Consider the following 57,671-nt stretch of genomic DNA (forward strand, 5'->3'; position numbering starts at 1 on the left):
TTGAATTATGATGTTGCTGATTTTGAAGCAGACCTTAAAACCCTACAATCGATGAGTTTGCTGTGATTATTATTAGCGATACATCACCCATTACTAATCTAGCAGGCATCAATCAACTTAACCTCTTGCATCGCTTATATGGTTCTGTTATTATTCCCGTTGCTGTCTACAATGAAATGGTTGGTATCGGTAAAATTGTACCTGGAACAGTAGAAGTCCAAACCTTATCTTGGATTAAAACTCAGGCTGTTTCAGATAGGCAGCAAGTTGTCATACTTCAGGAAAGTCAAGAAACCATCGATTTAGGTGAAGCAGAAGCGATCGTATTAGCACTGGAAATGGATGCCGATTTGCTACTGATGGATGAGCGACGGGGACGAACAGTTGCTCAAGAATTGGGGTTAACTATTGTGGGGTTACTGGGCATTCTGGTGCAAGCCAAGAAAAGTAATTTAATTCCGGCGGTTAAACCATTAATGGATCAATTGATTGAAACAATGGACTTTCGTATTAGTTCTCAATTGTACCACGCAATTCTCCAAGCTACCGATGAATAAAGTACATTATAAAATTAAAAGAGGCAGGACTTTATCCTTCTTGGGTTTTAGGGAGTTGGGAGTCGAGAGTCGAGAATAGAGAAGAGCCATGAAATATAGCATTTTAATTCAATGGTCAGAGGAAGATAACTCTTATGTGGCTAGTTTACCCGAATGGGGTAACTATGCTCGTACCCACGGTGACACCTATGAGGAAGCTCTTGAGAATGCTAAGGAAGTTTTAGAGGATTTGGTATACGCCTATAGCCAAGTTAATAAAGAGTTACCAACTCCAAAGATACTAGAGGTAGCCTGAAATTAGCCTAAAAGTAAGTATTCAGGTATTAGCTGAATGCTTACACTCCCTAAAAACTTAGAACTTTATACCTAACTGAATTGCAAACCGCTGTAATTAAACTGTTGTTATTTGTGAATAATTTAATAAAGGTAACTCTTTACCTCTAGCTTGGTAATCTTCTACTAAAAGCTCTAACACTTCTTATAAGGAATCAGCTGACGGCTGACGGCTGACGGCTGACGGCTTATGTTACATCTTCATACAAAGCCTCAAGACTAGTTCTAAAATCCACAGTTTCTAGATGAATCTCACTGCCCGGATAATAAAATTGCAATGTCCAAACTCCCTCGGAATTCCGGCGAAAGCAGTCTAGGCGTTTACGATTTTGGCTAATTAAAACATATTCCACCAAGGTTTCTAACTGTTGATAGTCAGAAAATTTGTCACCCCGGTCAAAGGCTTCAGTCTTGGGAGATAAAACTTCTACAATTAAACAAGGATATTTTTTATAATTAGCCAATTCTCGGTCTCTGGCATCGCAAGTCACCATAACATCAGGATAATAATAACTATTGGATGCTTCAACATAAGTTTTCATATCTGCCATATAAACCCGACAGCCAGTGCCCCTGACATGATTTCTTAAGGCTGAAGCCAGGTTAAGGGCAATAGTAAGATGAGCATCACTCGCGCCAGCCATGGCATAGACTTCTCCATCACTATACTCGTGTTTGATGGCACTATCTTCTTCGTAGGATAGATACTCTTCTTTGGAAATGTAATTGGGGCTTTTATCAGCAATCATGACAGTTTCAAGAGAGTGACTCTATTAGTATAGAATAAAGGGAATCGGCAAGAGGCAAGAGGCAAGAGGCAAGAGGCAAGAGGCAAGAGGCAAGAGGCAAGAGGTAAAAAATCCTGTGTACCTCATAACGGTGATAAACGCTATAAAACTCTCAAATTCCCCCAAGCGAGGGATTGCTCGCTTGGGGAATTTATGGGGCTTTTCCAAAACCATACAATCGCGCATTCATACTTCAATTCAGCAACGAAAACAAATACCAATTGAAGTCTGGTGGGCAAAGTAATCTAATCTAAACGACTCAAAAATAACCAAACTTTCTTTGCCCACCCTACAAGCTCTCTTCCCGATTCCCGACTCCCGATTCCCGATTCCCGATTCCCGATTCCCTAATTAAAAACCACTATAATTAATTAACCGTTTCAATTCATAATCCCAACTAAAATTTCCAGCAACTCGGTTAGCTCTTCTGGGACGATGTAGCGCTTGGGGTCTTGTTGTATAGAACGTTCTTGGCGATTAAAAGTACCGAAACGCCAGTCTTCTCCGGTGGTTACAATGCCATACAAAATTCTCTGGTCAGACTGGAGCCACTGATCAAGGGCAACCAACTCCACCGCCAGTTGAGTGAAGCCCCTTACCAGATCAGATTGTTTGGCTTCGATCACAATCAGGTTATGGTTGGCAATGTAATAATCTAAGGTTCCCCGCAGGTGTTCGCTAACGGCGATGGAATATTCAATGTAAATTCGGTGATTAGTTAGATCGACTACTTCAAACAGAATTGGTGCGATCAGGGCTTCCCGACGGGCAGTTTCGTTGATCAGCTCAATGCGCTTGCGGTTACGCTCGATTTGGTGCAGCAGGGGTTCAATAGCAGCAGTGAAGGGTTGACGAGGTAGATCGATATGCGATCGCACAAGGGTACAGTCAAATTCCGCCAAGATATCTTCGATGGGTTTAGGGAAGGTTAAAATATTGGCTAAAGCTGTAAGGCTGTCCAGTTTTGAGAATGCGGCGACGGTTCATTTGTAGAGTAACTTAACTACTATAATTTTACAGTATTTTTCAATGGGGTAAACTATAAAGTTATGGGTTTTAGGGAATCGGGAGTCGGGAATCGGGAGTAGGGAGTAGGGAGTAGGGAGTAGGGAAGAGATAAGAGTTAATCAACGATAGAGGAATTATGATTAGCCTGACTGGGTGTGGCGTGGATGGGTGTTATAATGCAGTTGAAGTTTCTGATAAAATTAAAGTAACTGTTGATAATCGACTAATTACTTATCAGTGTAGCTATGAGTGTAGTTATCCCTGACGATATTGTCCAAGCTAGCCAAATGACTGAGGGTGAGTTCAAACTTGAAATTGCCCTGATGCTGTATAAGCAAGACAAAATTAGCAGTGGCAAAGTCCGTGCCTGGACGGGGTTAACCGTGATTGAATTTCAGCATGAACTTGCCAAGCGCGGTTTAGATTTGAATTATGATGTTGCTGATTTTGAAGCAGACCTTAAAACCCTACAATCGATGATTTTGCTGTGATTATTATTAGCTGATTAGGTTTTAGGGAATCGACAGTCGAGAATGGAGAAGAGCCATGAAATATAGCATTTTAATTCAATGGTCAGAGGAAGATAACTCTTATGTGGCTAGTTTACCCGAATGGGGTAACTATGCTCGTACCCACGGTGACACCTATGAGGAAGCTCTTGAGAATGCTAAGGAAGTTTTAGAGGATTTGGTGTACGCTTATAGTCAAGTCAATAAAGAGTTACCAACTCCAAAGATACTAGAGGTAGCCTGAAATTAGTCTAATAGTAAGCATTTACTTATTAGCTTAATGCTCGTGCGCTTTCCCTGTTCCCTGTTCCCTATTCCCTGTTCCCTAAAACCCATAAAAGTGTACCTCATGACTATGATAATTGCTATAATTATTTTTGTAGCCCCTTCACAGGAATGATTCCAGCTTCTGCTATTAATTTTTGCCCTTCATCTGTCAAAAGTAAGTTGGCATAAGCTTCTCCAGCTTGCTGATCAAGTCCAGCATCTTCTTTAATAATCACGAACAAACGTCGAGTGATAGGATATTCACTGTTTTGAAAGACTTTATAATTCAGTTTGTTGCGCTGATCAGGGCAATCTTGTATTGGGACAAGTTCTCCTTCGTATGGGGCAACAAATGGACCATCCTCGGTACGAGCAATAGGCACAGGTTTAACGCTGCACTGACCAACTAGATTATAAACTGAAGCCATATAAATACCACCGTCATCACCTTCGTTATTTAAATTCCCCACCTTGTTTATAGCTTCAGTAGGAGTTTTTGTAAAAATCACATTAGGACCAAAATCTTGGCCTGTTTCTAAAAGGTGTTTTTTCAAAATTACAGTACCACCAGCGCCACGAGGTGCAGAATAGGGTGTAATCTTGAGATTTGGTCCACCTACTTGCTGCCAATTAGTTAATTTACCTGTGTAGATGCCTTTGAGTTGCTCTAAAGTCAAATCTTTGATATCAAGCTTAGGATGAACAACCACAGCCATGCCACCGATAGCCACAGGAATTTCCTTGAGCTTAAACCCCCTTTGGTTTGCTATTTGCTGTTCCTCATCTTTAATGGGTCGTGAAGACTGGGAAAAAGAAATTTGACCATCTAAAAGCATCCGAATACCACTGCCAGAACCTGGTGGTCGCCTAATATGCTCAGTATATACAAGATTGAACTGAGGAAATTTTTGTTCAATCTTGTCATCAACTAGACCTCGAATTTTTGCCCAAGTAGTACTCCCACCGTACCGGAATGTTCCTGAAGGTGTATTTACATCAGTTAGTTTTGTTGGTGGATTAACTATTTTTTCTATTAGCGTTATGAGTCCGGCTAATGGCTCTTTGCCTCTGATTATATGGATTATTGTAAAACTAGACAAAATCAAAAAAAAGAACAGAATAAGAATACAGCCTAATCTAATCAATTTTAAGAGAATATTGGGATTGAATGAAGGCTGTTTGAGTAGCCCCGGCCAAGTAAACGGCTTATATAATGCTGATTCTCGGATACATAAGATTGGCAACCAGATCACTCCTGGATATTTTTCATTAAGAGCACCCAGACGGTTGCGTGCTTCGTGTACTGAAGTAAAAAGAGACTTATTAGCAGTAAATTCCTTGAAAAAATATTTTAAAAATGCCACAGCTACCACATCAGGAACTGGTTCTCTCATTACAATACATTGAAGCAAATTCAACTGTGTCAGTTGGTTGGCTAAACCAATCCCGTCACAAGAATTGAAAATAGCTAACTCCAATCCATTGTCTATAGCTTTCTTGAAGGGTTCACTTAATTGCTTAATCGTTACACTGTCTTGATTATTAAGTTCAATCCAACCAATCTTTCCATCTTCTTGAGAACTACTATGACCAGTAAAGATAAAGATCTGGTAGCTTTCAAAAAGCGCTTGATATAACTCCTGAAAAGAAGGCTGAATAAGAGTAATGACCTCTACTCCTTTTTTTTCTAACTCTTGGATTACCTCTAGGTCAGACTCGGTATTAATTCCATCACTCCTACCCACCACTACTAGAATTCTGAGTTTTGAGGAGTTTTGAGGTGGGATGATTGTTTTGCTAGATGGATTTCTAATCCTTAAAATAACTTCTGCGTTTGGGTAGTGATTTTTAAATACATCCCACTCTTGCCAGGGAAAGCGGCTCAAGTTTGTTTCCGGAACATCAAGGAGTACGTGAATTTCTTGACCAGCAGGATTCGATTGGTTTGCTTGTGATTGGTTTGCTATTGAAATCAATTGATCTCGGATAGGTTGCCACTCCCTATCTCCAGAGTTGAGCCATTCATTCAGGTGTGCTTTCACCGCCTGAGCTTCTTCAGGAGCTGAGTAATTAACTACTTTTCCTGCGGTAAGACGTGATGAGAAGCATGATTTCACATCGTCCAAACCACGATAACTTAACTGCCAGTTTGCAAATGATGAATTCAGAGCTGGTGGTGGAGCCGGTAGAAAGCCTTCGATAGGTTCAAATTTCATACCAGTCACCTCCAGATTGGTATGAAATCCTGATTCCTTATCAAATAGTTTCATTTTGACTATCAGCATTGTCGTCTCCTATGAAACTTGAGCAACTTAGACTAAACACTGTTTAGTGATGCTAGTATACCCCAAAGCCAATCTGACACTGAATCTTTCTGTTAATTGCACATCGAAATGAAGCTGTAACCAGTAATCAGCACTTCTGGCTTCCTCTTCCATACAACGGGTTTCTGATTTATTCAGTACAACCACCTGCAAACCTGGTGGGAGATACGTGGAATCGCCAGCTGGATAATAGTGCAATAGAAAAGAGAATCAAGGCTTAATCTGGTCATAATCCTGGCTCTATATCAGATTTTGGCTTAATTTGTCTTGGGCTTACCCTATATTCTCTGTTCCCGACTCCCGATTCCCTACTCCCGATTCCCGATTCCCTACTCCATACCTATAAAAATAATTTTGTCAACCCCTCCCAAGGCGATATACTAAAATTTAACGATGTTTTTATATTTCAAATGAACTATTCAAAACCATCCATCCAATTCTTTGACGGTATTTATGAACAGCTGAGTGATGTCAGCCTCAGAAAAAACCGACGGTCAGGAGCCCGCATCGTCTTGATGACCTTTGAAAAGTTAAAGGCTATTGAACAATTCAACAGTTATAGAAACCGATTTTCTCAATCAATGGTCTTAACAGACGAAGAAGGGGTCATTAATATGACTCCATCCTCAATAAAATTTCGCTTCGGTGGTCCAGAAGGAGATGAGCTAGCAGGAGTGGAGTGTAAAGTTGAAATTGATCAAGACGACCACTGGGAACGCTTCATGCGCTTCATGAATCGGTACGCTGAAGCTAATGGCATGGCTTACGGTGAAAGCAAACCATCTACTGAAGGATAATTACCCATCCTGAACATTTCCCCCGGTCTTTGGGTTCCGTCCCAGGTTAACCTAAGCCATAAGTGTGCTATCAGACACGATATCAAGTATCAAGGATGAAGTATGAAAGTCGCAATTACTGGAGCAACAGGATTTGTCGGTAGCCGCTTAGTCGAGCGTCTACAAGAAGAAGGACATCAACCCTTAATCTTAACCCGTGACTCAGCTAAAGCTAGGAAGCAATTTCCTAATATAGAAACTATTGCCTACACTCCCACGGAATCAGGGGATTGGCAAAATGCGATCGCAGGCTGTGATGGTGTGGTCAATTTAGCTGGAGCCCCCATTGCTGAGGAGCGCTGGACACCAGCCCGTAAGCAGGAAATCCTCAATAGCCGCCAATTAGGGACCCAAAAAATAGTGGAAGCGATCGCTCTTGCTGACCCTAAACCCACGGTATTAGTAAACGCTTCTGCCATTGGTTACTACGGCACTAGTGAAACAGTAACCTTTGATGAAACAAGTCCTGCTGGAGACGACTTTCTGGCAGAGGTTTGTCAAGCCTGGGAAGGGGAAGCCCAGAAAGTCAAAGAAGCTGATGTGCGACTAGTGATTCTGCGCATCGGTATAGTTTTGGGCAATGGCGGTGCCTTAGCCAAAATGATACCCCCCTTTCAAATGTTTGCTGGAGGGCCAATCGGTAGCGGTCGCCAATGGTTTTCTTGGATTCACCGAGATGACTTAGTGAACTTAATCATAGCTGGCCTAACCAGACCAGACATGGAAGGGATTTTCAATGCCACAGCCCCCAATCCTGTCTTGATGTCTGAACTATGTAAAGCCATTGGAGATGTTCTCAATCGTCCCTCCTGGCTACCAGTTCCCAGTGTTGCCCTAGAAGCCTTGCTGGGAGAAGGAGCGGTAGTCGTCTTGGAAGGTCAACAGGTGCTACCCAAACGAACTACTAGTTATGGATGGGAATATCAGTATCCCACAGTAAAACAAGCTCTAATAGACATATTGAAAACTGAAAACTGAAAATTGAAAATTGATCACAATTAACAATTAACAATTAACAATTAACAATTTCTCAATGACTAATAACTAATGACTAATGACTATAACTACTAAGGTGTTGCAGTCATAGCATTAGTGGGAGTCGGAGGAAGTTCCTCTTCTTCTATCTGAGCCGGAACCCGTTCTACTCTAGCACCAAGTTGTCGGAGTTTACCTTCCAAATCGTCATAACCCCGGTCTAAATGACGGAGTCCCTGAATCGTAGTTATTCCTTCTGCCCCTAACCCAGCGACCACAAGTGCAGCAGATGCTCGTAAATCCGTACCCACTACTGGTGCTCCCGACAACATTGGCACACCTCTGATAATCGCATTATTCCCTTTAACCCGGATATCCGCCCCCATGCGATTCAATTCAGCCACATGACGCAGCCGATTTTCAAAAACCGTTTCGCTAACCACACAGTTTCCCTCACTCAGAGCCAGCAACGCCGTAAACTGGGCTTGCATATCCGTAGGAAATCCAGGATAAGGCAAAGTTTCAATATCCGTTGCCGTTAGTTTATGAGGAATAATTCGTAAGCGATTGGGTTCTTCCACCATCACCTCACTACCAATTGCCCGTAGCTTAGCAATCACAGCCGTTAAATGTTCCGGTATTACTGGGTAAAGGCTCAGTTCAGAGTGGGTAATTGCCCCAGCTACCAAGAAAGTACCAGCTTCAATCCGGTCAGGAATAATCGGGTAATCCACCGAATGTAAACTAGAAACCCCAGAGATACTAATAGTTTTAGTACCAGCACCACTAATTTGAGCTCCCATCGCTCGGCAGAAATTCGCCAAATCCACCACTTCTGGCTCTTGAGCCGCATTTTCAATGATGGTTTCCCCTTCTGCCAGAGTCGCTGCCATCAGCAGAGTTTCTGTTGCGCCGACACTGGGGTAATCCAGGTAGATTTTCGCCCCCTTTAGCTTGTTGTTACCTGTTCCTTTCACATAAGCATTGACCATGCCATGCTCAATATGAACCTGAGCGCCCATAGCTTGTAGACCCCTGACATGGAGGTCTACAGGTCTAGCACCAATCGCACAGCCACCAGGTAGTGGTATCCGTGCCACTCCCAATCGCGCTAGCATCGGACCGAGAATAAAAAAGCTAGCTCGCAGCTGGCTAACCAACTCATAGGGAGCTTTTGATTGTCCGATATGGCTGACATCTAGGTCTAAGATGTCACCATTGCGTTTGAGCTTGACTCCCACAGCAGCAAGAATCTGGCTCATCCGCTCGATATCTACTAGGGAGGGCACATTACGCAGTCGGCAATCTTGAGAACACAGTAAAGCCCCTGCCATAATTGCCAAGGCAGAATTTTTAGCTCCACTAATTTTTACCTGTCCCTGGAGAGACGCTCTACCCCAAATCTTGAGAACCGATTCGTTTTCCTGGGACAGAGATTGGGGATTTATCGGGCTTTGAGAGTGACTAATGGGTCTATCCTCCAAAATAATTGTAATTTCTGGCGAAATATTAAATTTGGTTTTGATTTTACCTGAAACTTTATAAATGTCTAGTTTTCCAAGTATCTTGATCGAATGTCAGGTTTTCCACTATACTCAGAAGTTGGCAATCTAAACCGGGAAATTTGCAGGCGTTGCGGCTATCGACAAGAAACTTGTCCACAATAGCAGTAAATGCTGTATACTAAAAAACCGGTGAGCTAATAGAGCAAGCCCACTAGCAATTCCTTTGTGGAATCCTCAACCGTGACAGTTCTGATTCAGAACTGACCACTATCGGAATCACCAAAGATTGCTATAACGCCAACAAAAGCGGAACTGGCGGAATTGGTAGACGCGCTAGATTCAGGTTCTAGTGTTCGCAAGGACTTCCGGGTTCAAGTCCCGGGTTCCGCATAATTAGCCAGACTTGTATGTTGACAAGTACTAAGAATCCCCTAGTCAAGGAAATTCGCAAGCTGCACAGAGTCAAAGGGCGTCGGCAGCAAGACCTATTTCTGTTGGAGGGAACCCACCTGTTGGCAGAAGCCTGTGCCGTAGATTATCCCCTAGTCACCCTCTGCTATACACCAGAATGGCTTGAAGCTCATCCACAACTATCCCAAGATGCTTCCGTTCGGTCTCAAAGAGTGGAAGTAGTAAGTCAGTCTGTACTAAAAGCGATCGCTACCACAGTTGAGCCAGATGGAGTGATAGCCACAGCAACCCGTCTTCCCCTTTCCCCGAAACCCCTCAATTCCCTCTCCCTAGGTCTAGCCCTAGAAACCATACAAGACCCAGGAAATCTTGGAACAATCATTAGAACTGCGGTAGCCGCTGGTGCAGAAGGATTGTGGCTCAGTTCCGATAGTGTAGAGCTAGATAATCCTAAAGTATTGCGAGCCTCAGTCGGTCAGTGGTTCCGTCTGCCCATGGCAGTTACCCCCCATTTGCCCACCCTCGTAGCTCAAGCTCAAGCTCAAGGGATACAAGTAGTGGCCACAGTACCAGATGCTAAGGTCAGTTACTGGGAAATAGATTGGCGCTGTCCTAGCTTAATACTCCTGGGCAATGAAGCAGCTGGACTTAAGGAAGAGTTGGTAAACATCGCAGATCAGCAAGTTAAGATTCCCCTGATGCCAGGAGTAGAATCCTTAAATGTAGCGATTGCTGCTGCCTTGATGTTGTACGAAGCTAAACGGCAACGTTTCTGAATTAATCAGCAACATCTGGCGTTGCTTAATAATGGAATGTTTTTAAGAGTTTTCTGGAATGGGCATCTTGTGTGGAATGGGCATCTTGCGTGGAACTGGCATCTTGCGTAGAACTGGCATCTTGCCAGTTTCATCCTTATTTTCGAGCGGGCAGGATGCCCACTCTACTCTTATTCATTCCTAAATTCAGCAACGCCCTTAATCTAGGTATCCTAAAGCAATGAATTGTGATAATTTTTGATGCCATATTCCCTGTTCCCTATTCCCTGTTCCCTGTTCCCTGTTCCCTATTCCCTTTGCGATCCTTGATACTTCATACTTCACCCTCTCAATCTTAATGGTTGAGCACTTGCAATCCTGGATTGGTCAAGTTGAAAATAATAAAGACAAACAAAGCATACCCAATCTAGACTAGGAGATAGATGTGAGTCAAGACTTTGATTACGATTTAGTGATTATCGGTGCTGGTGTAGGGGGTCATGGTGCTGCCTTACACGCAGTTAGCTGTGGTCTGAAAACCGCTATTATTGAAGCCGCTGACATGGGCGGAACTTGTGTCAACCGGGGCTGCATCCCTTCTAAAGCCCTATTAGCCGCATCAGGTAGAGTGCGAGAGCTCCAGGACGCTCATCATCTCAATGCCCTTGGGATTAAAGTAGCAGGGGTTGAGTTTGACCGAAATGCGATCGCAAATCATGCCAGCAATCTAGTCAGTAAGATTCGTGGTGACCTGACCAACAGCCTAAAACGCTTGGGTGTGGATATTATCAAAGGCTGGGGTAAAGTAGCTGCTTATCAAAAAGTAACCGTTGTTACAGACAATGGCGAAAAAACTATTACCGCCAAAGACATTATGATATCCGCTGGTTCAATTCCCTTTGTACCCCCAGGAATTGAGATTGATGGCAAAACCGTATTTACCAGCGATGATGCCATCAAACTAGAATGGCTGCCAGATTGGGTAGCAATCGTGGGCAGTGGTTACATTGGTCTAGAGTTTGCTGATGTCTACACAGCACTAGGGTCTGAAATCACCATGATCGAAGCCCTAGACGACCTGATGCCAACCTTTGACCCTGATATTGCCAAACTAGCCACACGAATCCTGATCAAACCTCGGGACATTGAAACCCATACTGGGGTGCTAGCGATGAAAGTAACTCCCGGTTCCCCGGTAGTAATTGAACTAGCAGATACCAAAACCAAGGAAGTAGTCGATGTACTCGAAGTCGATGCTTGCCTGGTCGCTACAGGTCGGATTCCCGCCACCAAAGACCTAGGACTAGATGCCGTAGGAGTGGAAACAGACCGGCGCGGTTTTATTCCCGTAGATGACACCATGGCAGTACTTTCAGCAGGGGAACCCGTACCCCATCTTTGGGCAATTGGTGATGCCACTGGGAAAATGATGTTAGCCCATGCCGCATCCGCTCAAGGTATTGTCGCAGTAGAGAATATCTGTGGACGTCAGCGCACCGTAGACTACCGCAGCATACCCGCAGCCGCCTTTACCCATCCAGAAATCAGCTACGTCGGCCTAAGCGAACCACAAGCCAAAAAATTGGCCTCCGAAGAAGGCTTTGAAGTATCCGTTGTAAGATCTTACTTTAAGGGGAATTCTAAAGCGATCGCAGAAGGAGAAGCAGATGGGGTAGCGAAAGTGATCTACCGTAAAGATACCGGGGAAGTCCTAGGAGTCCACATCCTAGGTATCCACGCCTCTGACTTAATTCACGAAGCCTCAAATGCGATCGCAAACAGACAATCCGTCAACTCCCTCGCCTACTTAGTCCATGCTCACCCCACTCTCTCAGAAGTACTCGACGAAGCTTACAAACGAGCTGTAACTCATTAGTCAAAATCCTTTGTTAATTGCTAATTAACAAAGGATTTTGGTACTGACGCACTGAGAAACTGACGCACTGAGGGACTGACGCACTCACGCACTATATAAAACTACTGATGCAAATTCGCCGACGCCCACCTAATCCAGCAGTTAAAATCCAAACCCTGCACTATCAAGTTGCACTACCAGACGATAAACCCCACCATATTCTCGAAGAAATTGTCTGGCACAAAGAGAAAGAAATTGACCAGATGCGGGAAAGTCTGCCCCTAGTGGAGTTGCGCAAGCGAGTACAAACAGCACCACCCCCCCGAGACTTTCTAGCAGCCCTAAAATCAGGAAAGACTAGCCCTGGCCTGATTGCAGAAATCAAAAAAGCATCTCCTAGCAAAGGGGTTATTCGAGAAGATTTTGACCCAGTAGCCATTGCTCAGTCATACAGCCAGGGTGGTGCTAGTGCGATCTCAGTGCTGACAGATCAAACATTCTTTCAGGGTAGTTGGGAAAACCTGGCAAAAGTTCGTGCTGCTGTAGACGTGCCTTTGCTGTGTAAGGAGTTCATCATCTATCCCTACCAAATGTACATGGCTCGTAGTCACGGAGCAGATGCAGTTTTACTGATTGCAGCCATCCTTTCCGATCAAGACCTGCAATACTTTATCAAAATTGCTAAGACTCTGTCGATCACACCCTTGATCGAAGTCCATACCCAATCTGAATTAGATCGAGTATTATCTCTCGATGGCGTTACCCTAGTAGGTATAAACAATCGTAACTTGGAAGATTTTTCCGTCGATTTACAAACAACCTGTCAATTACTAGCAGCAAGGGCTAACCAACTACTCGAACGTGGCATTCTGGTAGTCAGTGAATCAGGGCTTCATACCAACGCTCACCTTGATCAGGTAGCATCTGCCGGAGCCACAGCCGTCCTCATTGGTGAGTCATTGGTAAAACAGCCAGACCCAGCAGTTGCTATTGCCAGTTTGTTTAGCCATCAGTGACCCATAGCCCAAAACAATAGTCAATGGTGATGGCAAACTCCGACTCACCGAGGTACAGGAAATTTCATGGATCCAATTCCCCTTCCATCTTATATTCACTACGAACTGCTGCTCCAACTGCTAGAGCGCCAAACAGCATTTGCTACCAGTCAAAACCCCCAATTGCGAGAGCAGGTTCATCAATTGATCAGTACTCTGCGTAAAGCCCTAGTTCAGCAGAAGCAGTTAGAACAAAGCTGTCAGCGAGCCAACTTGCCAATGGAGTATCGCTGGTCTCTCAACAGCGTCAAATTGGATGCCCATGACTCAAAAAATGGTTTACCGGATTCAGCAGGAAGACTCCCCCATTAAATAGTCAACAAATTGTCAACTTCATAAAAAAAAACTAAGAAATTTAGTCAGAGTATCTCATTTGAGCCAATATATTTTGAGATTGTTACCTACTAATGAGGAGCTTTACTCCCACTGTCGGCATCAATAACACATGCTCGCTATGGCTCCAAACTAAAGAGTGTCCTAACTGCAGGATGTCAATATACAAAGACTTTAAGGCAAGTTTAAATCTAGCGTGGCTGGGTCAGTCTTCGTGTAAGCATGGGTGGGGATAACCGCTCCCATGGTCCGGTGGTGAAACGCCAAAGTAACCGCTAAATTAACCTTGAATTTCCGGTTTTGTCCGGTAACATCCAAGACTTAATCGGTCAGTTCAGAGTAACTAACCAATCATCAGATCACAACAACCCTAGATACCAAGACTAACTACAGATGGAAGACAAGCTCAAACTAATGATTCCTGGCCCGACGCCAGTACCAGAACAAGTATTACTGGCCATGGCCAAACACCCGATCGGACACCGTAGTCCCGAATTTAGCGAAATCATGGCAGAGGTCAATGAAAACCTCAAATGGCTACACCAGACCAAAAATGATGTCTTGACTGTAACCGCTAGCGGTACCGGAGTCATGGAAGCTGGCATTATTAACTTCCTCAGTGCAGGCGATCGCGTTTTAGTTGGTTCTAATGGTAAATTTGGCGACCGTTGGGGCAAAATCAGTACTGCTTTTGGTCTGGAAGTGGACACCATTACCGCTGAGTGGGGTAAGCCCTTAGATCCGGAGCAGTTTCGTGAAAAGCTAGAAGCTGATACCGAAAAGCAAATCAAAGCCGTAATCGTCACCCACTCTGAAACCTCTACTGGGGTTCTCAACGACTTAGAAACCATAAATCGTTACGTCAAAGACCACGGGGAAGCCCTAATTATTGTTGATGCTGTTACCAGCCTTGGAGCAGTCAATGTACCCATTGATGAGTGGGGTCTTGATGTAGTAGGCTCTGGTTCCCAGAAGGGATACATGATTCCCCCAGGACTCGGATTTGTCAGTGTTAGTCCTAAAGCTTGGGAAGCCTACAAAACAGCTACCCTGCCCAAGTTTTACCTAGATTTAGGGACTTACAAGAAATCTACTGCTAAAAACAGCAATCCCTTTACCCCGCCAGTGAACCTAGTCATTGCCCTACAGGCTGCACTGCGCATGATGCAAAGAGAAGGGTTAGAATCAATATTTTCCCGTCACCAGCGTCTGATGGAAGCAACCCGCGCCGCTGTCAAAGCCCTATCATTACCATTGTTTGGTTCTGATGAGTATGCTAGCCCAGCCGCCACTGCAGTGATTCCCACATCAGTAGAGTCGGAACAAATCCGTTCTGTGATGAAAAAACGCTATAACATTGCTCTAGCTGGGGGACAAGATAACTATAAAGGAAAAATATTCCGCATTGGTCACTTAGGTTTTGTCAGTGAGCAAGATATTCTTGGTGTCATTGGTGCTCTCGAAGCCACCCTTCAGGAATTGGGACACCAATCCATGACACCAGGAGCAGGTATTGCAGCTGCTGCTAGTGTCTTTGCCAAGAGCTAATTAACAGTTGAAGGTTGAAGGTTGAAGGTTGAAGGTTGAAGGTTGACGGTTGACGGTTGACGGTTGAAGGTTGACGGTTGAAGGTTGACGGTTGAAGGTTGACGGTTGACGGTTGACTGTGCTCTGCGGTAAATGGTCAACCGTCAACTCCTAATAGTCTTTTTAATTTTTAATGAAACTTCCGCCACCTAAGTTCAGTAAAGATGGCGGAATAATTCCTAATTGAGTTCAACACCACCATCAGATCCCAATTCTCAATTGGAACCCAATCACATACCCAATTCCCAAGTTTTCCTGATCAGTACGAAATCCTGAGGAATTAATTAAAGAAGTTTTGGCTCTGCCATAAGAGATCATCCTAATTGACACTCGCCGTCTTGAAAGAACGGCGATTCCCAGATCGACGAGCTGCCTTAAACCCTACATTCCGCAGGTTGGAGGGGAGAGCTATGGTATTTTTAAACCATGAAACCAATAGCATCTTCAATTAGAGTACAAGATCTTGACCACTGCGGCATAGTGGCTGGAATAATTGACCAGATGGGACTAGTGGAACAAATTAACCAAGAACTCGGAAGCCACCCCCAAGAAATTGTCAGTGCCGGAGTAGCAGTCAAAGCGATGATTCTCAATGGGTTGGGCTTAGTGAGCGCTCCCCTGTACTTGTTTGAAAAATTCTTTGTGGGCAAAGCCACCGAACATCTTCTGGGAGAGGGAATTGAACCACAGCATCTCAACGATGACCGTCTAGGAAGAGTATTGGAACAACTCTATGAAGCGGGACTGACCCCTCTATTTATCAAAGTAGCCCTAAAAGCTGCTTTTAAGTTTGGGGTAAACAGTGACAGTCTGCACCTGGATTCGAGTTCCTTTCACGTTCATGGAGCTTATCTGAGGAAAGACTTACCCCTTTCACAAGAACCAGCAGCGATCGCCATTACTCATGGTTACTCGAGAGATCATAGACCAGACCTCAAGCAATTCATGGTGGATTTGATGTGTAGTGGAGATGGAGATGTGCCACTATATCTACGAGTAGCAAATGGTAATGAATCAGACCAAGCCATTTTCGCCGAACTGATCAGACAATTCCGGGAGCAATGGCAATGTGAAGCTTTGTTTGTGGCTGATGCTGCCCTCTATGGAGAGGAAAACATTCAGTCATTGACCGATCTGCAATGGCTCAGCCGAGTCCCCGCAACTCTCAAAGCAGCTCAACAGTTAATGGAGCAGTTGTCTGAAGAAGCCTTCAATCCGGCTCAATTAACACGATACCATTGGGCTTGTGTCTGTAGCACCTATGGTGAGATCAAACAGCGATGGCTCGTTGTCGAAAGTGAAGCCAGAAAAGAAGCTGACCTGTTGCAGCTCGAACAAAAAATTCAACAGCATCATCAGAAAGCTCTTCATCAGCTCAAGCACTTAGAACACCGAAACTTTGCCTGTGCTCCTGATGCCATGGCAGCAGCAGAAGATTGGAACAAACAACTGCGCTATCATCGCCTCACTCAGATAGAAGTTGTGCCACTCCCTTACTACAATCAGCCTGGACGACCACGAAAAGGTCAAGTTCCTGATGGCTATCACTATCGTCTTCAAGGCAGCTTAACCTTAAATCAGGAAGTGGTTGCCAAAGCTCGTAGAAGGGCTGGACGCTTTGTTCTGGCTACCAATGTTCTAGAGTCTGAGTCCCTGTCTGAAGACAATATACTCTGTGAGTACAAAAAACAACAATGTACTGAAAGAGGTTTCCGTTTTCTCAAAGACCCGATGTTCTTCACCAGCAGTGTTTTCCTCAAGACTCCTGAGCGGGTAGCTGCCTTGGCGATGGTGATGGGACTGTGTTTGTTGGTCTATACTTTGGCACAAAGAGCCTTACGCCAAGCTCTTGCCAGGGCTAAGCAAACCGTTAATAACCAATTAGGTAAGCCCACAGCTACCCCGACAATGCGCTGGGTATTTCAGTGCTTTCAGTCGATTCATTTGGTCATCCTGGGGGAATTAGAGCAAATTGTCAACTTAACCCAGGAGCATCAAAGGATTCTTCAGTTTCTTGGTGCTCCCTGCCAAAAATATTATTTACTGGTCTGACCAACCTGCGGAATGTGGGTTAAACCACTGTGTCCTAATCTTTGACGCCGCCAAAAAGTAAGCAATATCTAAACCAAAGACCCGTCAAGAACAAGAATTCAGTTTAGTTCACAGTAGACCCAGCGGGCAATTCTCGCGATCGCGTTTGGTTACTTGCTAGAAAGTGCGTGATTAAAGTCCGTTGCTTTCTCATTCACCTGGTTCCGGCGTGCCCCGCCGTACCGTTTTTATCTCAAATCGTGTTTTTGCTTGGTTCACACACCAACGGTTAATTGATGACTGGGTTTTTAAGGAGGACTTTCCCTACCCTCCGAGCATTATTATTTTAAGGTCAAGCAGGGGCGGGTCTCTCTCCCGGTTGCGCCAAGGCCAAAGGCCACGCTACGCGAACGGTTTTTCAGCCTGTACTCATACTACTAGTATACTCTGGCTAGACAATTATCAACCCCGGTTGCAAGATTTATTTCTAGGCGACTAAACTCGCTAGCCACTTTCATCTGGGCTCGCTTTGAGGCGGAGTTTTCAGTGCTTGGATTCCTAATAACCTGTCCTTCTCGAGACCATCGCAGATACTGCTGTAATTGATCAACTGGATCAAACCCCTGTTGGTCAATCAAACTATGGGCTAAACACAGAGCCATGGATGTATCATCAGTCCAGTAGCCAGGCTTTAAACCAAAAGGCCCACTACCCACCATATCTTCAATCGGGATAAATGATCCTGGTGCCTTAAACTCTAAAGTAGTACCGACTGCATCCCCAACAGCCAATCCTAAGAGACTACCACGGTAACGGTTAATTAGCTCCATATTAGCTCCATTGGATAATTCCTCTTCTAATCCATAACCTCTGCTAATCTAGTGTCGTGTTCTTTGCATCTTCGCGGTTAATCAAAATCCTGATTAGCCCAACACCCTCACCCGGAGCTTGTTCAACCAATGAAACCGTTACTGAAACTCTGGCCTATAGCCTTGGTAAATAGACTGGTTTCTTTTAAGCAAACCATTAAACGTCAGGGTTGGTGGATTTTGCTATTTGTGATCGGGATGATAATTCCTCTATGCCAGCTTTCCCCATCCTACGCCAGTGGCACCTTTAAAGATGTCCCAGACAATTATTGGGCACAGCCGTGTATCACCAAACTAGCACAACAAAATATTATCAGGGGTTACCCAGATGGTACCTTTAAACCGAATGCTCCGATCACCAGAGCTGAGTTTGCTGCACTGCTTCTGAAGGCTTTCCCTAGTGCTCCTCAAGTGCGCAGTGACCAAAAATTCGTAGATGTACCAACTAATTACTGGGCTAATCAGGCTATTCGTAATGCTGATAAAACGGGATTTTTGGCTGGCTATCCTGGTAGAGTTTTCCGCCCTAAGCAAAATATCCCTCGTGTCCAAGCGTTAGTATCTTTAGCTAGTGGATTGAAGTATAAACCGGTCAAGTCTTCCCTAGAAACTTTAAAGGCAGCGTTTACTGATGCTACAGCAATTCCGAACTATGCCCAAAATGCGATCGCAGCAGCTACGGAAAATCAGATTGTGGTCAATCCCCCTAATGTGAAGCAATTCAAACCTAACCAACAAGCTAGTCGAGCTGAGGTAGCTGCTTTTTTGTGCCAAGCTACCCAAACCACTGGATTGATTCCTAATCAATACATTGCTAAGGTTGAGCCACCAACTCCTGGTTCTACTGAAGCGGAGTTAAGAGGGGTATGGCTGACAAATATTGATAGTGAGGTACTGTTGTCTAATAGAGCAGTAACGGATAGCCTACAAAAACTTAAGGAGCTCAACTTTAACACGGTATATCCTACAGTGTGGAATTGGGGTTATACACTATATCCGTCTCAAGTAGCTAAACGGGTAGTGGGACTGGAAGCACGAATATCGACGGAGTTAGAGAAAGACTTATTTGACCCAAAGAAGGGGGTGCAGGGAGGACGAGATGTTCTCAAAGAGATTGTCGAGGTGGGACATGACAATGGTTTGAGAGTTATTCCCTGGTTTGAATTTGGCTTCAAAGCACCCTCCTATTCTGAATTAGCCAAACGCCACCCAGATTGGCTGACCCAAACCAAAGATGGGGTCAAGACTCAAACTACTAAAGGATTAGAACCAGAGGATGAAAGACTACAAGAGATTGTTTGGCTCAATCCTTTTAAACCAGATGTACAGCAATTTATTCAAGATTTAGTTATTGAAATTGTCAGCAACTATGATGTTGATGGTATCCAATTCGATGACCACTTTGGGTTGCCAGTGACCTTTGGTTACGATGATTTCACAGTAGAATTGTACAAAAAAGAACACCAAGGTAAATCTCCCCCCACTGACCCAAAGGATGAGGAATGGGTACGCTGGCGAGCAAATAAAATTACGGATTTCCTAACCAAGCTGTTTCGAGCAGTTAAAGACAGTGTTAAAGACAGTAACAATGATGTGATTATTTCCCTATCTCCCAATCCCCAACGTTTTTCTTACCAATTCTTTTTAGCTGACTGGGCAAGTTGGGAACAACGGGGTTTAGTAGAAGAACTAATTGTCCAGATTTATCGAGATAATTTCAGCACTTTTATCTCGGAATTAGACCAGACAGAAGTCAAAAGAGCACGGAGTCATATTCCGGTAGGAATTGGTATTTTAAGTGGTCTCAGAACTCGTTTAGTTCCGGTCTCACAAATTCAGCGGCAAGTGGATGCTGTCCGACTGCGGGGATTTGCTGGTGTGTCGTTTTTCTTCTATGAAACCTTGTTGAATATGAGTGATGAACCAGCTTCTGAGCGTGAGAGGGGTTTTGGGATTATGTTTCCTGAATTTGTGAAAGCACCAGATATAGAGGATTGGAAGAAATCGAATTGAGGCGTTGCTGAATTGAAGTATGTTGGTATAAACACTCTTTTCTATTAGTTGACCACAATTTAATTATTTTTCGGAGATATCTAGTAGTCGGAGTATATATCGAACTCAGGTCAATCGATTCTATCCCTCCTACATGCTAAATGGAAACTCTTCGATTTGCCGAAGGTAAACCCGAAGCAACTGGCTGTCTGGGGGCGCGCAAGTAATACCAGAATTAGCAAGTCCCTTAACAGTATTCTCGCAATCCAACTTTGAGGTGAAGGAGGATGCCTCTAAATAGGTTAGCTGGGTTCCGGGAATTTTTTTGGTTAAAAACGGCAAGATGGGACTTAAAACATTTTCTGGGGAACTCAAGATCACATCCCGCATTTTTGATTCCCACTGGGGATAGTCTATTTGCTCGATAGGGTAGCCGAGAGAACGGATGAGATCGACTAGCTCCCCTATCTGCAAACACTGAGGATTGACTAAGTGGAAGCTTTTTCCTAGGGATTCTTTCTGCCTAGATAGATAAACAATGGCTTGACTGACATAGTCTACTGGTGTCAAATCGAATTCAATATTGAGATCGGGAGCAATGCCTTGCTCGACAAAGCTCTTTAGCAGCCTACCTAAGGTTTGCTCGGCATTAGATGCGCCAGTTTTACTGTGCCCGCTAATCGTCCCCGGTCGGTAGATACTAACCGGAATGCCGAGGGAATGTGCGGTTTTAAACAATTTTTCTGCTACCCATTTACTTTGAGCATAACCTCCATAGACTACTTCACAATCCTCCAAAGGGTCTTCTTCTCCAATGGATGGCTTGTTGAAATACCCTGTTGACTTAAAAATAGCGGGTGAAGAGATAAAATGGACGGACTTGAGTTTGATTTGACTGGCTAATCTCAAGATTTCCTGAGTTCCTCCCACGTTGGCTGCTCGCATAGCTGTGTAGGGATACGCTAAATTTAAGAAGGTAGCAGCGTGATAGATAATATCGATTTCCCGTGCTAGCTGCTCGAACTGTTGCTCGTGCAGTCCCAAAAGTGACTGGGACAAATCCCCTATCACTGGAATAATCCGGGAGTTGAAATTTTCATATTCCAGTAAATAGCGATCGAGGTTGTTGGTAATTTTATGCTTGCCTTCATCAGTAGTCTTACAGCCACGAACCAGACAATAAATTCTGGCTTGGGTTTGTCTGAGGAGTTCATCGAGTAAAAAAGCACCGAGGAATCCGGTTGCTCCAGTCAATAAAATAGCATTGGGTTCGGCATAAGACCCAACGGAAGTAAAGTTTGGTTTGATGGTGGGATCTAGAACGGCTTCTGAAAGCAACTCTTCCACAGTCATGCTTTCAATCCCTGCAGCCTCTTCTGAGTTGCTAAATGTCTCGATTGCTTCAGCCATGTTAGCTACTGTGGGTGCTTCTAACAAGGTGCGTAGGGGGAAATCAACTCCAAAAGTGTGTCTTACTTGGAAAAGGAGCCGAATTGCTAGGAGAGAATTTCCTCCTAATTCAAAGAAGTTGTCCCTCAGGCCAATGGGATGGATGTGTAAAACCTGACTCCAGAGTTGGGCTAATTTTGTTTCTAGTGAGGTACGGGGTGGGACAAACTCCTGCTCTAAAATAGGTCGTTCGGGATTAGGTGCAGGGAGCGATCGCCTGTCTAACTTACCATTAGGGGTTAGGGGCAACTCGTCTAAAACCACAAATGCCGAAGGAATCATGTATTCTGGCAGCTTTGCTTGGATAAGTCTTAGCAATTCTGGCACAATTGCTGTCCGAGATTCTTCAGCAAGAGTGCTGACAATATAGGCGACTAATCGCTTGTCACCCGGAATATCTTCCCTAGCAATTACTGCGGCTTGTCTCACCACAGGGTGTTGAGTAAGTACTGCCTCAATTTCCCCTAGTTCAATGCGGAAACCGCGAATTTTTACCTGATGATCCCCACGACCGAGTAACTCAATATTACCATCAGCAAGATAGCGAGCTAAGTCTCCCGTTTTGTATAATTTTGACTTTTGATTGTTGACTTTTGAATTGTCAAAGGGGTTGGTGATGAATTTTTCTGCTGTTAATTCTGGGCGGTTGAGATACCCCCTGACCAGATAGTCTCCGCCTACGTAAAGTTCCCCAGTTTCTTCTCTGGAAACGGGTTGCATTTGGTGGTCTAAAATATAAATTGGCAGCTTAGCAATCGGGCGAGTTATAGAAAAGTTGCGCGGTTCTGGTTCGGGTTGACAGTGCCAGGAGCTAACCACAATGGTTTCAGTAGAGCCATATATTTCAACTGCTTGGCAATTGGGAAGGCTCTCCCAAAAGCGTTGTTTGAGAGCAAAGGGAAATGCTTCCCCACCTACAAAGATTCGTCTGAGATTCCTGCAAGTTTTCAAGCCCGGATCTTCGAGAAAAATCGAGAGCATAGAGGAAACAAAATAAGCAACGGTAATTTGCTCTTGGGCGATTAGCCGAACTATGTAAGCACTATCTTTTTCACCGTCTGGTTTTGCTAAAACAACGCAAGCTCCAGCCATTAGAGGCCAAAATAACTCCCAACGGCTGGACACATCAAAGCTGAGAGAGGCTTTGTGCAAAACGCGATCGCTTTTCTGATAGGGAAAAGTCTCTTGAAGCCAGCGCCAGCTTTGACAAACCGCTCGATGGGGCATCATTGCGCCTTTTGGCTTTCCGGTTGAGCCAGAAGTATAGGTAATGTAAGCTAAGTTTTCTCCTCCAACCCTACCGACTGGGTTAGTATTGCTTTCTACAGCTATTTTCTGCCAATCTGTATCCAAGCAAACTAGATATCCTTGATATTCTGGAATTTCCGGCACCAATTTCTGTTGTGTCAACAGCACTGACACTTGGGTATCATGGAGCATGAACTCCAAACGCTCCCTCGGATAGGATGGATCTAAGGGCACATAAGCCCCCCCTGCTTTAAGAATCCCCAAAAGTCCGACCACTGTATCAACAGAACGCTCAACACAAATCCCCACAAGGGTTTCCGGTTCTACACCCAAGGAGCGCAAATAGCTGGCTAACTGGTTCGCTTTATCATTCAGTTCTCGGTAGGTTAACTGCTGCTTGTCAAATACAACAGCAATCTGATCAGGTGTTCGTTCTACTTGGGCTTCAAATAACTGAGGTATTGTATCCATATACTTTGAGGTTTTAGGTTTTGGGTTTTAGGTTTGAGGTGTTAGGTGTTAGGTGTTATGTTTTAGGTTTGAGGTGTTAGGGATTAGGTGTTATGTTTTAGATAACGACTAAACAAAAAAGGTGATCAGGGTGCTCGAAGTTAAGAGTTATCGAGACTTAAAGGTTTGGAATCGGGCAATGGACTTGGTTGTACTATGCTACAAACTTACTTCTAAGTTACCAAAAACTGAGATTTATGGACTGAGCAGCCAAATTCAACGAGCTGCTGTTTCGATTCCAGCTAATATCGCTGATGGCAAAGGGAGACAGCATTTGGGAGACTATATCCATCATCTATCCATAGCTAATGGATCTCTCAAAGAATTGGAAACACATTTGCTAATTACTGGCAGATTATCTTATCTTAAAAACTCTGAGTTACAGCCCGTTTTAGAGTTAAGCGATGAAATAGGAAGAATGCTCAACAGTCTGATGGAAAAACTAAAGGAGAAGAAGAAAAATTAGGCTATCCGAATAATTAGCGTTTTACCTCAAACCTAAAACCTAACACCTAAAACCTAACACCTAAAACCTAACACCACTTCTCTGATGCACTCTAGCGCACGTATGAGGCTCCATTAATATCAATGTTGGTTCCAGTTGCCGAGGGGACTTGTCCGGATAAGAGGAAAGCTACCATGGCAGCAATTTCCTCTGGCTGGGCGATTCGCTGTAGAGGAATACCGGACAAAATTTGGGATATAGGGTAGTTTTCGGTAAATGTCCTGGTCATTTCTGTATCAACAAAGCCCGGGCAAATAGAATAGGCTAGTATGCCATCAGCAGCAAAGTTACGAGCAATACTTTTAGTTAAGTTACTCAATGCTGCTTTGGAGGCTGCATAGTGCATGTACTCTGGGGTGTCGCCTCGATGAGCTGCACGACTAGAGATGTTAACAAGAATTCCTCCTCCCTTGGACTGAAAGTGTTCTATTGCCCGTCGGGTGATGGAACTAACAGCAATCAAGTTCACCTTAAGAGTTTCGATCCATTTCTCTTCCCAGAGTGAGGGATTATCATCCAAGCTGAGTTCGGTCATGATGGCGGCATTATTCACAACACCATCAAGGGAATATCCCAGATTGAGCACTTCCTCCACTAATTGTTGTCCTGCTTGGGGCTGGGATAAATCTTTTTGAATGACAACACAATCAGTTTTGGCTGCGGAGGCTAGCTTCTGGGCTGGCTCAATGTGGGAATTACAGTGCAGCACAACTCGTGCTTCTGAAGAAATAAGACATTGGGCAATGGAGTAGCCGATTCCAGTTCCCGCTCCTGTTACCAGAAATGTTTTTTCTGCGATCTTGATCATTGCATTAGTTCCATTAGGTTAAGATTCAGGATTTCTGGCTAGGAAAGAAATCTGGTTTCCAATCTGCAGGCACTTCTCCCACTTCATTCTTAAAATCATGAAAGCTGTTTGGCGAAGAAATGGCTATAAAGTGTAGGTCATTGCTTGATTCATTCCTAATTTGATGCAGCGCTCCCGGAGATATTAGTATGCCATCACCCGAATTAAGAACATGTGTTGTGTTCTCAATTACTATAGATGCTTCACCCTCAAGTATAAAGAAAAACTGTTGGGCAACTTCGTGGTAATGTTCCACTCCCCTGCTGTTGGGAGGCATAATTTCCTGTGCAACGGTTAAATTGTCATTGGCTAATAAATGCCATCCTTGACAGCCAGTTCCCCATTGAAAATTTTCGGCAGTAGCTGTATTGATCTTTGCGTGGTTTGACATTGTTTTTTTTCTCTTGAATCGAAAGTTACTTTAGCATGAGCAAAACTTAGGAGTTTACTCATGCTTTCTTGGCACGGATAAAATATAACTGCTGATAGAGATTGGCCTCTTCTTCTATAAAGGGGGAGGGTTCTCCTTCTAGATCTGCTAGTTTTTGATAGCTTTGGACAAACTCTGTGTGATAGTTAGCTAAGGCAACATTAATTCTGTGGACAACAGCCCAATTGGCATCACCCCGCTCTTCCCAGTTAATAGAATAGTCTAAAGGATTGTCACTATCGCTTTGAATTCCTTTTCCCCAGTATTTTTCCATTAACCTATGGGTTAGTCTGGGGCCATTTTTACTGGTGGCGATGAAGAGAATTTCCCCTCCTGGTGCCAGGTAGGAACTACCTTGGGTAATTAAAGTGTCCATTACTAGTCTGCCGCGATCGCCATTGCGGTTCCATTCTTCACCCCGAAATTGGTCAGCAAACTTCAGCCTTGCTTGCAATTTTTCCTCCGTATCAGGTAGTGCTGGCGGGTTGAGATAAATCCGATCAACTTTCCCTTCAATCTCTCGATTCCCTTGAATTGCAGCAAAGCAGTTAGACTCAAAACTTTGGAAATCCTTTGGGTTAAGACCATTCAATTCCCAATTGCTTCCTTGCAGGGTAACGGCATAAGGGTTTAATTCCGTGCCAATTACCTGAGCTGCACCACCTTTTCCGGCGACTATGCCAAACATGCCTAAGCCACCAGCAAAATCCATCACCACCTTGCCCCTACAATCATCAGCAGCTACTAGCTCACACATTGTGAGGGAAAATAGTGAAGAAGGTGTCCAAGCATTAGGATGGGTTTCTAGTAAAATATCTAAGTCATTACTGAGATGATATTTGACAATCGTGCCCACCTCTAAAGACTGATAATCAATGTTACTGTCCGAGTCGTAGGTAATAATTGTTTTTTGTCCACATAAATCTTTGTCTGTTTCTAAATTAAGCTCTGGAGTTTTCATTAATTCTATTTGTACTCGGTAAAGCTACACTAATTGGAAAGTTTCAACTGTTTTTTCTAGGGAATAATATGCTAGGATTTCGCAAAATTCACTGTAATAAAATAGTTCTATTCCCAAATCCTCCATTTGATTAACTTCTTGGTAAGTGGGAGTACGATAATATGTTCTTTTACTAAGATCCTGTTTTCCCTCCCAATAAAAAGGAAAAGAATATCCTTGAGCTAACTCATCGATGTATTCTAAAAAGATTTGGGCACCCTTTTTGTAAATCAAACATAAATTTTTTAGATAGCTGTAGTTTTTATTAAGATCTACAGAGTAAGCTCCTATGATGCTACCTGTATCAATTCCTTCCTCAACAATATGTAAAGTTCCGTAAAGAGATTTTCCTTCAGCCATATCCCACAAGGAACACCACACGCCAGCACGTTCAGGAAGTTTTGATGAGTGAATATTGAAAATCTTCCCCACACCATACTCACTTGCTACTTTAATAATTTCTGAACTGATGATTAGATTGTTCCTTACAGACAAACTAATGTAAGGTTCATGTTCTTGATAAATAGCAATAATTTTCTCCTGTTCTTCTCTGTTTTTAGTACTTTTGATGCGAGACAATTTGCATTCGTACTGTCTCGCCAGTTGATTGAATGTCATCAACTGGCATTTTTTATTGCCTAGATTTTTTTCAATGCAAGGAAAAACTATGTTACGGATATAATCTTTAGTCAAAAAATTAAACTTAGACAATTTTTCGACTTGGCTTTCTGCTTTTCTCGATACTTTTTGTGACAAAAATATATGAACTTTAAAGTTTCTATTGCTCAAAAAAGGAAGCAAAAAATTTAGAGTTATATTAGCGATAATATCTTCGTTACAAAAAATAATCATATTTTTAGGCTGATTATTCTTGTCCCTTTCTTGCCTAAAATTCTGTTCACAATTATTCATATTTTCTTGTCATTACTTGTCTATTAAGAACCTCGATTCTGAGCTTACTCTCTAAGTTTTCTGGATAGTTATCGGGACTAAGGTGAGCAAGTTTAGATAGAATTTATCTTTGTGTTTCCCAGGCCAATTCATCTTGTAAATACCCCTCCAAACTTTGGCTTGTAACCACTTTTTCTAGTTCTTTGTTTCCAGGAAAATAAATTCCCTGGTCGAGGGGATTGGCAGTCTTATTATCGAAAGTCCAACGCAGCACTTTCCTAATCTTGGTTTCGGAGTTAGTAAATCCTTCTCTACCATGAAAAGCGACTAAGTTTGCCAGCACTAAACTTTCCCTAAGTTCTTCTAGCAAAACGCTTGTGTAATTCTCTGGATTTTTATTAAAATTCCAGATCCAATCCATTGCTATTTTCGTCAGGGCGTTTTTACACTTATAGTCAACATCGCCATCGGCGCGATAACCGGTTGTAATGCACCTTTTTTCCTTATGGTAATTAATAATTGGTTTACTAAGATGACCATCCGTTCCTTCCCTAAAAAAGGTAACAGCATCTGCTTCTTTTAAAACAGCTAGATAAGGCAAAGGAATAGCATTTAAAAGATGCTGTCCACTCGCCACACGAGTTTCCCCTCCTGATTGAGCATTTTGTAGGACTGTAAACACCACCCAATTAGGAACGACTTTTAAGAATGTGCTGTCTTGATGGACTTCCTGATGACCGTTGTATTTATTACCCTTAACACGATCAGCTGGATTTGCCATCATCAAAACATCATTTTCTTTAAAATCAACGCCATAGTCAGCTAACACTTTTCTGGCTAAAGAATTCTCATTGGATTCTATTTTGCCAGAATTACTATAGGGTTGTCGCACTTGTTTCCCGAGCAATAAATGCAACTGATTTCGCCATTCCTTAAAACGTCGATTATCTAATAACGCATCATTTTCGTGAGTACGGAGAACAAAAAAACCATATAGATGTGTCAATAGCTGCACGTCCCGGCGAATTCCATCATCTGAAAGCTTTCCCCCAGCAGGAATCTGAATAGTTAAATCTTTTTTTGTTAATTTCCTGGGTTGATATAAAAAATCGTAATTGTTTTTTACAAAATTCCATTTCTTGATGTAATCCTCTAGATCCATTGTTATTCCATTGACATTCCTAACATTAAGTTTTTTATATTTCAAGTTTTCTCTTGATGTTGATAGGCTTTAACTACAGCCTTAGCTTTAACTACAGCAGTATCATCATTTGCCTTTCTTTCAATTATTTCTATTGTAACTTTAACAGATTGGTGTCACCTGTCAACATAAGATTTTATTAACTTTATAAAGTTTTGTTGATTTAAGTAACAAAAACACTTTAGCCCACCGCTACGGGGAGGGTGCATCTAATTTTTGCTGGGGGAGCGACATGAATGGCTAGAAAGCTGACAGAACAAGCGCGGGTTGACTGACAAAACTAATCAACCACGTACTGGTACGTTTGTATTTTGAATTCCAGTCGATAGTCGTTTATCCTGAAGGGGTGACATGGAAGCTAGAATGTAGCCAGAATAAGAGACCTAGCTCTTATACCTCGTAAATAATACTCCAGTTTATTGGGATTTTACTTCATTAACTCCTTCACCAAATCCCAACACGACTCCATAAAACTCACCCAAGTTTGACCATATAAGCTGACGGGGCGACAAGCGCCCCGTCAGGAAAACGGCTGTAAGATTTACTTTATCAAAAGTCTCTCAAACCAGCACTAATAAAGACTCAAAATTCTTCAATTTCTTAGCTTCATTATTATTAGCATATCCATAGACGCGAGGAAGTTGCTTCGTGCTTAAAAGTACTTTTCTGACCTCAGAGTTGGATACATTACTTAGATTCCTGCCAGAAAGAAGGGCAGTAATGGCAGCTATCCCCAATGCCTGACCAACACCAGCATTGAATTCCACAATTCTACCAGCGGATGAAGCAAACCCTTGAAACCCAGAACCAGGACTGACAAGGGCTAAATTAGGGACTGTCTTAATTTGGGCATGCTGGATGCCAATGTTGAAAATTGGCTTACTAAAACTTACACTTTTTATCCCGTTCTGAGAGGCTCTGTTACCAAGACCTTCGATACCACCTCGCACATCAAAATGATAGCCAAAGGTTCCCAAAGCAGACCAATTGGGTGTGCCACCTAAGAGCATTTGGGAGCCATAGAGAGGGTCTACCACACCAGTAATATTGCCTGCATGGCGGATATAAAGCTCAGATGCTGGCTTAACGGCTTTCGCTCCGATACCTTTGAGCCAAGTTTCCACGAAATTCATCTCTTCGAGAATCTTAGCAGAGGGTTTAGCACCTGCTTGAGCTAATTCCTCTGCTTCAGTGCCATTGACCTTACACAGGAGGGCATTCCAGGACAGCCTACCCCCTGGAAGAATTGCCACATTTCCTTTTAATTTTCCAGGTGGGATATTTTCTCCTTAAGCAGACAAACGGTAATCTTAGCCTGATCAGTACTTATTTGCTACAACGAGATAGCTACCATAGATTGACATCAACGGAAAATGCCAACCTAAATACTGGGATACCCTACCTGATCCATATAATTTAACTCCTGAGAATCCATGCATTTGCAATCTCAATCGCAGAACTTCTGGAAAATGCTGAGTTAAATGGCTGACACCGTAAACTGACATTCCAATAATTTTATTTTTTATGTAATTAGGATTGGGAGTGGTAAGCAACAGCCTTCCGCCAATCTTCAACACTCTTTGGAATTCACATAATGTTTTATCTACATCGGCAGGATACAGGTGTTCAAGAAACTCACCAGCAGTAATCACATCAAAAAATCGATCTTCCATAGGTATGTCTGTTGAAAGACCATAGACTTTTTGTGAATAGCACTCAGGCAAAACATCTAATCTTTCTTGTACACAATCAAGACCAAATAATGTCAGGTTCGGGTTCAACTCCTTAAAACGTAATCCACCTCTACCCGTATTGCAACCTACGTCAAGAATCTTTACAGCTCCTTTCTGAAAAAAACTGAAGAATTGTTCGTACCTTTTCAAAGTAAAAGGGTCGTGTTCTGAACGATTTTGTTGAATATTCTGAACTTCGTACTTCTTATGCAGATTGACCATGTTTGCTTCTCCAATTCAACATAGAAATGACTAAACTCCAAGGCGTTACTGAATTACGGGATGAATCAGGGATAGACAGGTATTTGCCTCGGTGGCACCGGCACCTCCCAAAACTTCAGGTAATGCACTAACAGTCCGATCGAATGCTTCAGCATTTCTATTGACTTCGAGTCACACAAAGTCTTGGGATGTAGCCGAGCCAGATAGTGCCTCAATCGAGTGAAATCACCCTAGACTCGGGTCATATACAACGGGTTGACGATATCTGGTCACCATCGATGGATGTAGTTGGGATACACCTTGAAACCATCTGTAACATAGAAGAAACACTCCCACAAACCCTTCGTACGCCCACACCAGTTCAAAGGTCATTGTACTACGCTCTCCGATTCCGTAAGCTAGAATACCAGTCAATAGTCAGTTTCTCGGGTTTCTTTTTCCCAGGTGGTGTTAAAGCCAGTAGCAGGTCGAGTTGTAGTCTAGTTAAGACCTCCACCGCCGCAGAGTGAGGAGCATTTCGCTGTAGAGCTGACGGCTGACGGCTGACGGCTGAATGCTTACGTTGAAATACCTGGTAAACGAATTTAATTAAGGTCTCAGGGAGAAGTGCATATTGGCTAATTTTGGAAGTAGATTGCATAGTGAGACTTAAATTAAATGAGGTACACAAGTTTGGAATAATGGTGCTTTTTCACCATTATTCCAAAATTTCCTCATCTTGTGTAATTATAATTAACTAGCGTTGAAGTTTCCCCCAAGAAGCCTGTAAGTCTCAACCTAACCTACACCCAACGCCTATGGCCAATAACTTAACAACCTTCAACCTTCAACCGTTTAACCTTCAACCTTCAACCGTTCAACCTTTTAAATTAGCCTGAAATTAGCCCCCAATTCCTAGCCTTCCTGCCAAAGCGGAATTAATGGGAATCAGAGTTGCGACCATTAAAAATAATGCCAATAACCCCCACAATGCCCGAGTATCGTCAAGTTCGGTAATTTCATTGAGGCTAGGTCGTTCTAAACTCCGCTGCAAGAACAAAATCAAGATTCCCCAGTACAAAATTATGGGATTGGCTGGATTGATTAAGGCCAGAATCCCCAAAATTACTAGGGTGGCAATGGTAGTAAGTCGAGCGGTTTTGCGTCCGTAGATAGCTTGGACAATTCGCCCACCATCTAGTTGTCCTGCTGGCATTAGGTTCAAGGCTGTTATGGTTAAACCTAGCCAACCGACAATGGTCAGAGGGTGAACATCTACTAAAGGCTCTTGGAGAGCACTACCAAGCACTAACTTTGCCAGCCCTCCGACTAAAATGGACGCTTGGAAGAATTCCGCTGGCACCTGAAAAGCACTGCCTTGATGAGAAAGGACTAATCCCGCCATCAGCATCAGTAGAGACACTACACCACCTACGGCTGGTCCGGCTATAGAAATATCAAATAATACTTTTCGATTGGGTAATAATGATTCGAAGCGAACCATAGCACCAAATGAGCCGATTTGCAAGCTGGGCAGGAAAAAGGGTATGCTGAGGCGAATGTCGTGACTTTTGGCTTGCCACCAGTGACCGAGTTCATGGGTAATCAGAACTATCCAAATTCCGATGGTAATCGGTAAGGCTTCCCGAAACCGTTCGGGTTCACTGAATAAATCAAACTCAAGCAGTAACCCAGATACTTCTAAAGTGGTGAAGAATGTGGCAATTACCAGGACAAGGGCCAAGATTTTCTGGGGAACTGTAGTGGTTCGTGGGTCATTGCTACTGGGTAAGACAATGACAACTGGTTTCCCTTCTGGATTATCGACTAAAAATAGCCGATAGCGATCGCTTAATTTTTCCTCTAGATTAGCTGACAAACGAGAATGTACCAATTCGGCATCGTTTCCCCGCAGATTTCCTGTAAAAATTGCCCCTTCCTGATATTTTATAGTTTCCGTAGCAAAGAACGTATCAATCCCAAAAATCCCTTTAATAATTTGTAGGTCTTCATCAGGAATTGTAGCTACTCCGATCCTGGTGGTATTCGGACCCTCGGATACGGCAGTTAAATTGTTGTAAGCTGCAGTATCTTGCTCCTCAGACTTTTGGGCATCCTTGCTTTGTTGTTGATCCTCGAACAGTTTGGTGGCACGCTCCCGCCAAACTTCATCTTGACCTGCTGCACGTAAGAGCCTGCCCAAGTAGATGTATAGGCCGGTGGAAGCGACTAGCAGAAATAGGATCCCAACGATATTCAGGTAAATTCCGATGCTGACTAAGCCAAAGAATAATAGCCAGGGCACTGTCAAGACTACTGACTGCAACCAGGCTAAAATTCCTAGCTTGCCGTAAGAACGAGCGCGGTTATAGCCCCAACCTAGAACACCAAGGGCTACGAGTATTATGACCAAAGTGACAGTAGTCTGTGATCCGTTAAACATTATCAATTCAATTTTGATGGAGTACTAGTTTGTTTCCAACTTTGGAGAGCGGCCCTGAGATCACTTTGGTTTTGCTCTAGGAAGCTGGCTCCCTCTACCTGGTCTAATCCTGTCCAGTACATTAGTAGCGCTAGTTTTACCTGCCTTCCACTGCGCTCTAGTAAATGAGCGCAGTCTTCTCGGCTGAGGTTGGTCAGGTCTTTGAGGATGCGCAGGGCTCGGTCATGAAGTTTCTTGTTGGTTACTGCCACATCTACCATGCGATTGCCGTAGACTTTGCCAAGCTTTACCATGGCTCCAGTGGAAAGGATGTTCAAGGCCATTTTAGTGACAGTACCGGCTTTGAGGCGAGTAGAGCCAGCTAGGACTTCCGGACCAACTAGCAGCCGAATATCAATATCAGCATCAATACTGACCTGTTCAGGGGGGACACAAGCGATCGCAATCGTGGTTGCGCCCCGCCCTCGTGCCTCTTGGAGTGCGCCGTGGACAAAGGGTGTGGTCCCACCTGCGGTAATGCCTACCACCACATCTAGGTCATGTACCCGGCGATGGGCGATCGCTTTTGCACCATCTTCCTGTCGGTCTTCCAAATCTTCAGAACTCCGCACCAATGCCCCTGCTCCTCCAGCAATGATCCCTTGGACTAGGTCTGGGGGTGTACAAAAGGTGGGGGGACATTCGGCAGCATCGAGGACTCCCAAGCGTCCACTGGTACCAGCTCCCACGTAGAAGAGGCATCCTCCTTGACGCAATGCCTTTGCTGTGCAGTCAATGGCTTGAGCTAGCTGGCTACGAGCTGCTGCGATCGCATCTAGGGTTTTGGTATCTTCTTGATTAAACAGATCCACTAACTCTAGGGATGTCAGCTGGTCAAGGTTCTGACTATTGGGATTAATCTGTTCGGTCAGTAGATGTCCCCGTTGTTCTAAATTTTGCATTATATTATTTAGTCATTGGTACAAGGGTTGAAGGTAAAAGGGTTGTTCGCGTAGCTTGGCCTATGGGCCAGGGTTGACGGCTGTTGGTGGACGGTTCAAATGTATTCCTCAAATTTTTATCAGCTTACAATAAATTTTCCAACTGACGGCGAATGCGCTCTAGATCTGATGATATTTCTGGTTGTTCGGTTTTCTTGATGTCCGGTTGCCAATCAGTATTTTCTAGATTTGTTTCCGGTGGCATGGCCAACATTCCTTCAGTAACCAACTCCGATTCATAACCAGCCGATTGGCAAAACTCTTCAATCTCTTCTAGATCGATAGCTTCTACGGTTGCTGTTGGGAAATCCTGGGCTTCGAGCAATAAAGCAAAGCGGGTAGCATCGTCTTCTTCTTCAAACATCAATACCGTTTGGCGATCGTCAATTTGGATAGTGTGAATTCCCTCGTTTTCTGTCCGGGCATTAAATAACAGGACGTATACTTGCTTAGGTGCCATCATAATTCTTATATAATCTTAGGTAATAGTTATTTTTTAACTGTTTTTATAGGATATCTAATATTATTTGCTTTAATGCTATGGAGAGATAAGCAGGTGCACAAAATTAATTACACATTTTCCAAAACTCAAAGCCTTACGATGTAAGGGTTACAGAGATTGGTAGTAGGAAATTAATTTTGTTTAAATGCTTATGATTCCTCAACAGTGAGAGTTTGCAACTCAAACTGATGAACTAGGGGAGTATTGTTTACCTAGGAATTAGGATTACTATAGTTGTGTGCTGCTAAAGGGCGATAGTATTGTTGACAAAGTACCCAAATTCCTGGATCAGGTGCAACTTAGTATGATCATCAAGTCAATCCCTGTTGAAACTATAACCGCCAAGCAGATGATTGATACTTGTCTTCGCATGAACAGTCTTGGTATCAATCAAGGTACCAGTGGTAATGTCAGTGTCAGGGTTAGAGACAGTATCGGTGAGGCAATAGCAATTACTCCCAGTGGACTAGACTACGAAGACCTAACTCCTGATAAACTCTGCAAAATTTACTTCGGCAAAGACAAACAACCTGTTTTTGCTGAGAATAATCGTTATTTACCCAGCAGTGAATGGCGATTTCACTATGACATACTTTTGAATCGAACTGATGTCAATGCTATTGTCCATACTCATAGCATCCATGCTACAGCATTGGCTTGTATGGGTATAGCTATACCTAGCTTTCATTATATGGTGGCTAGGACAGGTGGGAGCAGTATAAAAGTAGCTGATTATGCTACCTTTGGCACTCAAGAACTTAGCAACAACGCCCTAAAAGCACTGGGAAATTCCCTTGCCTGTTTGTTAAAAAATCATGGTATGATTGCCTGTGGCAAAGATATAAGGCACGCTCTGAAAGTCGCCCAAGAGCTAGAAACCTTGGCTCAAATGTATATCAAAATCCTCAGTGTTAACAAGATTTATGGAGAACCTCAATTATTGAGTGAGGAAGAAATGCAGATAGTTATAGACAAGTTTAAAACCTATGGAGTTCAGCCAAACATTGATAATGGGTGATTAGATAGTAATATTTTATAGAATTTATCAAATAATAAAATAGTTTAGGTACACAAGTTTTGGATTTTAGGAAATAGGGAATAGGGAACAGGGAACAGGTAAAAAAATAAGTGTGTACAACCTCATTAATATTAGAACCCCTATAGATATTACCATAGGGATAATTAGGGATACTATAGTTAAAGTATTAACAAAATTCAGCAAAAAATTAAAATAAGTTAACAATCGTCAATAAAATATTAATAAAATCTATATTTTTAGTTAAATTTTAAGTTTACAATCCACCATTAGAATTGAGGATGTCATAAAAAATCAACTTAACAACAGGAGACTATTATGGTCACCGCCCCTACACCAAAGGCAACACCAAAGCCAACGGTCAAAATCGGTCAAACTCAGCTGCTGATTAACAACGAATGGGTAGACAGCACCTCCGGGAAACGATTCGAGACGATTAACCCTGCTACAGGAGAGGTTATCTGTGATGTGGCTGAGGCTGATGCCCCAGACGTTGATAAAGCAGTAGTGGCGGCTAGGACAGCCTTTACCAGTGGAGACTGGCCGAAAATGTCTGCCACCCAGCGGGGGGAGTTACTCTACAAGCTAGCTGATTTAATCGAAGCAAACAAGGAAGAAATAGCACGGCTGGAAACCCTAGACAATGGAAAGCCCTATAGTGATTCCTTGAATGCAGATTTGTCCCTAGTAATTGCCTGCTATCGGTACTATGCTGGCTGGGCAGATAAGATTCAAGGCAAAACAATTCCGATCAGCGGACCCTACTTCTGCTACACGCGCCATGAACCTGTGGGAGTGGTTGGTCAGATTATTCCTTGGAACTTTCCACTGTTGATGCAAGCTTGGAAGTTAGGCCCAGCATTGGCAGCTGGTAACACCGTGGTGATGAAAACGGCGGAACAGACTCCTTTATCAGCGTTGCGGATCGGTGAACTGATTCTGGAAGCAGGTTTCCCTCCTGGTGTGGTGAATCTTCTCTCAGGCTATGGACCAACCGCTGGGGCTGCGATCTCACATCATATGGATATCGATAAAGTTGCCTTTACCGGTTCCACTGAGGTAGGGCATCTAATTATGGAAGCTGCTGCTAAGAGTAACCTCAAGCGGGTCACTCTAGAACTTGGTGGTAAGAGTCCTAACATTGTCTTTGCTGACGCTGACATGGATAAAACCATTGAGGGCGCTCACTTTGCCCTGTTCTTTAACCAAGGACAGTGCTGTTGTGCTGGTTCCCGGCTGTTTGTGGAAGAGAAGTGCTATGACGAGTTTGTAGACAAGTGTGTGAAACGGGCGCAAAATCGCACAGTTGGTGACCCGTTTGATGCTAACACAGAACAGGGACCCCAAGTGGATCTCGAACAGTTCAATAAGGTGATGAGCTATATTGAGTCTGGTCAGCAGGAAGGAGCTCAGATGTTGTGTGGTGGTGGTCGAGTTGGCGATCGCGGTTACTTCATCGAACCGACAGTGTTTGTTGATGTCCAAGATCAGATGAAGATTGCCCAAGAAGAAATCTTTGGACCAGTGATGAGCATTATTAAGTTCAAAGATATTGATGAAGTGGTTCAGCGGGCAAATAATACTATGTATGGCTTAGCCGCAGCTGTATGGACAAAGGATATTACTAAAGCTCATGCGATCGCAAACAATGTCCGTGCTGGTACTGTCTGGGTGAATTGCTACGATGTTTTTGATGCCGCTGCTCCCTTCGGTGGTTTCAAGCAGTCTGGCATTGGTCGTGAACTTGGGGAGTATGGCTTGCAGCAATACACCGAGGTCAAGACAGTTACGGTTAAATTGTAGCATTGTACCAATCTCAAAGCCTGGTTTTTACTATCAACAAGCCAAAAAGAAGGCTACAGGATAGTTAGTTGGTAATTTAAGACAAGCTAATGGGTAATGGGGAATTGTAAGCCAATTTCCTATTACCCATTACTTTATGCTGTGCTCAAGCTTCAAGTTCAAGTTCAGGTAAGCATTGAGCGTTCAGCGGTCAGCGGTCAGCGGTCAGCCGTCAGCCGTCAGCTAAAGGCTCACGCTGGGCGAACAGCTTTGTGGAACAGGGTTCTAACCTGTGACTTAACTCAGATTAAACCAATGGTTAGCTGTTGTCTTGATGCAAAGCGCGAGTGGGGGAAACCCCCTGTTCCGAAGCTGCATCGCTTATTCAAAAGTACCGATCTAGTAGCACCATCTGTAGCCCATTAGCTGAAAGCTGAAAGCTGATAGCTGATAGCTTACGTTATTTTTTAAGATTTCTTGATCCGGATCAATTTAGAAAACAAAAGTGTTCAGTGTGAGTTTTCGATTTAGCAGCAGTTTATTAAATTTTATTAAGCACCATTGGCTTAAATCCACTAACATAGAAGAGAATTGGAGAAAAGGGCTAATTAGAGAGATTCAGAAGGTTTCATGAAATACGGAATTGATATTGGTCACAACTTGCCCCCTGATACAGGAGCTCAAGGTATCAGAGTAGAAGATGAAATGACTAGAGACGTGGGAACTAGAGTAATTTCCAAATTGAGAGACTTGGGACATCAGGTAGTTGAATGCAAGCCTAAGAGTGCGAGTACTTTGGGCAGCTCGCTGCGGCAACGGTGCAATATTGCCAATGCTAATCGAGTTGATCAGTTTGTTTCAATTCATTTTAATGGGTTTAATGGTCAAGCTAATGGGGTAGAAGTATTTGCGATTAGTGATACTGCCAAAAAAATTGCCCAGCCAGTTTTAGAAAAAATAGTCGAGTTGGGTTACTTCAATAGAAAGGTAAAAAATGGCTCTCATTTATATGTCCTCCGATATACCAATATGCCAGCAATTCTGATAGAAAGCTGCTTTTGTGATTCCCAGAAAGATATGGAACTCTACGATCCAGAAGCATTGGCTAATGCAATTGTTCAAGGATTAACAGGAGAAGAACCACCAACTACTAAATCTTCCTCTGACGATAATGTGCTGGAATTACAAAAATCTCTCAATCGCCTAAAAATCAAAAGTCCTGCTGGTCAGCCATTAGTAGAAGATGGATCTCTTGGTCAGGCGACTATCGCAGCAATAAAAACATTTCAAGCTATTGTAGGAATTAACCAAACTGGAATTGGTGACTCGACGACATGGCAGACTATTAATCAGATTCTTGAGCAACCCATACTTAGACCTAATCATGCTGCAGGTACCACGGTAAAATATCTCCAACGTCGGGTGGGAACTCAGGCAGATGGTATCTTTGGTTCAGGCACCGCAAGTGCTGTGATCAGATTTCAGGAACAAAAGGGTTTAACGGCTGATGGTATTGTTGGACCACAAACTTGGAGTAAATTGATTGACTAACAAGGCTTTGAGCGAAGTTTAGCATTGAACAGGTGCCTCACGTCTCACCCGAGCGATCGATCGGGGAGCGTGAGATTAATGGCGGACAGGAATTATATTATAATAATTAGATTAGCTCAAGGTAATAACTAATATTAATCTTTATTAGTATAGTTTTTCGTTAACAGGATAAGATAGTCTAATGCTCCATATAATCGGGACAATTTATCAATTGTAAAATTTTCGATATTTTGAGTAAAAATGTCCCTTTTTAATCGTCCAAACTGCCATAAATTACCATCAGTAACTATGCCATAAACAGGACGTTGAACATCTTGATTTATTTTTTGGGAAGCTACTAACTCGGCAAGGCATTGCCCCCAACCTTGTTGAAAATCATTTTTCTTAGCTTCAAGAATAATAACTAATGGTTTTTCTAAAACCGTTTTTCCTAATTCCGATTTTGTCGAAAATATGTAGTCAGGAGTACCTGACAGAATTTGATCATAAAATATGCTTTTTTGAATCCAGAAAGCATAGGTTTTATAGTATTTTTTATAGAGTTCTCGCAACAAGGGAGAAATGATAATTTCACTCCGAGACGCTTCCGAGCTGAATACATCTATTGTTTCTTTATAAAACTCTAGGTCTTTCAAGAAAATTTCGGGTAGGTCAGTGTCTTGAGAAACTATAAATGTTCCTTCTTCGTATTTAATTTGGTAGTGTTTCTGTACATCAGCTATAGTTTTAAAGTCACTAAATGCCATAGTTAATCAGTCTCCTGATTGGGTCTAATCATATCTTAGACATCACACTATATCGTTATGATATTGAAACAGATGTACGGCGTAGCCTAAGAGACTGTTGATAAAGTAAATTATAAAGTAGACGGCGATTAGTCGCTGACTGTCATAGCACTTACCAAGTATAAAGAGCGATCGCGAAGCGTGGCCAAAGGCCAATCGCTCTTAACCAGAAGAAATAAGTATAAATACTTGATTACTTACAAAAATCAAGATTTGACTACAATTTAACCAATGCGATCGCTAAACAACATTAAGAGCCAGAATTCCTTATTCTCGGGATTATGATCTATTTGGAGCTCTTAGCTGATGGGGTAAGCATTCAGCACTCAGCACTCAGCACTCAGCACTCAGCTTAATGCTTACGGCCAGGGAGAAGCAGACGTAACAAAGATTAAACTAATGGTTACCGGTTGTCTTGATGCAAAGCGCGAGTGGGGGAAACCACGGCAGTGCGGTCATGGGGGTTCCCCCCATGACCGCACTGCCTCCCCTGTTCCCTTGCTGCATAGCTTATTCAAAAGCACCTCAAGTAGCGTGGCACAGGGTAAGCATTCAGCAGTCAGCCGTCAGCCGTCAGCTTATTTTATTCAAAAGCTGAAAGGTAAGCATTTAGGCGTTGGCCACGCTACGCGAATGGCCACGCTACGCCAACAACTATCAGTCGTCAGCCTTGGCCGTTGGCCACGCTACGCGAATGGCTGATAACTGATAGCTGATAGCTGATAGCTGAATGCTTACGGCACAGGCTTCTACCGTGGCACAGGCTTCGACGCTGGGACAAACACGCATAAGCTGATAACTGATAGCTGATAGCTGAGGGCTGATAGCTGATCAATTAACTTATGAAAAAATCGATATTCAAAGAAAACCGAAAGTATACATTTAGTGACTATTTTGCGATGACCAATCCCACTGAGGAAATTGTTGGTGAGTTGGGTTACTCCTTCGCCATTGAAGCAATTGACCTCCCGAAGTCTAGCAACTATGACCTAGATATCATTCAAAACCTCAACCATACTTACTACACCATTATTCCTAAAATAAGCCTTACGTCGGAAATTGCCAAACGGGAATTTCTGATTGCCCCACTAATCCTGGAAATTGCCAAGCTGCTCCCAGTTAAAGTCAATGTTGAGTATCCCCTAGACATTAACGATCAGCTAGGGGGAGCGCTGGACTACTTATTAAAAAGTAGCCAAAATCTGATTATTATAGAAGCAAAAAAGAAAGATATTGATGGTGGCTTCAACCAGTTAGCAGCAGAACTAATTGCTTTAGATAAGTATGAAGAGAGCGAATCTATTGAAATTCTTTATGGTGCTGTGACTCTAGGGGATATTTGGAAATTTGGAACCCTTGATCGGAAACGGAAGCACATTGGCAAAACTATTCAAAGTCAGACTATTCCTAGGGATACAGAAGAAATATTCTCCATTTTGATTGGAATACTAAGCTTAAAACCAGGGCAGAGTTCAATTAAGCGCTAACCTATAATCTATAACCTTGAACCTATGGTCAATCGGGAGTAACCGATCATGATTCTTGTCATTGACAACTACGACAGCTTTACCTACAACTTAGTCCAGTACCTAGGAGAATTGGGTAGCCAATTACCTGTGGCATCAGAGATTCAGGTCTATCGCAATGATAAAATTGATATACAGAAAATCCGCGAGCTCAACCCAGATGGGGTAGTGATTTCTCCAGGCCCAGGACGTCCTGAAGATGCTGGGATATCAGGTGCTATCTACAGCAATTTGGGGTCAACTCTACCCATTATAGGGGTTTGCTTGGGTCATCAAGCCTTGGGTCAGGTATTTGGCGGGAAAATTGTTTCGGCACCAGTATTGATGCATGGCAAAACCTCAGAGATTCATCATACTGGGGTTGGGGTTTTTCGGGGATTACCCAATCCTTTCACAGCGACTCGATACCATAGCTTAGTTATTGACCGTAGCTGCTGTCCTGATGTCTTGGAAATCACGGCTTGGGTGGATGATGGCACAATTATGGGAGTTAGACATCGGAACTATACACACATAGAAGGCGTCCAATTTCATCCAGAGAGTATTTTGACCTGTTCTGGTAAGCAACTTCTAAAAAACTTCTTAGAATCGCTGCCAGCATCTGCTACTCTCTCTATATCTCCCTGAAAATAAACTTGTTTCCAAGAAACCATGAAACGGCGACAGTTGATGCGCTATGTGAGTGCGGGTGTACTCACAACTCTTTCAACCGGCTTAGCTTCTGGACTCAGTTCTTACCAAGCACAGCCATCACGCAATGTATTGACAGTAAAGTGGCTTGGTCATACCTGCTTTTTATTTACTGGGGGTGGTGTGCGAGTTTTAGTCAACCCATTCCAAACCATTGGGTGTACGGCTAGATACAACTCACCAAAAGTAGAGGCAGATTTAGTCCTAATCAGTAGCCTACTACTAGATGAAGGAGCAGCGGAAGGTATACCGGGGAGTCCCCGGCTCCTATTTGAACCGGGTATTTTTCAAGTAAATGGGCTAAAATTCGAGGGAATTAGTATTCCTCACGACCGAGTCGGTGGACGTCGGTTTGGTAATAACGTGGTTTGGAAATGGACTCAAAATGGTATCAATATCCTACACCTGGGAGGAGCAGCAGCCCCTCTAGATATTGAGCAGAAAATTCTGATCGGGCGTCCTGATTTAGCTTTGATTCCAGTGGGAGGGGGACCAAAAGCCTACACCCCTCAAGAAGCTAAACAGGCATTTGATGTCCTTAAGGCAAAGATCATGATTCCTACTCATTTCCGAACCAAGGCCGCTGATGCCGAACAGTGTGATATTTTGCCAGTGGAGGAGTTCTTAACATTGATGAAGGACACACCCATACGCCGTGCCAAAAACGATACCATTACGATTAGCTCAGGGGATTTATCCCAAGATGGGTCAGTGATTCAACTAATGAGTTACAACTACAACTTTTAAATGCGCTTGCCTAGCCCCTTACCCAGACTGCAACCGCCTTTCTGGATTGGTGGAGTGGCGGTTTTAGGCATGATTTTCTGGATTGAAACCCTACGCCAGTTTGGGTTTATTGTTCCAACTCCCTTTATACTTCTTTTCTTTGCTGTTGCCCTAACTGCCAGTATCGACGGATTACTTGCTGGAGTTACCAGTGCCACAGTATGGGCAATTTACCTGATCTATGCCTCTGCTGTTCACGTTGGTTCACCGAGTTTAACCGGGGGTTCAGTAGAGGTGAGTTTGGGGATTCTAGTTGTGGTCTTACTGGCTGTGCGGCTCGGCTGGATAAAAGACCAGAATCAGAAGCTGATCCAAAAGTTGCGACAAGCCAGCCTTGAGCTAGAACGACGGATTGAACAACGCACCGCTGAACTCTTAACCACCAATTCTAGACTCTCCAAGGAGATTCGCGGACGCATTCTGGCTCAAGAAGCCCTCGGAAAAAACGAATTGGCATTACAGTTAAGCCAAAATCGACTCGAAAGTATTTTGAGTTCCCTTGAGGATGTGGTTTGGTCCGTGCGCCCCCAAACCTCCAGACTGCTTTACCTCAACTCCGCTGTTGATAGTCTTTATGGTTATAGTATATCCGATTTTTTAGGTAACTCAAATCTTTGGCTAGAGGTAATCCACCCAGAAGACCGAGAACGAGTTCAGCAGAAGCGAAATTTTTTTAGCAATAACTCATTGCCCTTGTCACCCCAATCACTTCTGGCCATTGACGGTCAAGACTTAGAATATCGAATCGTGCGCTCTGATGGGCAGGTGCGCTGGATTCGTGATCATGTACAAATTCACACCGATGCCCATGGTATCGCGATACGCATTGATGGTATTGTCACTGACATTACCAAAGCCAAGCAAGTCGAGGAAGCTTTGGCAGAGAGTGAGCGGAAATTTCACGCCATCTTTGACCAGACCAGCCAATTTACATGGCTCCTGCAACCAGATGGTACCTTGCTCGAAGCCAACCAAACTGCCCTTAACTTTAGCGGATTAACTCGCTCACAGATTGTGGGTAAGCCCTTCTGGCAAATCCAATGGTGGACACAGTCTACTCAAACCGAGAATTCTTTAAAAAATGCGATCGCTCAAGCAGCCACCGGTAACTTTGTCCGTTATCAAGGGTCGGTGCTAGGGTTAAACGGTCAAGTGATCACCATGGATTTTTCCGTGAAACCATTGCGGGATGAAAACGGAAATATAGTTTTGTTAATCCCAGAAGGTCGAGATATTAGCGATCGCATCAGAGCAGAAGCAGCAACTCTAGAGGCCCAAAACAAGGACATACTGCTTAAAGAGATTCACCATCGGGTCAAGAACAATTTACAAATTGTCTCAGGACTCCTTTACCTCCAGTCCCGATATATAGATGATGAAAGTATCCTGGATATCCTCTGTGAAAGCCGCAATCGTCTCTAAGTCATGGCCTTAATCCATGAGAAACTTTATGGCTCTAAGAATCTGAGTCAGATTGACTTCCAAGATTATATTCAATCCCTGACTAAGGACTTATTAGGATCTTACGCCTGTACTAATAATCCCCCTACGATTAAGGTTAATTTTGTTCAGACATTTCTCAACATCGACAGGGCCATTACCTGTGGTTTAATTATTAATGAGTTAGTCTCCAATGCCCTCAAACATGCTTTTCCAGAAGAAGATGGCGGTGAAATTATTGTTGACTTTAAGTGCTGTGAGGATAACTATTTTGAACTGATCGTCAGTGACAATGGTCTTGGCATCCGAGAAGGTATAGATTTAGATAACCCCAACACCCTCGGTCTACGCTTAGTCCATACCCTAGCCACTAAGCAACTCAAAGGTGAGGTTGAGTTAGATACAAGTCATGGTGTTATGTTTAAAATTAACTTTTAATAAAGTTTAAACAAGTTTAAACAAGCTTAAAGCATTAGTAAATTTTTAAAGACCCACCTCGAATTGTGATATAGAACTATCAGGTTGTGAGGCAGTTAACTAACCGGCAGCACAGAACCAAGGCAAAAGTTATTAAGTAGGGAGAACAAACTGGCTTGCTTCAAGGTTAAGACAAGGGACAACCCACGGTAACTTGAAAAGCAATTCCATAACTAGGAAATGTCACAAATAAACATCTTAGTGGTTGAAGATGAAGCGATCACAGCTGAAGTTATTGCTGAACAGCTCATACAGTTGGGATACACCGTAACCGATAGCGTCACCTCTGGCACGGGCGCTATCAGCAGCACTGCCAATAACCAGCCTGATTTAGTCCTGATGGATATTACCTTAGATCCAAATGATATAGATGGCATAACTGCTGCTCAGCGCATCCGAGAGCAATTCCAGATTCCAGTAGTCTATTTGACAGCCCACTCTGATGAGACTACCCTAGCCCGAGCTAAGATGACAGCACCGTTCGGGTATCTGATCAAACCATTTAACGAACGGGAATTGCGGGTAGCGATTGAAACAGCCCTCTATCGGCACCAGCTGGAAAAAGAGTTAGTCAAACAGCAGAATTTGCTAGCAACAATACTCAGCTCCACTAATGATGCCGTGATCGCTAGCAATGAAACAGGGGCAATCACCTACATCAACCCAGCAGCTGCAACCCTCACTGGCTGGACAGTAGCAGAAGCTTCTGGGCAAAGCATTACAGATGTGATTCAAATTGTAGACGAACTCACTAATGCCCCACTCCAGAACCCAGTCATGGAAGTGATTCAGGAAGAAAGGGTCATTTTTAGGGATCAGGGCATAGGTTTGATTGCCAAAGACGGTAGCAAGATCCCGGTGGGAAATAGTGCTTCCCCCATTACAGAAGAAGATGGTAGCATCAAGGGTGTAGTTCTTGTGCTGTGGAATATCAGTAAACAGCAAAAACCCGAATTATTGGCAGTAGAAAGAGACAAATTGCTAGCCAAAGCTGGCGCTAGCATACAAGCTGAAGCTCAAGCGGGTCAAATATTGTCTGCAGTACAAGAACTAGGGGCACTGAAATCTGACCTAATCGCTAGGATTTCCCATGAGTTTCGCACTCCCCTATCGATTATTTTAACTGCTGCTGAACTGCTGCAAAAATACGGGTCCAAGTTGTCACCGCACAAACAAGAAAGAAACTTGTATCGGATTCAATCATCAGTGATGCGAATGACTCGAATTATGGAAGATGTTCTGACCTTAAGCAAGGCTGAATCCGGTGAACTCCAGCTCAACTGTGTGCCCGTAGATGTGGTTGAATTCTGCCGCAGTTTAGTGGAAGAGCACCAAATCATGGTGGGAAAGCGCTATACTATCGGTTTGATTCCTCAGGATTCCCCTGGCCTAGTTGAGCTGGATGAACAAATCCTACGGCAAATTTTGAGCAATTTGCTGACCTTAGCAACTCATTACTCCTTGAAGGGTAGTATGATTGCTTTGGAAATGTTTTGTGAAGATAACCAAATTGTGTTCCAGGTAAAAGACCAAGGCAGTGGGATTGTGCCCGAAAGTCAGGGACAATTATTTGAAGCGTTATTCCGAGCTAGTAATATTGGTTCTATGTCTTCTTCAGGAATGGGGTTAGGCATGATCCGCAAGTTTGTGGATTTGCATCGTGGTCAAATTACCTTAACTAGTCAAGTCGGAGTTGGGACAACCTATACGGTAAAATTGCCATTAACCAGTTCTATCTAGGTGGGGTTGGGCTAAAAAGAAATATAGCTAACAACTAACCAATAACTAAGGATGATTCCACAAACCGAATATAAAGAACGTCGTGAACAGTTGATGAGTAAGATTGGCAACGGAACCGCTATCTTTCGGAGCGCCCCGGTTGCCATTATGCATAATACTGTGGAATACAATTTCCGACAGGATAGCGATTTTTTTTACTTGACAGGTTTCAATGAACCAGAGGCCGTAGTTGTACTAGCGCCCCATCACGAAGAACACCGATTTGTTCTGTTTGTGCAACCGAAAGAACCAGAGAAAGAAGTCTGGACAGGCTATCTGACAGGTGTCGAAGCAGCAAAAGAAAAATTTGGAGCCGATCAAACCTATCCGATTACTGAGTTGAATGAGAAGCTACCTCAGTATTTAGAAAAGGCCGATAGAATTTATTACCACTTGGGACGGGATAAACCTTTTAATAATACCATCCTAAAACACTGGCAAAGGTTGATGGCACTTTATCCCAAGAACGGAAGCGGACCGATGGCTCTCGAATCCACTAACTTAATTCTCTATGGGATGCGCCGGGTGAAGAGTGCTACGGAATTGAAGTTGATGCGTCAAGCTATAGAAATCTCTGTGGATGCCCATAACCATGCTAGAGCATTTACTCAACCTGGGCGTTATGAATATGAAGTGCAGGCAGAGCTAGAACATGATTTTCGGCGACGAGGTGCCATCGGACCGGCTTACCCGAGCATAGTAGCGTCTGGGGCTAATAGCTGCGTTCTACACTATACCGAGAACAATCGACAGATGCAAGACGGGGATTTACTACTGATTGATGCTGGTTGTTCTTATGGGTATTATAACGCTGATATTACTCGGACATTTCCAGTGGGTGGTAAGTTTACCCCAGAGCAGAAAATTCTGTATGAGTTGGTCTTGAAAGCACAGTTGAATGCGATCGCACAAGTTAAACCAGGGAATCCCTATAATCAATTTCATGACACCGCTGTGAAAATCCTGGTGGAAGGGTTAATCGATTTGGGACTCCTGGCTGGTGATAGTGAGGAAATTATTAAAGAGGAGAAATATAAACATCTATATATGCACCGCACCGGTCACTGGCTGGGATTGGATGTCCATGACAGTGGAGGCTACAAGCAGGGGGAAAACTGGCAGATTTTTCAGCCCGGTAATGTAGTAACAGTGGAACCAGGACTTTATATTGGTCCTGATACTGAGCCAATAGAAGGTCAGCCAGCTATTGATCAGCGGTGGCGCGGGATTGGGATTCGGATTGAGGATGATGTGTTAGTGACTGAGTCAGGGAATGAAGTCTTGACTGCTGGTGTGCCGAAATCCGTAGAGGAGCTAGAGACTTAAGCTATTGTGCATCTACAGCAAGATATCAGCCAGTGGGTTGCGTTACGGGACGGGTTCAGGGGCTTGCGAGGTGGAAAATCAGAGGCTTTCCGTCCCGGACACACCCTACTCACTTTTTTATTCTCCATTCCCGATTCCCGATTCCCGATTCCCGATTCCCTGTTCCCGATTCCCTGGGTGCAGCGCTATAGCTACCGTTATAGAAAACAATGGACAATGTGAAGGATTCTTTCTCTGGGCAAGGGTCAGAGTTTCAGCAACTACAGCACCAATTACGCGATCGCTGGCAGAGTAGTGATCAATTTGACCAAGACGAACACGATATTCTGGTAGTGCCTTCTGTCAGTGTTGATCAACGGGAACTGCTGAAAGTTGAGGGTTTTTTGCACTACGAAGAACGGTTATTATTTTCCCTAATTCGTCTGCGCAACCCTTACACACGGTTAATTTATGTTACCGCTGTGCCGTTGCCACCGATTGTGATTGATTACTACTTGCAGCTTCTGCCGGGAATTCCGTTTTCCCATGCACGCGATCGCTTACTGCTGTTTTCCACCTATGATGCTTCCCTCAAACCCCTCAGCCAAAAGATTCTAGAACGTCCCCGCTTGATGAAGCGGATTCGTCAAGCTTTGCGTCCAGGAAAGTCTTACATGTCTTGTTACAACTCTACTAATCTCGAGCGCGAGATATCCTTAAAATTGAACTTACCCCTACTTGCCCCAGACCCAGATTTGCTTTATTGGGGTACCAAGAGCGGTAGTCGGCAAATTTTTGCTGACAGTGGTGTCCCCCATCCCGACGGCAGTCAGTTAGTCTGGAGTGTTGATGATTTAGTCGAAGCAACAGCTGAGTTATGGTACAGGCAACCGCAACTTAACAAGATTGTGATTAAACTCAACGAAGGGTTTTCTGGGGAGGGTAATGCTATCTTGGACTTGAAACCACTATCGGAGGTAGGTCCGGGAAATGTTTCCCATGCTCAAACAGTAGCGGCTTTAAAAGAAAAGATCGTCCATTTGAGATTTCAAGCCAGTGGGGAAACGTGGGAGAGTTATAGCAGTCGCATACCGCAGTTAGGGGCAATTGCCGAAGCATTTATTGACGGAGAAAAAAAGCGTTCACCTAGCGTTCAGGCTTATATTACTCCCCATGGCGAGGTCAAGATTCTCTCGACTCACGATCAAATTCTTGGCGGACCAGACGGTCAGATTTATCTAGGTTGTCGATTTCCCGCTGATCCAGGTTATCGCCTACAACTGCAAGATTGGGGACTACGAGTCGGTCAGACCTTAGCGGAAAAAGGAGCAATAGAGCGTTACGGTGTAGATTTTGTTGCCGTTCATCAGCCCGATCGAGATACCTGGGACTTACAAGCCATTGAAATCAACCTGCGCAAAGGCGGTACAACCCATCCCTTTATGACCCTGAAATACATGACCAATGGTCGCTATGACCTCTCCACAGGTCTTTTTTGCAGTCAGGAGGGTCAACCAAAGCACTATATTGCCACGGACAATTTACAAAAAGAGAGTTACAGAGGGTTAATGCCCAATGACTTGATGGATATTATCGCCTACCATCAACTGCATTTTGATAGCAGCACCAAAACTGGCACTGTATTTCACTTGATGGGTACACTCTCTGAATTTGGCAAACTAGGATTAACTAGCATTGGAGATTCTCCCCAACAAGCAGAAGAAATCTATAACCAAGTTGTGAGGGTACTGGATCTAGAAACTAAATCTGACAAAGATGCTAATCTCCCAATTTCCCATCCTAGTCTCCCGATTACTTGGAATAGATAATAAAGGGAATAGTAGAATGTAGAATTAAGAATGGAGAATGGAGAATGGAGAATGGAGAATGGAGAATGGAGAATGGAGAATGGAGAATGGAGAATGGAAAATTTAGGTAAGGATTCAGGTCGTAACAATAGGGATAAGTGAAGGAAAACCCATGTCATGACCAATGTGGGCACGTAATGCTTCAGCAAAAAAGTTGACGACACCGCGTTGCTGATTTCGACTTGTTTGCACAACAGTTAAGAGTCTGGCGGTGTCTCCCAATCTTGGCAAGGAGCGGGAACCGCCGCTAACCTTACGCGCGGGTTTCCGCTAATCGTAGATAACGTTCCGCCAAATTCTTGTCAGGAGGTACTTCTGGATGCTATACGAAAATACCACCACTGGTTAGACTTGCGTTGTAGATTCTTTAAGAGCTTCAAAGCTCTTGCTCCTGCTTGCGGTATCCATTTATTAAAAGCTTTGCTTAATTTCGACTTAAATTTCTTCGCCCATGATCAGTAAGCTTGAGTATCACCCTGAGTTTGCCATAAGTGATAATGCTCAAAAACTTCATCTAGTAGACTAATAAATCCCTGGCCAATCGTCCCATTGTGTAATCCAGGAGCTTTAATTAAACCCTTGAAATGCCGACGCATATGAGCCAAACACTTTTGTTGAGCTGCTGCCGGGTATCCATTGTACACACGCTTTTCGTCGCTGCTGAGAACACCACTATACTGAGCTCCTAGTAGTGACTCCAGTTCTTTTCGTGACCGTGTATCTGCTGCTCTAAACAGACAAAAGTCCTGGTTGGCTACTACCCATAACCATTCCTTTACCCCAATGACCCCCCAAGGGGTTTCATCCACATGGACGTTGGGTTGTTCTGTTTTTACCCAATTTTCCAACTCCAGTACCGGCTCTTCTATGGCTTGGGCTACTCTTTCATTGGTGGCCCCTTTGGTTCCTACTCCAATCTCTAAACCACCCATCTCCTCAATCAATTCCTGGATCTTGACATAGGGCATGTGGGCATAGTTCCCTAGCCAGCCGATTAGCGCTTGAAGTCTCACTCCTAGGTCTTGTCCAGGTACCATCTCCTTACTCCAGCAGGCTCTAGTTACTTCTCCGCACTCTAGGCATTTACTGCTGAGACGATGATACTCCACTACTTCTATTGGTTGGGCTACCAACTGAGCTACTTGCTGCAAATCTATTTTTTCGGCACTGTGATCAAAGTGAGTTCCCCCACAGTGGGCACATACCTCTGGATGAAGTACTTCTATTGTGTCTACTCGGCCCATACCTTTGCGGGTTTTTCCTTTATGACCTGGCTGTCCTCCTGGTTTCCGTTTCTGTTCTCCATCTGAGGTTTCTTGTTCCAGCTTCTTTTTTTCAGATTTCTTTATTATATCGGTTGATGGCGGTTTTGATGATGTTTGGCTGTCCTGTCTTACTATTACACTCAGCCGTGCCACCTCTGTTTGCAGTGCTTTTATGATCTCAACCAATTCTTCTGTAGACAATTGGTTGAGTTCTTGTTCTGTGTGAGTTAGATGCACTTGCTTTTTCATGATGATAATTCTGTGTTATCCTACTCTCCTTTGTCAACCCCCCCCATCTGATCACCTGAATCCTTACAAATTTAGAATGTATAATGAAAAACTTATAATGTAGAGGTCTAGGTGCTAAATTAGCAATTATGACATAAAACTTTAACTATGTTATATTTTAATTCCAAATTATAAATTATAATTTATAAATTCCAAATTCTACATTCTTAATTCTACATTCTTAATTCAAAACGTCTTTGCCGAATGGGTTAGTGGATCAAACTCAAATCGCTTATCGTAGTTGGTTTCTCCGTAAATATTAAAGGTAATTGTTGGTTCATCTCCCATTGCTTCCACACTATGGATCCCATTAGAGGTAAAACTAATAATATCTCCAGGGAATAGGATTTTTTCCCCTACTTGTTCGATGCGATCGCGAAAATCAGGGTCATCAGTACGCCGCCAAAAGGTGTTTTTTTCCTGGCCACTGATCACCGCTACTATTCCCCATGTACCATGGTTGTGAATCGGAGAAACTCCCACAACCAATACTGCTCCTGGTGAGAGTACTACAGAGGAAGGCAATCCTTGTGCTGGTAAAAAAAATCCTTGTGCAAGTAAAAAGAATCCTTGTGCAAGTAAAAAGAATCCTTGTGCCGCTAAATAAGCTTCGTTAATCATCTACACCGATGATCACCGGTACCTAAGATGCTGTGATCATCGGTGGATTTGCCCCTATTGCTGCTAGTGTGATGGCAGCTTGGGATGTCCCTGGGGATACTACCTGGGCATACTACCTGGGCATACTAGCAGATTACTTAATTGCTGCCTCGCTGATCTCTGTGCCAGCAGCCCTTGCCTTGACCTGTAGGATTTCTAAGCCATCTGATCATAATCAGTTTGATCAAAAGTTTGACAGCTTTTAAGATGACAGCTTGTCATATAATTGAACCGTTGACAGTCATGGTTCAATTTTTTTATGAAAAACATAGCATTGAAAAAGCTACTATCACTCCTAGTGGTAACAGTCTGTATCTTAACCTTTACCTATGGTTGCGGCGGCCCAACTACAGCTACTGTTCCTCCAGAAACCACACCTGCCCCAGCTGCTGAAGTTGCCCCAGAGGCGGAAGCCCCAGCGGAAGTCCCTGAGGTGGCTGAAGAAGAACCCGCCCCAGCCGAACCCACCGAGGTCGCTGAAGAAGAACCCGCCCCAGCCGAACCCACCGAGGTGGCTGAAGAAGAAACCGCCCCAGCCGAACCCACTGCGGTGGCTGAAGAAGAACCCACTCCAGCCGAACCCACCGAGGTCGCTGCAGCACCTGAGCCTGCGACCGCAGCTGCTCCAGAAACTTACACTGTAAAAATGGGTACAGACAATGGCCAACTAAAATTTGACCCAAGTGTTCTTACCATCAAACCGGGGGACACCGTCAAGTGGGTGATGAACAAAATTGGTCCTCATAATGTTATTGTTGAGGGCAACGAATCACTGAGTCATAAAAACATGTTGATGTCTGCGGGTTCTTCCTATACATCTACATTTGATGAGCCTGGTAAATACTCCTACTACTGTGCCCCTCACCGTGGTGCTGGCATGGTAGGCAAAATCAATGTTGAAGCTGCATCATAGTAGCACTAGGACTAGGGCTGTTGATCAAGACTTTGAGGAATGTGAAAACTACACAGCTTTCACAAGATTAGCTATTCTAAGACTTACGCGATCGCAAATCGTGGTAGTTTGGTGAATTTAAATCAAGACTTACCCAGCAACTATAACCCTAGGGTATGACGTAAGGGCGCACGGTGTGCGCCCTTACTGCGTTTCAAGTCAGGAAGAAACCAATAAATTTGACAGCTTGTCTTTTGACGGAAAGAAAAACATGATCTGACAATCCTTTATGGACTAGCCCACTTGTTTTTTTTAATCTCATGAGACAAATTGCATTGAAAAAGCTATTATCACTCCTAGTGGTAACGGTCTGTGTCTTGACCTTTACCTATGGTTGCGCTGAGTCAAGTACAGCGACTGTTCCTCCAGAAACCACACCTGCCCCAACTGCTGCAGTTGAAACAGTGGAATCCCCAGCGGAACCCACCGAAGTAGCAGAGGAAGAAACTGCTCCTGCTGAACCTACTGAGGTAGCAGAGGAAGAAACTACTCCCGCTGAACCTACCGAAGTAGCAGAGGAAGAAACTACTCCTGCTGAACCTACTGAGGTAGCAGAGGAAGAAACTGCTCCTGCTGAAACTACTGAGGTAGCTGTAGCACCTGAGACTGCTGCTGAGCCAGAAGCAGTAGCAGAGGAAGAAACAGCTCCTGCTGAAACTACTGAGGTAGCTGTAGCCGTAGATGAAGCAGCCCTAGCTAAATCAGCACAAGTCTTCGCAGGTAACTGTGCCAGTTGTCATGCGGGTGGAAAAAATTTAATCAATGCCCAAAAAACTCTGAAAAAGGATGCCCTTGAGAAGTATGGCATGTACTCTAAGGACAAGATCGTTTACCAAATCACCAATGGTAAGCCCCCCATGCCAGCCTTCAAAGGTCGCCTAAAACCGGATGTGATTACAGCCCTTGCTGATTATGTGTTGTATCAAGCTGACAATGGTTGGCAGTAGATTGATACAATCGGGTTTCTAAACGATTTGTGAAACTCAATCGTAAGGGATCAGCTAATAGCTATCAGTTATCAGCTATCAGCTATCAGCGATCAGCGGTCAGCTATCAGCGATCAGCGATCAGCGATCAGCGATCAGCTAAAGGCTGACTACTAAAGGCTGACGGCTGACGACTGAATTCTTACTCACAACCGATTTATAATTCCTAGATCAGTATTAGTGGTTAGTAGTTAGTTGTTGTCTGAGAAGTCTCATTTGCTACATCCAAGCCCCCTAAATCCCCCAATTTTGGGGGACTTTTAGAAGCAAATTGACTCTTGTTCCCCCCAAAGTTGGGGGGCTAGGGGGGCAAAATTCAGTATAAAAAAACTTTTCAGATATCCTCTTAGTTGTTGGTGGTATTTTCATTACCAACTGGCTGCTGACCACTAATTATTTTTTATAGCGCTGCGCTATAGCTTAGGACTTACGCATTTGCCCCCTAAATCCCCCAATTCTGGGGGACTTTAACTCAATTTCCCCCCAAAATTGGGGGGCTAGGGGGGCGAAATCAAGTTAACCGCGTAAGTCCTGGTAAACAAATTCAGGAGAGGTAAGAGATTCTATGGTTAGTTCTATGGTTAGTTCTATGGTTAGTGAAGCAAAGACCACTACTCCTCACCATGTGGTCATTATTGGTGGTGGATTTGGTGGACTCTATGCTGCTCAGGCTCTGAGAAAGGCACCAGTGAAAGTAACTCTAATCGATAAACGGAACTTTCATTTGTTCCAGCCCCTACTCTACCAAGTTGCTACCGGGGGCTTATCAGCAGGTGATATTTCCTCACCCCTGCGGGCAATCCTGAGTCACCAGAAAAATACTCAAGTGCTGATGGGGAAAGTAATTGGTCTTGACCCGAACCAGAAAACCGTTCAACTACCAGACAAAGAAATATCTTACGACTCCCTGATCGTGGCCACTGGCGTTAGCCACCACTACTTCGGTAATGATCAATGGGCAAAAGACGCTCCTGGTTTGAAAACCATTGAAGATGCCCTAGACATTAGACGTCGGATTTATTCTGCCTTTGAAGCCGCAGAAAAAGAAACTGACCCCGAGAAACGTCGCGCTTGGTTGACCTTTGTGTTGGTAGGAGGCGGACCAACTGGAGTGGAATTAGCAGGGGCCATGGCAGAATTGGCTTACGACACCTTAAAAAATGACTTCCGCGACATTGATACTTCCGAAGCGAGGATTTTGCTGTTGGAAGGGATGGATCGGATTTTGCCTCCTTACCCACCGGAGTTATCAGTAAAAGCCCAAAATTCTCTGGAACGGTTAGGAGTAACAGTACAGACAAAGACTCTAGTTACTAATATTGATAATGATATAGTTACCATGCGTCGAGGGGAGCAGGTAGAGGAAATTAACGCCAAAACTGTTCTGTGGGCAGCAGGGATGAAAGCGTCTGCTATGGGCAAGGCGCTAGCACAAGCTACTGGTGTGGAGTTAGACCGGGCTGGACGGGTGATAGTACAACCGGATATGAGCTTGGCAGGACATCCCGATATTTTTGTGATTGGTGATTTGGCGAATTTCTCTCATCAAACTGGTAAACCCCTACCAGGAGTTGCGCCAGTGGCGATGCAACAAGGCAAGTATGTCTCTACTCTGATTCAGAAGCGCCTCAAGGAGGAGACAGTAGCGGATTTCCATTATCAGGATTATGGCAATTTAGCGGTGATTGGACGCAATGCCGCAGTAGTGGATTTGGGGTTTGTTAAGTTCTCTGGTTTCCCCGCTTGGCTGGCCTGGATTTTTATCCACATCTTCTTCCTGATTGAGTTTGATAACAAGTTGCTGGTAATGATTCAGTGGGCATGGCATTACCTTACCTTTAAGCGCGGGGTTCGTTTAATTACCAACCTTGAGGAAGAACCAGCAGGGAATTTCGAGGAGAGAAGAGATTATCGGACGCCGGTACAGGTGTAGGGCTTTAGGGATTAGGGATTAAGGTAAGCTATCAGCTATCAGCTATCAGCTATCAGCTATCAGCTATCAGCTATCAGCTATCAGCTATCAGCTATCAGCTATCAGCCATCAGCTATCAGCTATCAGCCATCAGCCATTGGCCTACGGCCAAGCTAAACCGAACAGCTTTTGAATAAAATAAGCTGACGACTGACGGCTGACCCCTGAATGCTTATGTATTAAGAACCCTTACACTAAGCATTATGTAGTAAAACCATTACTCTCACCCCTAATCCCTAATACTATTAACCTGATCTATGAGTCAGATTTCCTCTAAAGCATCTACTCCTTCCTCGATTAATCTATTGCAGCAACCAGCGGCTTGGCTGTACAGTTTCTGGAAATTTTCTCGTCCCCATACCATTATTGGGACGAGTTTTAGTGTTTTTGCCCTCTATCTCATTGCTGTGTCCATGACTAACAGTGGTTGGACTTGGCAAGGGTTCGGTCAACTGCTGGGAGCTTGGATTGCTTGTTTGTGCGGTAATGTCTATATCGTAGGACTAAATCAATTGCACGATGTGGAGATTGACCGGATTAATAAACCCCATCTTCCAGTGGCTGCAGGGGAGTTTTCTCTGCAACTAGGTCAGGGGATTGTGGCGGTAACTGGTATCCTAGCGCTACTGTTGGCTTGGTTATTCGGGCCGTGGTTGTTGTTGATGGTCAGTATTAGTTTAGCAATTGGTACATCCTATTCCTTGCCACCGATCCGCCTGAAGCGGTTTCCCTTTTGGGCAGCGCTATGTATTTTTTCAGTACGGGGAGCAATCGTTAATTTAGGTCTGTTTTTACACTTTAGTTGGGCATTGCAACAGGGACAAGTGATGATGCCTACCGCAGCAGTGTGGGCATTGACCTGGTTTATCTTAGTGTTTTCCGTTGCGATCGCAATATTCAAAGATGTCCCAGATATCGATGGGGATAAGCGTTTCAATATCACTACCTTTACCATCCGCCTCGGTAAATTGGCGGTATTTAATATAGCACGGGGAGTAATTACTGCTTGCTATCTCGCCATGGTGCTAGCTAGTGTGTTGCTCCTCGATTCAGTAAATATCCTCTTCTTGGTAGGGACTCATCTGGTCGCATTAGCGGTAATGTGGTGGCGCTCTTACCAGGTAGACTTGGAGGATAAAAATGCGATCGCTAGTTTTTATCAGTTTATCTGGAAACTCTTTTTCCTGGAATATTTAATTTTCCCAGCCGCTTGTCTTTTAAGACTATCCCAGTTCTAAATCAATCGAATCAACAGCGCGTAAGCATTCAGCCGTCAGCCGTCAGCGGTCAGCCGTCAGCCGTCAGCTAATCAAGGGGAAGTAGTAAAAGCTATAGTGTGGCACAGGCTTTGGCCTTTGGCCACGCTGTGCGAACGACGCTGGGAAGTATAAGCTGATAGCTAATAGCTGATAGCTGACCGCTGATAGCTGATAGCTGATAGCTGATAGCTGATAGCTGTTCGCGCAGCGTGCGCGTAGCGCATATACTTACAAAAAAATAGCCGTGGAAATACTATCCACGGCTATTTCAACTCCACAATAAGTCCGTTGAAATTGTTTTAGGTGCGCTGCATCCCTATGTCACTCAGTTACCAAACCTAACCTGATCTGATCCTATTTGAGCAGACCGGAACCTTTCAGTGGGGGGGAAACCCCCCATAAATTTAGCGATGCAGCGCGGTCTTGGGGGTTTCCCCCATGAGCGACTGCATCAAGACAAGGTGTTATGGCAACAGCCAATACTTGTTTAGTGTAGTCATTACTTCGCCTGGGACCTCCGTCGGCTCCAGAGGAGTCCATTCGCAAATCTCTGCATAACCTAGGGCATACATCCTCTGCATACTATAAATTACTGCTTCCCGAGACCCTTTCAGAGTGTGCTGAGCAGGTTGTTTTTTGAAGTTTTGAGTAAATCCTTGTCGCATAACTTAACTATTGAACTCATTGTGGTAAGTTACTGATTATTGTAATGATTATAGTTTAATTTTTCAAGGGTTTAAAAAAAAAAAATTGGGTAATTTTAGGATTACTAAAAAACAGCGATATTCTTATATATACACTACAATAACGCTAATTTTAAATAGTAAATTTAAGGATAATTATGGTAGCCTGATCGCCTAACATGTAAGTAGTAAACTATCATATAAATTTAGATTTACTATAATAACTAATATAGTTACAGCGGTTTGCATAACTATTAGGTATACAGGATTGTATTCCCTATTCCCTATTCCCTATTCCCTACTCCCTGCTCCCTATTCCCTATTCCCTATTCCCTATTCCCTAAAACCCAGAAACTTGTACTTGATGAGTATAATAATTGCTAGAAAATACAAAAACACCCCGACCAGATCTACATTACTAGAATCTCTCGGGGCTTTGATGTTTTAGGTTATTACCTCTCACTCGAAGGCTTACAGATAGCGTAGAGTGGGTAAGAGTTATAACCTATTTAGCGGCGATGCCTTAGATAATCAATTCCTAAGGGTTTGGTTATTTCAGGTAAAAATTAGCTGAAATAATTGATTACCTTGTGTACTGGCTTGCTGTTTTTATTGTACGCAGTGAAAGTCCACTGGTCCGTTTCCTTCCAC

Annotated in this window: 55 protein-coding genes, 1 tRNA gene and 6 pseudogenes (1 of these 62 running past the window's edge); 35 read left to right on the forward strand and 27 right to left on the reverse strand. The window is 43.7% G+C overall.

Annotated elements, in window-relative coordinates:
* The first annotated feature begins 62 nt into the window (after positions 1-62).
* Together BJP37_RS09825 and BJP37_RS09830 are read left to right on the forward strand one after the other, a co-directional pair.
* Positions 63-557, forward strand: coding sequence for a PIN domain-containing protein (locus tag BJP37_RS09825; RefSeq protein ID WP_075898392.1), 495 nt, complete (start codon positions 63-65; stop codon positions 555-557).
* An 88-nt stretch (positions 558-645) separates the two neighbouring features.
* The gene (locus BJP37_RS09830) at positions 646-852 is read left to right on the forward strand and encodes a type II toxin-antitoxin system HicB family antitoxin (protein WP_075898394.1); all 207 of its coding nucleotides are present in this window, start codon (positions 646-648) and stop codon (positions 850-852) included.
* Positions 853-1,078: 226 nt separating this feature from the next.
* On the opposite strand, the gene BJP37_RS09835 is transcribed toward BJP37_RS09830, so the two are convergent.
* The 3 genes from BJP37_RS09835 to BJP37_RS09840 all read right to left on the reverse strand — a co-directional run bounded on the left by BJP37_RS09835 (position 1,079) and on the right by BJP37_RS09840 (position 2,580).
* On the reverse strand, positions 1,079-1,639 hold the full coding sequence (locus BJP37_RS09835) for a Uma2 family endonuclease (RefSeq protein ID WP_075898396.1): 561 nt from the start codon (positions 1,637-1,639) through the stop codon (positions 1,079-1,081).
* Between the two features lie 24 nt (positions 1,640-1,663).
* Positions 1,664-1,864, reverse strand: coding sequence for a hypothetical protein (locus BJP37_RS36095; RefSeq protein ID WP_143727544.1), 201 nt, complete (start codon positions 1,862-1,864; stop codon positions 1,664-1,666).
* A 194-nt stretch (positions 1,865-2,058) separates the two neighbouring features.
* Positions 2,059-2,580 carry a hypothetical protein gene (locus tag BJP37_RS09840; RefSeq protein WP_229415259.1) on the reverse strand — a complete coding sequence of 174 codons (522 nt, stop codon included), beginning with the start codon at positions 2,578-2,580 and terminating at the stop codon, positions 2,059-2,061.
* A gap of 351 nt (positions 2,581-2,931) precedes the next feature.
* Here BJP37_RS09840 and BJP37_RS09845 point away from each other — a divergent pair, with 351 nt between their 5' ends.
* Together BJP37_RS09845 and BJP37_RS09850 are read left to right on the forward strand one after the other, a co-directional pair.
* Positions 2,932-3,177, forward strand: coding sequence for a UPF0175 family protein (locus BJP37_RS09845; protein WP_075898398.1), 246 nt, complete (start codon positions 2,932-2,934; stop codon positions 3,175-3,177).
* Between the two features lie 55 nt (positions 3,178-3,232).
* Positions 3,233-3,439: a type II toxin-antitoxin system HicB family antitoxin gene (locus tag BJP37_RS09850; protein WP_075898394.1), complete on the forward strand. Its 207-nt coding sequence runs from the start codon at positions 3,233-3,235 to the stop codon at positions 3,437-3,439.
* Positions 3,440-3,566: 127 nt separating this feature from the next.
* Here BJP37_RS09850 and BJP37_RS09855 read toward each other — a convergent pair whose 3' ends face one another.
* Together BJP37_RS09855 and BJP37_RS44555 are read right to left on the reverse strand one after the other, a co-directional pair.
* Complete coding sequence (locus BJP37_RS09855; protein WP_075898400.1) at positions 3,567-5,747, reverse strand: substrate-binding domain-containing protein; 2,181 nt, start codon at positions 5,745-5,747, stop codon at positions 3,567-3,569.
* 27 nt (positions 5,748-5,774) lie between these two features.
* Positions 5,775-5,984 carry a DUF1822 family protein gene (locus BJP37_RS44555; protein ID WP_075898402.1) on the reverse strand — a complete coding sequence of 70 codons (210 nt, stop codon included), beginning with the start codon at positions 5,982-5,984 and terminating at the stop codon, positions 5,775-5,777.
* 212 nt (positions 5,985-6,196) lie between these two features.
* On the opposite strand from BJP37_RS44555, the gene psb28 reads away from it, so the two are divergent.
* Both psb28 and thyD read left to right on the forward strand, forming a co-directional pair.
* Positions 6,197-6,583, forward strand: coding sequence for a photosystem II reaction center protein Psb28 (gene psb28, locus BJP37_RS09865; protein ID WP_075898404.1), 387 nt, complete (start codon positions 6,197-6,199; stop codon positions 6,581-6,583).
* A gap of 102 nt (positions 6,584-6,685) precedes the next feature.
* A complete protein-coding gene (gene thyD / locus BJP37_RS09870) occupies positions 6,686-7,600 on the forward strand; it encodes a thylakoid membrane protein ThyD (RefSeq protein ID WP_075898406.1) in 915 nt (304 codons plus the stop codon).
* Positions 7,601-7,689: 89 nt separating this feature from the next.
* Here thyD and murA read toward each other — a convergent pair whose 3' ends face one another.
* Positions 7,690-9,081 (reverse strand): UDP-N-acetylglucosamine 1-carboxyvinyltransferase, encoded by a 1,392-nt coding sequence (gene murA, locus BJP37_RS09875; protein WP_438941502.1) that lies wholly within the window; start codon positions 9,079-9,081, stop codon positions 7,690-7,692.
* Positions 9,082-9,408: 327 nt separating this feature from the next.
* On the opposite strand from murA, the gene BJP37_RS09880 reads away from it, so the two are divergent.
* The 6 genes from BJP37_RS09880 (at position 9,409) to BJP37_RS09905 (ending at position 15,059) form a co-directional block, all read left to right on the forward strand.
* Positions 9,409-9,492: transfer RNA gene (locus BJP37_RS09880), tRNA-Leu, on the forward strand.
* 17 nt (positions 9,493-9,509) lie between these two features.
* On the forward strand, positions 9,510-10,289 hold the full coding sequence (locus BJP37_RS09885; RefSeq protein ID WP_075898410.1) for a TrmH family RNA methyltransferase: 780 nt from the start codon (positions 9,510-9,512) through the stop codon (positions 10,287-10,289).
* Positions 10,290-10,713: 424 nt separating this feature from the next.
* Positions 10,714-12,144 (forward strand): dihydrolipoyl dehydrogenase, encoded by a 1,431-nt coding sequence (gene lpdA / locus BJP37_RS09890; RefSeq protein WP_075898412.1) that lies wholly within the window; start codon positions 10,714-10,716, stop codon positions 12,142-12,144.
* 107 nt (positions 12,145-12,251) lie between these two features.
* Entirely contained in the window at positions 12,252-13,139 is an 888-nt protein-coding gene (gene trpC, locus BJP37_RS09895; RefSeq protein WP_075898414.1) for an indole-3-glycerol phosphate synthase TrpC, read from the forward strand.
* A 66-nt stretch (positions 13,140-13,205) separates the two neighbouring features.
* The gene (locus BJP37_RS09900) at positions 13,206-13,490 is read left to right on the forward strand and encodes a DUF5340 domain-containing protein (protein WP_075898416.1); all 285 of its coding nucleotides are present in this window, start codon (positions 13,206-13,208) and stop codon (positions 13,488-13,490) included.
* Between the two features lie 414 nt (positions 13,491-13,904).
* On the forward strand, positions 13,905-15,059 hold the full coding sequence (locus BJP37_RS09905) for a pyridoxal-phosphate-dependent aminotransferase family protein (RefSeq protein ID WP_075898418.1): 1,155 nt from the start codon (positions 13,905-13,907) through the stop codon (positions 15,057-15,059).
* On the opposite strand, the gene BJP37_RS38860 is transcribed toward BJP37_RS09905, so the two are convergent.
* Positions 15,056-15,199, reverse strand: coding sequence for a hypothetical protein (locus tag BJP37_RS38860; protein WP_158069506.1), 144 nt, complete (start codon positions 15,197-15,199; stop codon positions 15,056-15,058). The two genes, BJP37_RS09905 and BJP37_RS38860, sit on opposite strands and share 4 nt — an antisense overlap.
* 325 nt (positions 15,200-15,524) lie before the next feature.
* Between BJP37_RS38860 and BJP37_RS09910 the strand changes: the two genes are divergently transcribed.
* Positions 15,525-17,150 carry an IS1634 family transposase gene (locus BJP37_RS09910; protein ID WP_075898420.1) on the forward strand — a complete coding sequence of 542 codons (1,626 nt, stop codon included), beginning with the start codon at positions 15,525-15,527 and terminating at the stop codon, positions 17,148-17,150.
* A gap of 533 nt (positions 17,151-17,683) precedes the next feature.
* On the opposite strand, the pseudogene BJP37_RS09915 reads toward BJP37_RS09910, so the two are convergent.
* Positions 17,684-17,959 (reverse strand): annotated as a pseudogene (locus BJP37_RS09915) (ADP-ribosylglycohydrolase family protein); the annotation flags it as partial.
* A 129-nt stretch (positions 17,960-18,088) separates the two neighbouring features.
* On the opposite strand from BJP37_RS09915, the gene BJP37_RS09920 reads away from it, so the two are divergent.
* On the forward strand, positions 18,089-20,011 hold the full coding sequence (locus BJP37_RS09920) for a glycoside hydrolase family 10-like protein (RefSeq protein ID WP_075898422.1): 1,923 nt from the start codon (positions 18,089-18,091) through the stop codon (positions 20,009-20,011).
* 129 nt (positions 20,012-20,140) lie between these two features.
* Here BJP37_RS09920 and BJP37_RS09925 read toward each other — a convergent pair whose 3' ends face one another.
* A complete protein-coding gene (locus tag BJP37_RS09925) occupies positions 20,141-23,158 on the reverse strand; it encodes a non-ribosomal peptide synthetase family protein (RefSeq protein ID WP_075898424.1) in 3,018 nt (1,005 codons plus the stop codon).
* A 130-nt stretch (positions 23,159-23,288) separates the two neighbouring features.
* Here BJP37_RS09925 and BJP37_RS09930 point away from each other — a divergent pair, with 130 nt between their 5' ends.
* Positions 23,289-23,663: a four helix bundle protein gene (locus BJP37_RS09930; RefSeq protein ID WP_075898426.1), complete on the forward strand. Its 375-nt coding sequence runs from the start codon at positions 23,289-23,291 to the stop codon at positions 23,661-23,663.
* A 91-nt stretch (positions 23,664-23,754) separates the two neighbouring features.
* Here BJP37_RS09930 and BJP37_RS09935 read toward each other — a convergent pair whose 3' ends face one another.
* The 12 genes and pseudogenes from BJP37_RS09935 to BJP37_RS09980 form a co-directional block, all read right to left on the reverse strand.
* Positions 23,755-24,510 (reverse strand): SDR family NAD(P)-dependent oxidoreductase, encoded by a 756-nt coding sequence (locus BJP37_RS09935; RefSeq protein WP_075898428.1) that lies wholly within the window; start codon positions 24,508-24,510, stop codon positions 23,755-23,757.
* Positions 24,511-24,535: 25 nt separating this feature from the next.
* A complete protein-coding gene (locus tag BJP37_RS09940; RefSeq protein ID WP_075898430.1) occupies positions 24,536-24,940 on the reverse strand; it encodes a cupin domain-containing protein in 405 nt (134 codons plus the stop codon).
* A gap of 58 nt (positions 24,941-24,998) precedes the next feature.
* Positions 24,999-25,940: a methyltransferase gene (locus BJP37_RS09945; RefSeq protein ID WP_075898432.1), complete on the reverse strand. Its 942-nt coding sequence runs from the start codon at positions 25,938-25,940 to the stop codon at positions 24,999-25,001.
* A 24-nt stretch (positions 25,941-25,964) separates the two neighbouring features.
* Positions 25,965-26,891 carry a formyltransferase family protein gene (locus tag BJP37_RS09950; RefSeq protein WP_075898434.1) on the reverse strand — a complete coding sequence of 309 codons (927 nt, stop codon included), beginning with the start codon at positions 26,889-26,891 and terminating at the stop codon, positions 25,965-25,967.
* Between the two features lie 103 nt (positions 26,892-26,994).
* Positions 26,995-28,077 carry a TauD/TfdA family dioxygenase gene (locus BJP37_RS09955; RefSeq protein ID WP_143727545.1) on the reverse strand — a complete coding sequence of 361 codons (1,083 nt, stop codon included), beginning with the start codon at positions 28,075-28,077 and terminating at the stop codon, positions 26,995-26,997.
* Positions 28,078-28,631: 554 nt separating this feature from the next.
* The gene (locus BJP37_RS09960; protein WP_075898438.1) at positions 28,632-29,324 is read right to left on the reverse strand and encodes an FAD-dependent oxidoreductase; all 693 of its coding nucleotides are present in this window, start codon (positions 29,322-29,324) and stop codon (positions 28,632-28,634) included.
* 66 nt (positions 29,325-29,390) lie between these two features.
* Positions 29,391-30,026 carry a class I SAM-dependent methyltransferase gene (locus tag BJP37_RS09965; protein WP_075898440.1) on the reverse strand — a complete coding sequence of 212 codons (636 nt, stop codon included), beginning with the start codon at positions 30,024-30,026 and terminating at the stop codon, positions 29,391-29,393.
* Between the two features lie 65 nt (positions 30,027-30,091).
* Positions 30,092-30,434 (reverse strand): annotated as a pseudogene (locus BJP37_RS42345) (IS1 family transposase); the annotation flags it as partial.
* Positions 30,403-30,666: a hypothetical protein gene (locus BJP37_RS36105; RefSeq protein ID WP_143727546.1), complete on the reverse strand. Its 264-nt coding sequence runs from the start codon at positions 30,664-30,666 to the stop codon at positions 30,403-30,405. The gene BJP37_RS36105 and the pseudogene BJP37_RS42345, both read right to left, overlap by 32 nt.
* Before the next feature lie 240 nt (positions 30,667-30,906).
* On the reverse strand, positions 30,907-32,448 hold the full coding sequence (locus BJP37_RS09970; protein ID WP_075898442.1) for a site-2 protease family protein: 1,542 nt from the start codon (positions 32,446-32,448) through the stop codon (positions 30,907-30,909).
* 2 nt (positions 32,449-32,450) lie between these two features.
* Positions 32,451-33,389, reverse strand: coding sequence for an N-acetylmuramic acid 6-phosphate etherase (gene murQ, locus BJP37_RS09975; RefSeq protein ID WP_075898444.1), 939 nt, complete (start codon positions 33,387-33,389; stop codon positions 32,451-32,453).
* 124 nt (positions 33,390-33,513) lie between these two features.
* Complete coding sequence (locus BJP37_RS09980; protein WP_075898446.1) at positions 33,514-33,891, reverse strand: DUF3110 domain-containing protein; 378 nt, start codon at positions 33,889-33,891, stop codon at positions 33,514-33,516.
* Positions 33,892-34,234: 343 nt separating this feature from the next.
* On the opposite strand from BJP37_RS09980, the gene BJP37_RS09985 reads away from it, so the two are divergent.
* The 4 genes from BJP37_RS09985 (at position 34,235) to BJP37_RS10000 (ending at position 38,299) form a co-directional block, all read left to right on the forward strand.
* Positions 34,235-34,948 carry a class II aldolase/adducin family protein gene (locus tag BJP37_RS09985; RefSeq protein WP_075905945.1) on the forward strand — a complete coding sequence of 238 codons (714 nt, stop codon included), beginning with the start codon at positions 34,235-34,237 and terminating at the stop codon, positions 34,946-34,948.
* A 336-nt stretch (positions 34,949-35,284) separates the two neighbouring features.
* Complete coding sequence (locus BJP37_RS09990) at positions 35,285-36,769, forward strand: aldehyde dehydrogenase family protein (RefSeq protein WP_075898448.1); 1,485 nt, start codon at positions 35,285-35,287, stop codon at positions 36,767-36,769.
* A 96-nt stretch (positions 36,770-36,865) separates the two neighbouring features.
* Complete coding sequence (locus tag BJP37_RS09995) at positions 36,866-37,174, forward strand: hypothetical protein (protein WP_075898450.1); 309 nt, start codon at positions 36,866-36,868, stop codon at positions 37,172-37,174.
* A 204-nt stretch (positions 37,175-37,378) separates the two neighbouring features.
* Positions 37,379-38,299, forward strand: coding sequence for an N-acetylmuramoyl-L-alanine amidase (locus tag BJP37_RS10000; protein WP_075898452.1), 921 nt, complete (start codon positions 37,379-37,381; stop codon positions 38,297-38,299).
* A gap of 134 nt (positions 38,300-38,433) precedes the next feature.
* Here BJP37_RS10000 and BJP37_RS10005 read toward each other — a convergent pair whose 3' ends face one another.
* Entirely contained in the window at positions 38,434-39,045 is a 612-nt protein-coding gene (locus BJP37_RS10005) for a hypothetical protein (protein WP_075898454.1), read from the reverse strand.
* 438 nt (positions 39,046-39,483) lie between these two features.
* On the opposite strand from BJP37_RS10005, the gene BJP37_RS36110 reads away from it, so the two are divergent.
* The 10 genes and pseudogenes from BJP37_RS36110 (at position 39,484) to BJP37_RS10045 (ending at position 48,916) form a co-directional block, all read left to right on the forward strand.
* Positions 39,484-39,786, forward strand: coding sequence for a hypothetical protein (locus tag BJP37_RS36110; protein WP_143727547.1), 303 nt, complete (start codon positions 39,484-39,486; stop codon positions 39,784-39,786).
* 140 nt (positions 39,787-39,926) lie between these two features.
* Entirely contained in the window at positions 39,927-40,571 is a 645-nt protein-coding gene (locus BJP37_RS10010) for a hypothetical protein (protein ID WP_075898456.1), read from the forward strand.
* A 48-nt stretch (positions 40,572-40,619) separates the two neighbouring features.
* Positions 40,620-41,237, forward strand: a complete 618-nt coding sequence (locus BJP37_RS10015; protein WP_075898458.1) for an anthranilate synthase component II — start codon at positions 40,620-40,622, stop codon at positions 41,235-41,237.
* A 24-nt stretch (positions 41,238-41,261) separates the two neighbouring features.
* Positions 41,262-42,047: an MBL fold metallo-hydrolase gene (locus BJP37_RS10020; protein WP_075898460.1), complete on the forward strand. Its 786-nt coding sequence runs from the start codon at positions 41,262-41,264 to the stop codon at positions 42,045-42,047.
* 69 nt (positions 42,048-42,116) lie between these two features.
* Positions 42,117-43,601, forward strand: a pseudogene (locus BJP37_RS10025) (PAS domain S-box protein); the annotation flags it as partial.
* Positions 43,602-43,700: 99 nt separating this feature from the next.
* A complete protein-coding gene (locus BJP37_RS44250; protein WP_330359493.1) occupies positions 43,701-43,964 on the forward strand; it encodes a sensor histidine kinase in 264 nt (87 codons plus the stop codon).
* 219 nt (positions 43,965-44,183) lie between these two features.
* The gene (locus tag BJP37_RS10035; RefSeq protein WP_075898466.1) at positions 44,184-45,743 is read left to right on the forward strand and encodes a hybrid sensor histidine kinase/response regulator; all 1,560 of its coding nucleotides are present in this window, start codon (positions 44,184-44,186) and stop codon (positions 45,741-45,743) included.
* A 51-nt stretch (positions 45,744-45,794) separates the two neighbouring features.
* Entirely contained in the window at positions 45,795-47,108 is a 1,314-nt protein-coding gene (locus BJP37_RS10040; protein ID WP_075898468.1) for an aminopeptidase P N-terminal domain-containing protein, read from the forward strand.
* A 6-nt stretch (positions 47,109-47,114) separates the two neighbouring features.
* Positions 47,115-47,330 (forward strand): hypothetical protein, encoded by a 216-nt coding sequence (locus BJP37_RS36115; RefSeq protein WP_143727548.1) that lies wholly within the window; start codon positions 47,115-47,117, stop codon positions 47,328-47,330.
* Positions 47,318-48,916 carry a peptide ligase PGM1-related protein gene (locus BJP37_RS10045; RefSeq protein ID WP_075898470.1) on the forward strand — a complete coding sequence of 533 codons (1,599 nt, stop codon included), beginning with the start codon at positions 47,318-47,320 and terminating at the stop codon, positions 48,914-48,916. The genes BJP37_RS36115 and BJP37_RS10045 overlap by 13 nt, the downstream gene beginning before the upstream one ends.
* 114 nt (positions 48,917-49,030) lie before the next feature.
* Here BJP37_RS10045 and tnpC read toward each other — a convergent pair.
* Positions 49,031-50,469: pseudogene (tnpC, locus tag BJP37_RS10050) on the reverse strand (IS66 family transposase).
* A 225-nt stretch (positions 50,470-50,694) separates the two neighbouring features.
* Positions 50,695-51,057, reverse strand: a pseudogene (locus BJP37_RS10055) (cysteine dioxygenase family protein); the annotation flags it as partial.
* A gap of 104 nt (positions 51,058-51,161) precedes the next feature.
* Here BJP37_RS10055 and BJP37_RS10060 point away from each other — a divergent pair.
* From BJP37_RS10060 to BJP37_RS10080, 5 genes and pseudogenes are all read left to right on the forward strand, one after another.
* Positions 51,162-51,374, forward strand: coding sequence for a hypothetical protein (locus BJP37_RS10060; protein ID WP_075898472.1), 213 nt, complete (start codon positions 51,162-51,164; stop codon positions 51,372-51,374).
* 344 nt (positions 51,375-51,718) lie between these two features.
* Entirely contained in the window at positions 51,719-52,081 is a 363-nt protein-coding gene (gene petE / locus BJP37_RS44915; protein ID WP_075905947.1) for a plastocyanin, read from the forward strand.
* 725 nt (positions 52,082-52,806) lie between these two features.
* Positions 52,807-53,067: pseudogene (locus BJP37_RS44920) on the forward strand (c-type cytochrome); the annotation flags it as partial.
* 628 nt (positions 53,068-53,695) lie between these two features.
* Positions 53,696-55,039 carry an NAD(P)/FAD-dependent oxidoreductase gene (locus BJP37_RS10075; protein WP_075905949.1) on the forward strand — a complete coding sequence of 448 codons (1,344 nt, stop codon included), beginning with the start codon at positions 53,696-53,698 and terminating at the stop codon, positions 55,037-55,039.
* A gap of 296 nt (positions 55,040-55,335) precedes the next feature.
* On the forward strand, positions 55,336-56,316 hold the full coding sequence (locus tag BJP37_RS10080; protein WP_075898476.1) for a homogentisate phytyltransferase: 981 nt from the start codon (positions 55,336-55,338) through the stop codon (positions 56,314-56,316).
* A gap of 375 nt (positions 56,317-56,691) precedes the next feature.
* On the opposite strand, the gene BJP37_RS38865 is transcribed toward BJP37_RS10080, so the two are convergent.
* Both BJP37_RS38865 and BJP37_RS42350 read right to left on the reverse strand, forming a co-directional pair.
* Positions 56,692-56,877: a hypothetical protein gene (locus BJP37_RS38865; RefSeq protein ID WP_158069507.1), complete on the reverse strand. Its 186-nt coding sequence runs from the start codon at positions 56,875-56,877 to the stop codon at positions 56,692-56,694.
* A complete protein-coding gene (locus BJP37_RS42350; RefSeq protein ID WP_075898478.1) occupies positions 56,802-57,002 on the reverse strand; it encodes a hypothetical protein in 201 nt (66 codons plus the stop codon). The genes BJP37_RS38865 and BJP37_RS42350 overlap by 76 nt, the downstream gene beginning before the upstream one ends.
* A gap of 286 nt (positions 57,003-57,288) precedes the next feature.
* Here BJP37_RS42350 and BJP37_RS36120 point away from each other — a divergent pair, with 286 nt between their 5' ends.
* Positions 57,289-57,468 carry a hypothetical protein gene (locus BJP37_RS36120; RefSeq protein ID WP_143727550.1) on the forward strand — a complete coding sequence of 60 codons (180 nt, stop codon included), beginning with the start codon at positions 57,289-57,291 and terminating at the stop codon, positions 57,466-57,468.
* Between the two features lie 161 nt (positions 57,469-57,629).
* On the opposite strand, the gene BJP37_RS10090 is transcribed toward BJP37_RS36120, so the two are convergent.
* Positions 57,630-57,671: the 3' end of a hypothetical protein gene (locus BJP37_RS10090; RefSeq protein WP_075898480.1), read on the reverse strand. The gene runs 324 nt beyond the window's last position; only the last 42 of its 366 coding nucleotides appear in the window; its start codon lies off the right edge, out of view; it ends in the stop codon at positions 57,630-57,632.

This window comes from Moorena bouillonii PNG, assembly GCF_001942495.1.
GTDB lineage: Bacteria > Cyanobacteriota > Cyanobacteriia > Cyanobacteriales > Coleofasciculaceae > Moorena > Moorena bouillonii.

Bases quoted from the DNA above. Each gene is read 5' to 3' on its own strand.
- BJP37_RS09830 (WP_075898394.1), top strand. From the start codon at position 646: ATGAAATATAGCATTTTAATTCAATGGTCAGAGGAAGATAACTCTTAT.
- BJP37_RS09835 (WP_075898396.1), bottom strand. From the start codon at position 1,639: ATGATTGCTGATAAAAGCCCCAATTACATTTCCAAAGAAGAGTATCTA.
- BJP37_RS36095 (WP_143727544.1), bottom strand. From the start codon at position 1,864: ATGCGCGATTGTATGGTTTTGGAAAAGCCCCATAAATTCCCCAAGCGA.
- BJP37_RS09845 (WP_075898398.1), top strand. From the start codon at position 2,932: ATGAGTGTAGTTATCCCTGACGATATTGTCCAAGCTAGCCAAATGACT.
- BJP37_RS09850 (WP_075898394.1), top strand. From the start codon at position 3,233: ATGAAATATAGCATTTTAATTCAATGGTCAGAGGAAGATAACTCTTAT.
- BJP37_RS09855 (WP_075898400.1), bottom strand. From the start codon at position 5,747: ATGCTGATAGTCAAAATGAAACTATTTGATAAGGAATCAGGATTTCAT.
- psb28 (WP_075898404.1), top strand. From the start codon at position 6,197: ATGAACTATTCAAAACCATCCATCCAATTCTTTGACGGTATTTATGAA.
- thyD (WP_075898406.1), top strand. From the start codon at position 6,686: ATGAAAGTCGCAATTACTGGAGCAACAGGATTTGTCGGTAGCCGCTTA.
- BJP37_RS09885 (WP_075898410.1), top strand. From the start codon at position 9,510: ATGTTGACAAGTACTAAGAATCCCCTAGTCAAGGAAATTCGCAAGCTG.
- trpC (WP_075898414.1), top strand. From the start codon at position 12,252: ATGCAAATTCGCCGACGCCCACCTAATCCAGCAGTTAAAATCCAAACC.
- BJP37_RS09900 (WP_075898416.1), top strand. From the start codon at position 13,206: ATGGATCCAATTCCCCTTCCATCTTATATTCACTACGAACTGCTGCTC.
- BJP37_RS09905 (WP_075898418.1), top strand. From the start codon at position 13,905: ATGGAAGACAAGCTCAAACTAATGATTCCTGGCCCGACGCCAGTACCA.
- BJP37_RS09910 (WP_075898420.1), top strand. From the start codon at position 15,525: ATGAAACCAATAGCATCTTCAATTAGAGTACAAGATCTTGACCACTGC.
- BJP37_RS09920 (WP_075898422.1), top strand. From the start codon at position 18,089: ATGAAACCGTTACTGAAACTCTGGCCTATAGCCTTGGTAAATAGACTG.
- BJP37_RS09925 (WP_075898424.1), bottom strand. From the start codon at position 23,158: ATGGATACAATACCTCAGTTATTTGAAGCCCAAGTAGAACGAACACCT.
- BJP37_RS09935 (WP_075898428.1), bottom strand. From the start codon at position 24,510: ATGATCAAGATCGCAGAAAAAACATTTCTGGTAACAGGAGCGGGAACT.
- BJP37_RS09940 (WP_075898430.1), bottom strand. From the start codon at position 24,940: ATGTCAAACCACGCAAAGATCAATACAGCTACTGCCGAAAATTTTCAA.
- BJP37_RS09945 (WP_075898432.1), bottom strand. From the start codon at position 25,940: ATGAAAACTCCAGAGCTTAATTTAGAAACAGACAAAGATTTATGTGGA.
- BJP37_RS09950 (WP_075898434.1), bottom strand. From the start codon at position 26,891: ATGAATAATTGTGAACAGAATTTTAGGCAAGAAAGGGACAAGAATAAT.
- BJP37_RS09965 (WP_075898440.1), bottom strand. From the start codon at position 30,026: ATGGTCAATCTGCATAAGAAGTACGAAGTTCAGAATATTCAACAAAAT.
- BJP37_RS36105 (WP_143727546.1), bottom strand. From the start codon at position 30,666: ATGCAATCTACTTCCAAAATTAGCCAATATGCACTTCTCCCTGAGACC.
- BJP37_RS09970 (WP_075898442.1), bottom strand. From the start codon at position 32,448: ATGTTTAACGGATCACAGACTACTGTCACTTTGGTCATAATACTCGTA.
- murQ (WP_075898444.1), bottom strand. From the start codon at position 33,389: ATGCAAAATTTAGAACAACGGGGACATCTACTGACCGAACAGATTAAT.
- BJP37_RS09980 (WP_075898446.1), bottom strand. From the start codon at position 33,891: ATGATGGCACCTAAGCAAGTATACGTCCTGTTATTTAATGCCCGGACA.
- BJP37_RS09985 (WP_075905945.1), top strand. From the start codon at position 34,235: ATGATCATCAAGTCAATCCCTGTTGAAACTATAACCGCCAAGCAGATG.
- BJP37_RS09990 (WP_075898448.1), top strand. From the start codon at position 35,285: ATGGTCACCGCCCCTACACCAAAGGCAACACCAAAGCCAACGGTCAAA.
- BJP37_RS09995 (WP_075898450.1), top strand. From the start codon at position 36,866: ATGGGGAATTGTAAGCCAATTTCCTATTACCCATTACTTTATGCTGTG.
- BJP37_RS10000 (WP_075898452.1), top strand. From the start codon at position 37,379: ATGAAATACGGAATTGATATTGGTCACAACTTGCCCCCTGATACAGGA.
- BJP37_RS10005 (WP_075898454.1), bottom strand. From the start codon at position 39,045: ATGGCATTTAGTGACTTTAAAACTATAGCTGATGTACAGAAACACTAC.
- BJP37_RS36110 (WP_143727547.1), top strand. From the start codon at position 39,484: ATGGTTACCGGTTGTCTTGATGCAAAGCGCGAGTGGGGGAAACCACGG.
- BJP37_RS10010 (WP_075898456.1), top strand. From the start codon at position 39,927: ATGAAAAAATCGATATTCAAAGAAAACCGAAAGTATACATTTAGTGAC.
- BJP37_RS10015 (WP_075898458.1), top strand. From the start codon at position 40,620: ATGATTCTTGTCATTGACAACTACGACAGCTTTACCTACAACTTAGTC.
- BJP37_RS10020 (WP_075898460.1), top strand. From the start codon at position 41,262: ATGAAACGGCGACAGTTGATGCGCTATGTGAGTGCGGGTGTACTCACA.
- BJP37_RS10035 (WP_075898466.1), top strand. From the start codon at position 44,184: ATGTCACAAATAAACATCTTAGTGGTTGAAGATGAAGCGATCACAGCT.
- BJP37_RS10040 (WP_075898468.1), top strand. From the start codon at position 45,795: ATGATTCCACAAACCGAATATAAAGAACGTCGTGAACAGTTGATGAGT.
- BJP37_RS10045 (WP_075898470.1), top strand. From the start codon at position 47,318: ATGGACAATGTGAAGGATTCTTTCTCTGGGCAAGGGTCAGAGTTTCAG.
- BJP37_RS10075 (WP_075905949.1), top strand. From the start codon at position 53,696: ATGGTTAGTGAAGCAAAGACCACTACTCCTCACCATGTGGTCATTATT.
- BJP37_RS10080 (WP_075898476.1), top strand. From the start codon at position 55,336: ATGAGTCAGATTTCCTCTAAAGCATCTACTCCTTCCTCGATTAATCTA.
- BJP37_RS38865 (WP_158069507.1), bottom strand. From the start codon at position 56,877: ATGGACTCCTCTGGAGCCGACGGAGGTCCCAGGCGAAGTAATGACTAC.
- BJP37_RS42350 (WP_075898478.1), bottom strand. From the start codon at position 57,002: ATGCGACAAGGATTTACTCAAAACTTCAAAAAACAACCTGCTCAGCAC.